This is a genomic window from Parvimonas micra, from assembly GCF_021300775.1.
Lineage (GTDB): Bacteria > Bacillota > Clostridia > Tissierellales > Peptoniphilaceae > Parvimonas.
The window spans coordinates 461,373-519,043 of the sequence record NZ_JAJTJP010000001.1; the positions used below are offsets into that span (position 1 = coordinate 461,373).

Annotated in this window: 57 protein-coding genes and 1 other RNA gene (2 of these 58 cut by a window edge); 6 read left to right on the forward strand and 52 right to left on the reverse strand. The window is 25.8% G+C overall.

All coding sequences use genetic code 11. From position 1 onward, the window contains the following. The 17 genes from miaB to rsmD all read right to left on the reverse strand — a co-directional run. On the reverse strand, window positions 1-100 hold the 5' end (the start) of the coding sequence (gene miaB, locus LW893_RS02285) for a tRNA (N6-isopentenyl adenosine(37)-C2)-methylthiotransferase MiaB (RefSeq protein ID WP_399533171.1). Its footprint begins 1,217 nt before the window's first position; the window shows 100 of its 1,317 coding nt (coding positions 1-100); it begins with the start codon at window positions 98-100; the stop codon falls past the left edge of the window. An 11-nt stretch (window positions 101-111) separates the two neighbouring features. Further along, window positions 112-579 carry an SsrA-binding protein SmpB gene (smpB, locus tag LW893_RS02290; RefSeq protein WP_233055604.1) on the reverse strand — a complete coding sequence of 156 codons (468 nt, stop codon included), beginning with the start codon at window positions 577-579 and terminating at the stop codon, window positions 112-114. Window positions 580-583: 4 nt separating this feature from the next. Next, window positions 584-2,686, reverse strand: a complete 2,103-nt coding sequence (rnr, locus tag LW893_RS02295; protein WP_233055605.1) for a ribonuclease R — start codon at window positions 2,684-2,686, stop codon at window positions 584-586. Between the two features lie 59 nt (window positions 2,687-2,745). Next, window positions 2,746-3,074, reverse strand: an RNA gene (gene rnpB / locus LW893_RS02300) — RNase P RNA component class A. Between the two features lie 6 nt (window positions 3,075-3,080). After that, window positions 3,081-3,863 carry a Nif3-like dinuclear metal center hexameric protein gene (locus LW893_RS02305; RefSeq protein WP_233055606.1) on the reverse strand — a complete coding sequence of 261 codons (783 nt, stop codon included), beginning with the start codon at window positions 3,861-3,863 and terminating at the stop codon, window positions 3,081-3,083. Continuing rightward, window positions 3,853-4,533, reverse strand: coding sequence for a tRNA (adenine(22)-N(1))-methyltransferase (locus LW893_RS02310; protein ID WP_233055607.1), 681 nt, complete (start codon window positions 4,531-4,533; stop codon window positions 3,853-3,855). The genes LW893_RS02305 and LW893_RS02310 overlap by 11 nt, the downstream gene beginning before the upstream one ends. A gap of 4 nt (window positions 4,534-4,537) precedes the next feature. Continuing rightward, window positions 4,538-5,686 carry an RNA polymerase sigma factor RpoD gene (rpoD, locus tag LW893_RS02315; RefSeq protein WP_233055608.1) on the reverse strand — a complete coding sequence of 383 codons (1,149 nt, stop codon included), beginning with the start codon at window positions 5,684-5,686 and terminating at the stop codon, window positions 4,538-4,540. Further along, a complete protein-coding gene (gene dnaG / locus LW893_RS02320; protein WP_233055609.1) occupies window positions 5,679-7,490 on the reverse strand; it encodes a DNA primase in 1,812 nt (603 codons plus the stop codon). Before dnaG ends, rpoD begins: the two co-directional genes overlap by 8 nt. A 4-nt stretch (window positions 7,491-7,494) precedes the next feature. Continuing rightward, a complete protein-coding gene (locus LW893_RS02325) occupies window positions 7,495-8,193 on the reverse strand; it encodes a DNA recombination protein RecO (RefSeq protein WP_233055610.1) in 699 nt (232 codons plus the stop codon). Then, complete coding sequence (gene era / locus LW893_RS02330) at window positions 8,174-9,070, reverse strand: GTPase Era (protein WP_233055611.1); 897 nt, start codon at window positions 9,068-9,070, stop codon at window positions 8,174-8,176. Before era ends, LW893_RS02325 begins: the two co-directional genes overlap by 20 nt. Window position 9,071: 1 nt before the next feature. Then, entirely contained in the window at window positions 9,072-9,473 is a 402-nt protein-coding gene (gene cdd / locus LW893_RS02335) for a cytidine deaminase (RefSeq protein WP_233055612.1), read from the reverse strand. Beyond that, window positions 9,474-9,845 (reverse strand): diacylglycerol kinase family protein, encoded by a 372-nt coding sequence (locus LW893_RS02340; RefSeq protein ID WP_233055613.1) that lies wholly within the window; start codon window positions 9,843-9,845, stop codon window positions 9,474-9,476. It abuts the gene before it with no gap. Beyond that, window positions 9,829-10,299, reverse strand: a complete 471-nt coding sequence (gene ybeY / locus LW893_RS02345) for an rRNA maturation RNase YbeY (protein ID WP_233055614.1) — start codon at window positions 10,297-10,299, stop codon at window positions 9,829-9,831. Before ybeY ends, LW893_RS02340 begins: the two co-directional genes overlap by 17 nt. Then, a complete protein-coding gene (locus tag LW893_RS02350; protein ID WP_233055615.1) occupies window positions 10,299-11,267 on the reverse strand; it encodes a PhoH family protein in 969 nt (322 codons plus the stop codon). Before LW893_RS02350 ends, ybeY begins: the two co-directional genes overlap by 1 nt. Window positions 11,268-11,278: 11 nt before the next feature. Next, window positions 11,279-11,752 (reverse strand): ATPase, encoded by a 474-nt coding sequence (locus LW893_RS02355; RefSeq protein WP_233055616.1) that lies wholly within the window; start codon window positions 11,750-11,752, stop codon window positions 11,279-11,281. A 2-nt stretch (window positions 11,753-11,754) separates the two neighbouring features. Then, window positions 11,755-12,231 (reverse strand): pantetheine-phosphate adenylyltransferase, encoded by a 477-nt coding sequence (gene coaD / locus LW893_RS02360; RefSeq protein ID WP_233055617.1) that lies wholly within the window; start codon window positions 12,229-12,231, stop codon window positions 11,755-11,757. A gap of 2 nt (window positions 12,232-12,233) precedes the next feature. Beyond that, window positions 12,234-12,776 carry a 16S rRNA (guanine(966)-N(2))-methyltransferase RsmD gene (rsmD, locus tag LW893_RS02365; protein ID WP_233055618.1) on the reverse strand — a complete coding sequence of 181 codons (543 nt, stop codon included), beginning with the start codon at window positions 12,774-12,776 and terminating at the stop codon, window positions 12,234-12,236. Between the two features lie 256 nt (window positions 12,777-13,032). Between rsmD and mgtE (LW893_RS02370) the strand changes: the two genes are divergently transcribed. Both mgtE (LW893_RS02370) and mgtE (LW893_RS02375) read left to right on the forward strand, forming a co-directional pair. Then, window positions 13,033-14,427, forward strand: coding sequence for a magnesium transporter (mgtE, locus tag LW893_RS02370; protein WP_233055619.1), 1,395 nt, complete (start codon window positions 13,033-13,035; stop codon window positions 14,425-14,427). After that, window positions 14,417-15,793 carry a magnesium transporter gene (mgtE, locus tag LW893_RS02375; protein WP_233055620.1) on the forward strand — a complete coding sequence of 459 codons (1,377 nt, stop codon included), beginning with the start codon at window positions 14,417-14,419 and terminating at the stop codon, window positions 15,791-15,793. The genes mgtE (LW893_RS02370) and mgtE (LW893_RS02375) overlap by 11 nt, the downstream gene beginning before the upstream one ends. Before the next feature lie 66 nt (window positions 15,794-15,859). On the opposite strand, the gene LW893_RS02380 is transcribed toward mgtE (LW893_RS02375), so the two are convergent. Continuing rightward, complete coding sequence (locus LW893_RS02380) at window positions 15,860-16,498, reverse strand: helix-turn-helix domain-containing protein (protein WP_233055621.1); 639 nt, start codon at window positions 16,496-16,498, stop codon at window positions 15,860-15,862. Window positions 16,499-16,664: 166 nt separating this feature from the next. On the opposite strand from LW893_RS02380, the gene LW893_RS07125 reads away from it, so the two are divergent. After that, window positions 16,665-16,796 carry a hypothetical protein gene (locus LW893_RS07125; RefSeq protein WP_269836885.1) on the forward strand — a complete coding sequence of 44 codons (132 nt, stop codon included), beginning with the start codon at window positions 16,665-16,667 and terminating at the stop codon, window positions 16,794-16,796. Window positions 16,797-16,941: 145 nt separating this feature from the next. Then, window positions 16,942-17,556 (forward strand): Maf family protein, encoded by a 615-nt coding sequence (locus LW893_RS02385; protein ID WP_233055622.1) that lies wholly within the window; start codon window positions 16,942-16,944, stop codon window positions 17,554-17,556. An 86-nt stretch (window positions 17,557-17,642) separates the two neighbouring features. On the opposite strand, the gene truB is transcribed toward LW893_RS02385, so the two are convergent. The 17 genes from truB to LW893_RS02470 all read right to left on the reverse strand — a co-directional run bounded on the left by truB (window position 17,643) and on the right by LW893_RS02470 (window position 36,759). Further along, window positions 17,643-18,533 (reverse strand): tRNA pseudouridine(55) synthase TruB, encoded by an 891-nt coding sequence (gene truB, locus LW893_RS02390; protein WP_233055623.1) that lies wholly within the window; start codon window positions 18,531-18,533, stop codon window positions 17,643-17,645. Beyond that, window positions 18,523-19,512 carry a DHH family phosphoesterase gene (locus LW893_RS02395; protein ID WP_233055624.1) on the reverse strand — a complete coding sequence of 330 codons (990 nt, stop codon included), beginning with the start codon at window positions 19,510-19,512 and terminating at the stop codon, window positions 18,523-18,525. Before LW893_RS02395 ends, truB begins: the two co-directional genes overlap by 11 nt. Continuing rightward, on the reverse strand, window positions 19,490-19,882 hold the full coding sequence (gene rbfA / locus LW893_RS02400) for a 30S ribosome-binding factor RbfA (RefSeq protein ID WP_233055625.1): 393 nt from the start codon (window positions 19,880-19,882) through the stop codon (window positions 19,490-19,492). The genes LW893_RS02395 and rbfA overlap by 23 nt, the downstream gene beginning before the upstream one ends. An 8-nt stretch (window positions 19,883-19,890) precedes the next feature. Then, window positions 19,891-22,545 (reverse strand): translation initiation factor IF-2, encoded by a 2,655-nt coding sequence (infB, locus tag LW893_RS02405; protein WP_233055626.1) that lies wholly within the window; start codon window positions 22,543-22,545, stop codon window positions 19,891-19,893. A gap of 15 nt (window positions 22,546-22,560) precedes the next feature. Next, window positions 22,561-22,830 carry an RNase P modulator RnpM gene (gene rnpM / locus LW893_RS02410; RefSeq protein ID WP_233055627.1) on the reverse strand — a complete coding sequence of 90 codons (270 nt, stop codon included), beginning with the start codon at window positions 22,828-22,830 and terminating at the stop codon, window positions 22,561-22,563. Between the two features lie 8 nt (window positions 22,831-22,838). Next, the gene (gene nusA, locus LW893_RS02415; RefSeq protein WP_233055628.1) at window positions 22,839-23,954 is read right to left on the reverse strand and encodes a transcription termination factor NusA; all 1,116 of its coding nucleotides are present in this window, start codon (window positions 23,952-23,954) and stop codon (window positions 22,839-22,841) included. A gap of 10 nt (window positions 23,955-23,964) precedes the next feature. Further along, on the reverse strand, window positions 23,965-24,429 hold the full coding sequence (gene rimP / locus LW893_RS02420) for a ribosome maturation factor RimP (protein WP_233055629.1): 465 nt from the start codon (window positions 24,427-24,429) through the stop codon (window positions 23,965-23,967). Window positions 24,430-24,558: 129 nt separating this feature from the next. Further along, entirely contained in the window at window positions 24,559-24,903 is a 345-nt protein-coding gene (locus LW893_RS02425) for a DUF1667 domain-containing protein (protein WP_233055630.1), read from the reverse strand. 2 nt (window positions 24,904-24,905) lie between these two features. Then, complete coding sequence (locus LW893_RS02430; RefSeq protein WP_233055631.1) at window positions 24,906-26,171, reverse strand: NAD(P)/FAD-dependent oxidoreductase; 1,266 nt, start codon at window positions 26,169-26,171, stop codon at window positions 24,906-24,908. Between the two features lie 10 nt (window positions 26,172-26,181). Beyond that, a complete protein-coding gene (locus LW893_RS02435; RefSeq protein ID WP_233055632.1) occupies window positions 26,182-27,618 on the reverse strand; it encodes an NAD(P)/FAD-dependent oxidoreductase in 1,437 nt (478 codons plus the stop codon). A gap of 15 nt (window positions 27,619-27,633) precedes the next feature. Further along, window positions 27,634-28,263, reverse strand: a complete 630-nt coding sequence (locus tag LW893_RS02440) for an MBL fold metallo-hydrolase (protein WP_233055633.1) — start codon at window positions 28,261-28,263, stop codon at window positions 27,634-27,636. A 9-nt stretch (window positions 28,264-28,272) separates the two neighbouring features. Then, entirely contained in the window at window positions 28,273-28,722 is a 450-nt protein-coding gene (gene dtd / locus LW893_RS02445) for a D-aminoacyl-tRNA deacylase (RefSeq protein WP_233055634.1), read from the reverse strand. Beyond that, window positions 28,722-30,875: a RelA/SpoT family protein gene (locus tag LW893_RS02450; RefSeq protein ID WP_233055635.1), complete on the reverse strand. Its 2,154-nt coding sequence runs from the start codon at window positions 30,873-30,875 to the stop codon at window positions 28,722-28,724. Before LW893_RS02450 ends, dtd begins: the two co-directional genes overlap by 1 nt. A gap of 12 nt (window positions 30,876-30,887) precedes the next feature. Then, complete coding sequence (gene recJ, locus LW893_RS02455) at window positions 30,888-32,633, reverse strand: single-stranded-DNA-specific exonuclease RecJ (RefSeq protein ID WP_233055636.1); 1,746 nt, start codon at window positions 32,631-32,633, stop codon at window positions 30,888-30,890. 70 nt (window positions 32,634-32,703) lie between these two features. Beyond that, the gene (yajC, locus tag LW893_RS02460; protein ID WP_233055637.1) at window positions 32,704-33,021 is read right to left on the reverse strand and encodes a preprotein translocase subunit YajC; all 318 of its coding nucleotides are present in this window, start codon (window positions 33,019-33,021) and stop codon (window positions 32,704-32,706) included. A 144-nt stretch (window positions 33,022-33,165) separates the two neighbouring features. Beyond that, entirely contained in the window at window positions 33,166-35,733 is a 2,568-nt protein-coding gene (locus tag LW893_RS02465) for an ATP-dependent Clp protease ATP-binding subunit (RefSeq protein ID WP_233055638.1), read from the reverse strand. A 120-nt stretch (window positions 35,734-35,853) separates the two neighbouring features. Further along, a complete protein-coding gene (locus LW893_RS02470) occupies window positions 35,854-36,759 on the reverse strand; it encodes a DnaJ domain-containing protein (protein WP_233055639.1) in 906 nt (301 codons plus the stop codon). Window positions 36,760-36,947: 188 nt separating this feature from the next. Between LW893_RS02470 and yedF the strand changes: the two genes are divergently transcribed. Continuing rightward, a complete protein-coding gene (gene yedF / locus LW893_RS02475; protein ID WP_233055640.1) occupies window positions 36,948-37,547 on the forward strand; it encodes a sulfurtransferase-like selenium metabolism protein YedF in 600 nt (199 codons plus the stop codon). A gap of 35 nt (window positions 37,548-37,582) precedes the next feature. On the opposite strand, the gene LW893_RS02480 is transcribed toward yedF, so the two are convergent. Genes LW893_RS02480 through dnaE form a run of 11 tightly spaced genes read right to left on the reverse strand, consistent with a single transcriptional unit; the run spans window position 37,583 to window position 51,683 of the window. Then, the gene (locus LW893_RS02480; RefSeq protein WP_233055641.1) at window positions 37,583-38,617 is read right to left on the reverse strand and encodes a hypothetical protein; all 1,035 of its coding nucleotides are present in this window, start codon (window positions 38,615-38,617) and stop codon (window positions 37,583-37,585) included. A 1-nt stretch (window position 38,618) separates the two neighbouring features. Then, on the reverse strand, window positions 38,619-40,094 hold the full coding sequence (locus LW893_RS02485) for an O-antigen polysaccharide polymerase Wzy family protein (RefSeq protein WP_233055642.1): 1,476 nt from the start codon (window positions 40,092-40,094) through the stop codon (window positions 38,619-38,621). Between the two features lie 13 nt (window positions 40,095-40,107). Beyond that, window positions 40,108-41,208, reverse strand: a complete 1,101-nt coding sequence (locus LW893_RS02490) for a glycosyltransferase (protein ID WP_233055643.1) — start codon at window positions 41,206-41,208, stop codon at window positions 40,108-40,110. 9 nt (window positions 41,209-41,217) lie between these two features. Beyond that, a complete protein-coding gene (locus LW893_RS02495; protein ID WP_233055644.1) occupies window positions 41,218-42,063 on the reverse strand; it encodes a LicD family protein in 846 nt (281 codons plus the stop codon). Between the two features lie 21 nt (window positions 42,064-42,084). Continuing rightward, window positions 42,085-43,104: a zinc-binding dehydrogenase gene (locus LW893_RS02500; protein WP_233055645.1), complete on the reverse strand. Its 1,020-nt coding sequence runs from the start codon at window positions 43,102-43,104 to the stop codon at window positions 42,085-42,087. After that, window positions 43,097-43,813 (reverse strand): 2-C-methyl-D-erythritol 4-phosphate cytidylyltransferase, encoded by a 717-nt coding sequence (locus LW893_RS02505; protein WP_233055646.1) that lies wholly within the window; start codon window positions 43,811-43,813, stop codon window positions 43,097-43,099. The genes LW893_RS02500 and LW893_RS02505 overlap by 8 nt, the downstream gene beginning before the upstream one ends. Window positions 43,814-43,816: 3 nt before the next feature. Continuing rightward, a complete protein-coding gene (locus LW893_RS02510) occupies window positions 43,817-44,818 on the reverse strand; it encodes a glycosyltransferase family 2 protein (RefSeq protein WP_233055647.1) in 1,002 nt (333 codons plus the stop codon). Next, window positions 44,808-45,521, reverse strand: a complete 714-nt coding sequence (locus LW893_RS02515; RefSeq protein WP_233055648.1) for a sugar transferase — start codon at window positions 45,519-45,521, stop codon at window positions 44,808-44,810. Before LW893_RS02515 ends, LW893_RS02510 begins: the two co-directional genes overlap by 11 nt. Before the next feature lie 60 nt (window positions 45,522-45,581). Next, entirely contained in the window at window positions 45,582-47,333 is a 1,752-nt protein-coding gene (gene pyk, locus LW893_RS02520) for a pyruvate kinase (protein WP_233055649.1), read from the reverse strand. Between the two features lie 9 nt (window positions 47,334-47,342). Continuing rightward, window positions 47,343-48,302 carry a 6-phosphofructokinase gene (pfkA, locus tag LW893_RS02525; RefSeq protein ID WP_233055650.1) on the reverse strand — a complete coding sequence of 320 codons (960 nt, stop codon included), beginning with the start codon at window positions 48,300-48,302 and terminating at the stop codon, window positions 47,343-47,345. Window positions 48,303-48,314: 12 nt separating this feature from the next. Next, on the reverse strand, window positions 48,315-51,683 hold the full coding sequence (dnaE, locus tag LW893_RS02530; protein ID WP_233055651.1) for a DNA polymerase III subunit alpha: 3,369 nt from the start codon (window positions 51,681-51,683) through the stop codon (window positions 48,315-48,317). Between the two features lie 120 nt (window positions 51,684-51,803). Here dnaE and LW893_RS02535 point away from each other — a divergent pair, with 120 nt between their 5' ends. Continuing rightward, window positions 51,804-52,193, forward strand: coding sequence for a GrdX family protein (locus LW893_RS02535; RefSeq protein WP_233055652.1), 390 nt, complete (start codon window positions 51,804-51,806; stop codon window positions 52,191-52,193). A gap of 154 nt (window positions 52,194-52,347) precedes the next feature. Here LW893_RS02535 and LW893_RS02540 read toward each other — a convergent pair whose 3' ends face one another. The 6 genes from LW893_RS02540 to LW893_RS02565 form a co-directional block, all read right to left on the reverse strand. Continuing rightward, entirely contained in the window at window positions 52,348-53,706 is a 1,359-nt protein-coding gene (locus tag LW893_RS02540) for a hemolysin family protein (protein WP_233055653.1), read from the reverse strand. A gap of 146 nt (window positions 53,707-53,852) precedes the next feature. Continuing rightward, a complete protein-coding gene (locus LW893_RS02545; RefSeq protein WP_233055654.1) occupies window positions 53,853-55,862 on the reverse strand; it encodes a sodium-translocating pyrophosphatase in 2,010 nt (669 codons plus the stop codon). Window positions 55,863-55,880: 18 nt separating this feature from the next. Further along, window positions 55,881-56,105: a preprotein translocase subunit SecG gene (gene secG / locus LW893_RS02550; protein WP_233055655.1), complete on the reverse strand. Its 225-nt coding sequence runs from the start codon at window positions 56,103-56,105 to the stop codon at window positions 55,881-55,883. A gap of 93 nt (window positions 56,106-56,198) precedes the next feature. Next, the gene (locus tag LW893_RS07160) at window positions 56,199-56,834 is read right to left on the reverse strand and encodes a prepilin peptidase (protein ID WP_332908901.1); all 636 of its coding nucleotides are present in this window, start codon (window positions 56,832-56,834) and stop codon (window positions 56,199-56,201) included. A gap of 1 nt (window position 56,835) precedes the next feature. Beyond that, window positions 56,836-57,579, reverse strand: a complete 744-nt coding sequence (locus LW893_RS02560; RefSeq protein ID WP_233055657.1) for a peptidylprolyl isomerase — start codon at window positions 57,577-57,579, stop codon at window positions 56,836-56,838. 14 nt (window positions 57,580-57,593) lie between these two features. After that, a protein-coding gene (locus LW893_RS02565) for a S1 RNA-binding domain-containing protein (RefSeq protein ID WP_233055658.1) crosses the window boundary here: on the reverse strand, window positions 57,594-57,671 show its 3' end. Its footprint extends 762 nt past the window's final position; the window shows 78 of its 840 coding nt (coding positions 763-840); its start codon lies beyond the right edge, outside the window; it ends in the stop codon at window positions 57,594-57,596.

Below are 57,671 nucleotides of genomic sequence, written 5' to 3' on the forward strand. Positions count from 1 at the left end.
CTTTTTCATAACCTAAATTCTCAAGTAAGTAAGATATTTTTTCTGAATCATGATGATTCATTTGACATCCATAAGTTATAATTGTATATTTTTTATTCAAAAAATTCACCTCTATTTATATTTGTTTTTTAACGCATATTGAATATTTCTTTCGTGTTCTTTTTCAAGCATACTATCTCTCTTATCATAATTTTTCTTACCACGAGCAAGTGCAATATCTAGTTTTATCCAACCATTTTTAATATGAACATTTAATGGTATTAATGAATATCCTTTTTCCTTAGTTTGACCAATAAGTTTATTTATTTCTCGTTTATTTAATAGTAATTTTCTTTCTCTAGTAGGTTCTAAATTAAAAATATTACCATGGTCATAAGGTGTTATATTCATTCCATAAATATATACTTCTGCTTTTTTTATTAAACAGTAACTTTCCTTAATAGAAACTTTTCCTTGTCTAATACTTTTAACCTCTGTACCGGCTAAAGAAATTCCTGCTTCTATAATATTTTCTATAAAGTAATCATGTCTTGCTTTTTTATTGTTAGCAATTGTCTTTATAGTAGTTCTATCTCTCATTTTATCACCTATTTAAATAAAAATATATTTCATTGCTAATTTCATTAACTTTCGCTACAATTATTTCAATTTCCATACCAATATCAAATACATTTCTACTTCTCTTTCCAACAGCAGTCAAAGTTTGTTCATTAAATTCATAATAATCATCTGCAATATCTTCATATTTAACAAGACCTTCAACTGTATTATCTAATTGTACAAAAATTCCAAATGATGTTACCGAAACAATAATTCCATTAAAAACTTGTCCAATCTTATTTTTCATAAATTCAACTTTTTTGATATCCTCTAATTTCCTTTCAGCATCTATAGCAATTATCTCTGTATCATTGATATGATTAGAAGTTATATCTAAATAATCTAAATAATTTTTAGTTGTCTCATTATTAGCATGTAAATAATTTTTTAATGTTCTATGAACAGTTAAGTCGGCATATCTTCTAATAGGAGAAGTAAAATGACAATATAAAAAAGTTGCTAACCCAAAATGAATATCAATATTTGAAGAATATTGTGCTTTTGACATTGATCGTAAGATAGTATAGTTTACAAAACTTGATTTATTAGAGTCCTTAAACTTTTCAATTATATTACTTAAAAATTTTGGTGTAATTTGATCAATAGATTGGATATTTATATTTAAATGTCTTAAATAATTTTTTAAAATTTCTAGCTTTTCTTCAGTTGGTTTTGGATGAAGTCTATATATTATTGGAATATCTTCATTTCCAAAATGTTTGCCAACAACTTCATTTGCACAAACCATAAAAGATTCTATTATTCTATTAGCTACACCATTTGTTTTTTTAGATATATTTTCAACTTCACCATATTTATTAAACGATATATCAATCTCTGGTAATTCAAAGTCTATTGTACCTCTATTTTTTCTTTTAATAGTAAGTATTTCATCTAATTCTTTCATTAAATGCAGTTTTTCTTTTAAAACATCATCTTTATAAATATTACTATTATTAGCATTAGTATCTAAAAACATTGATACATCATCATATACTAATCTATAATCACTATTTATAACTGACTCGTAGAATTTATAATCTTTTACAATTCCAGAATTACTTATTGTCATTTTAACAGTAATAGCCAGTTTATCAGTATTTGGATTTAAAGAACAAAGCTGATTAGATAATAGTTCAGGTAACATAGGTACAACATAATCAAATAAATATACACTATTACCTCTTTTGTAGGCTTCTCTATCTAATTTGCTATCTTTTTTTACAAAATGAGATACATCTGCAATATGAACATAAAGTATATAATTATTATCTTTTTTTTCAATTGAAATTGCATCATCAAAATCTTTCGAGTCTTTACCGTCAATTGTAACAGTAAATAACTTTCTAAAATCTACTCTATTTTTTATTTCTTTTTTTATATCAAAAACTTCTAATTCTTCTAATTCTTTATATAATTTATTAGGAAACTTATATGGAATTCCCATTTCTTCTAAAATAGAAAGTATCTGAACATTTTTATTATTTTTATTTCCTAAAACTTCAATTATTACACCTTCTGGATTTTTCTTTTTGTCAGGATACTCAGTAATTTTACATATTACTTTGTCATCTGTTTTAGCGCCATTTTTATCACCTTTTTTGATAAAAATATCATAGTTATATTTAAGGTCATCTGGAACTACAAATCCAAAATTTTTGTTTTCAGTGAAAGTTCCTATAATTATATTATTATTCCTATTTAGAACTTTTACTACCCTGCCTTCTGCTTTTCTATTTATTTCTTTATCCTTTGTTATTTCTATCTCTACATCATCACAATGATTTGCGTTATTTAGCTCATTTTTGGGAATAAAAATATCATCAATTTCATCATCAGATACAAAAAAAGCATTTCCTTTTGGTGTAAAAATAATTTTACCTTTTAATAATTTCTTTTTTTCATAAATACTATATTTATAATCATTACATGATATTTTTTTACTCTTAATTAGAGAATCTAATATATTAAAAAAATGTTTTAAATTAGCAAAATTGATATCTAATGCAACTGCAAGTTCTTCCTTAGTTAGCGGAAAATAATTCTTTTTTTTCATAAAATTTAATATTTGTTTTTCTAAATCCATTAAACTCTCCTTTTATAAAAGTAAAAAAATATAAGGTAATACCTTATATTAAATTATGTATATTAAGCAAAACTATAAGCCGTGTTCTGTATTTGACAATCATCTATCTAGACAAATTGTTACCAATTTGTTCAAGCAATCTACCTATGAACGTAGCGAGCAACTACAAAAGTTCAATCTTGATCTTGCACCGAATGGGGTTTACATAGCCATATAGTCTCCTATATGCTGGTAAGCTCTTACCTCACCTTTCCACCCTTACCATAAATGGCGGTATATCTCTGTTGCACTAGCCTTAGGGTCGCCCCCACTGGACGTTATCCAGCATTCTGCTCTATGGTGCACGGACTTTCCTCGTGAATAATCACGCGATTGTCTGTCTTACTTAATATTTTTAAAATATATTTCTTTTAAAAATGTTATTATTGTAAATTGAAATCTTTAAATTAATATTTTTACTTTTTAGAAATTCTAGTAAAGATTCTAATACAATGACTTCTGATTCATAATGACCTAAGTCAATTATATTAATATTATTTTCTAATGCGTATTGAACATCATGGTACTTAAAATCAGAACTAATTAGTATATCTACATTTTTACTTATTGCATGATTTATAGAAAATGCTCCAGAACCTCCAAGTACTGCAATCTTATAAATATTCTTTTCGATGTCTCCATAAAACACTATAGGTTGTATAAAATTTTCTTTTATTTTTTCTATATAATCTTTACAACTTATTAAATCAATATTAGCAAAAATTCCATAGCCTAGTCCATTTTTATATTCAACAAAAACTTGTCTTTCATTTTGTAAAAAACATTTATCAGCTAATACTTTATTAACACCATTTGAATGTAAATCTAGTGGTGTATGAATAGAAATTACATTAATTTTATTTTTTATTAACAATTCAATTTTTCTATAACTATCTGATTTTGAGTCTAAAAATTTAATCTTTTCAAAGAATAAAGGATGATGAGTTATAATACAATTTAATTTATTTTCTATAGCAAATTTAATTGCGTCGATAGTAATATCAAGTGATAATAAAATTCCTTTTACAGGGTCATCATAATTACCAAATTGAAATCCAGTATTATCCCAATCTTCTTGTAAAAAAAATGAATACTCTTTATCCAATATTCTTAAAAGATCTCCAACTTTAAAAACCATTCAAGATTCCTCTTATACTTTCAACTAATTTATTTATTTCAATAATTCTACTATTAGTAGTACTCTCAGTTTTTATTTTTTCAATGATAATACTATATTTTTTTAATTCACTCTCTAAATAATTTTTTAAATTTTCAGATTTGTTTTTTATAAGTTCTTTACCATATAAAAATTCAAGGTCACTCTTATAAAAGTCTTTTCCTCTTTTAACTTTTATAATTTGATAGTATTTTTTATTTTCAATAGCATCAGATTCCTTATCAATAACAAAATTATTTTCAAATAAAAATTTCCTTAAAATATCTAGCGAATTATTTGGTGATAGAATTAAATAATTTGCAGTCTTTGCTATATGAAGATTTTTTTCTAGTATTTCTTTTATGAGTATACCACCCATTCCAGATATTATTATAGTGTCAACTTCAAATTCTTCTAAACAATCTAATCCATCAGATACTCTAGTATCAATATTTGTAATATTATTATTGTACAAAAGTTTTTGTTCTAACTTTTCTAAAGAATTCTTACTTATATCAGTAGCAATTATTTTTTTTGAAATAGATTTTTTTGATAATTCAATTGGAATTATACCATGATCTGTTCCTATATCAGCAACAATTGAATTATAATCAACTAAATCACAAATTATTTTTAACCTTAAACTACTCATAATTTTATTCCAAGAAATCTTTTAGTTTTTGGCTTCTACTAGGATGTTTTAGCTTTCTAAGAGCTTTTGCTTCTATCTGTCTTATTCTTTCTCTTGTAACTTCAAATTCTTTTCCAACTTCTTCCAATGTTCTTGGAGTACCATCATTTAAACCAAATCTTAGTTCTAAAACTTTTTTTTCTCTATCTGACAGAGTACTTAAAACTTGATTTAACTGTTCTTTTAGCATTGAAAAATTAGCTGCTTCATCAGGAGCAATAGCTGTTTCATCTTCAATAAAATCTCCTAAATGACTATCATCCTCTTCTCCAATTGGAGTTTCCAAACTTACAGGTTCTTGCGCAATTTTTCTAATTTCATTAACTTTATCAACTTCAATGCCCATATGCTCTGATATTTCTTCATTTGTAGGTTCTCTACCAAGCTCTTGAACTAATTGTCTTTCAATTCTTACTAGTTTATTTATAGTTTCAACCATATGAACTGGTATTCTTATAGTTCTTGCTTGGTCTGCTATTGATCTAGTTATTGCTTGCCTAATCCACCAAGTTGCGTAAGTACTGAATTTGAATCCCCTTCTAAAATCAAACTTTTCAACGGCTTTCATTAAACCCATATTTCCTTCTTGTATTAAATCTAAAAATTGCATTCCCCTACCAACGTATCTTTTTGCAATACTAACTACAAGTCTTAGATTGGTTTCAGCCAATTTCTTTTTAGCCTCTATATCTCCAGCTTCCATATTTTCAGCCAATATTCTCTCTTCATCTGCACTAAGTAATGGGATTTTTCCAATTTCTTTTAAGTACATTTTTACTGGGTCATCAATGTTAAAACCTTTTAAATCTGAAAAATCTTCCAATTTTATTTCTTCATCTTCAACGTCGTCTTTTTCATCATCTAAGTCGATTAAATCATCACTAATCTCAATATCTTCTAAATTTTCGCTTTCATCAATAAATTCAACTTGATTTTCAGCTAATTTAGTTTTTATTTCTTCTATATCATCAATATCAATAAAATTAAACAAATCTAAAGATTCAAGGTACTTATTGTTAACAAATCCGTTATGTTCATTAGCATACTTTGTTAGCTCCTCAATTATTAAAATTTTTACTTCATCATATTCAATATCATTTAATTTATTACTCATGATGAACCCCTTTCTCAATATTTTTAAGTTTTTTATTTAACTCCATCAACTTTTTAACATTAAAATTTAGATTAGAAATTACATCTTCATTATTTCTATCCATATTTCTTAATGTTTCTATGTTTTTAGTTGTTTTTCTAATTTCAAAATTTAAAACTGTAATATCTAATAATTTGATATAATCTAAAATTGATAGTTCAACTTTTTCATCATAACATTTTACAATATATTCCACAATTTTTAAATCTTCACCACTATTTGAAAATTTATCAATTAATTTAGATGGAACAGTTATCGTATTATTCTCTGCATTATTTTTAACATAGCAAAAAACATTATATAAACTTGTACCTTTTATTAACTGTTCAAGTTTATAACTAATTTTTAATACTTTACTTTCACATCTCATTAGTAATATAATACCCATTATTAATACTTTTTTGTCAGAATTTAATAATAAACTTCCTACTTTATCTCTTTCATCGGATATTTCAGTATTTTGAATTCTTTCGCTATCTTTTTGATAAAAATTCTTGTAGTCTTCCTTCAATGATTCTTTATCTAACCCAAACTCATTAGATATCTTATTGATATATAAATCTCTTAGTATATTAGTATCAATTTTTGATAAAAACAATAAAATATTCTCATAAAAAATCGAATTTTCAGTTATAGAATTCGAATTTTTTTTGTTTTTTTTCAAAATTTCATAATTAAATCCATTAATATCATATGGATTGTCAATCAACTTATTAAATTCACTTATGCCAAATTTTTTAATATAATCATCAGGATCTAGTTTATCTGGAAGAAGAATAATATTTGGTTTAATAGATATTTCATTAAATATCTGGTTAGTCTTATTAGCAGCACTTATACCAGCATTATCCCCATCGTAACACAAATATATATTATTTCTGAAGTACCTTTTAATTAATTTAGATTGAGTCTCTGTAAAAGCAGTTCCTAAACCAGCAACAGCATTTGTTATACCTCTTTGATATAATGAAATAACATCCATATAGCCCTCTACAATTAGAACTTTATCTCTAATATTATTTTCTATTATTTTGTCAAGTCCATAAATATTTTCTCCTTTTTTAAATATAATACTTTCAGGAGAATTTAAGTATTTAGCGTTATCATTAACAATTGTTCTTCCACCAAATCCTATTATCTTTTTTTTCACATTTAAAATAGGAAATATTATTCTATTTCTAAATCTATCAATATAATCTCCATTTTTTGTTTTAATAATAAGACCTAATTCTTCAGCAATATCTATATTTAAGTTTTTTAATTTTAAATCGTTATATAATGATTTCCAATTATCATCAGCATAGCCAATAAAAAATAAGTTAATTGATTTCTGATTTATACCTCTATTAAGTAAATACTGTTTAGGTGTAGAATTTTCCATCATATTTTTATAATAAAATCTAGCAGCAAATTCATTTATTTTATAATAATCTTCATAATTTTTATTTTCAGAAAAATTATTTGAACTATCATATTCGATTTGAATACCAAATTTATCTGCTAATTTTTTTATTGTACTAACATAGTCCATTGAATCAATTTCCATTACAAAAGATATGCTATCACCGTGCTTTCCACAACCAAAACAATGAAAACTATTAGTTTCGGGATAAATAAAAAAAGAAGGTGTTTTTTCATTATGAAAAGGACAATTTCCCGTGTAATATCTTCCACTCTTTTTTATAGATAAATAATCACTAACTACAGAAACAATATCTGCTTTTTCTTTAATTTCTTCGATTTTTTCTTTTTTTATATAAGACATCATATCACCTTAAATTATAACTATTCAATCTATATACATTAAAATTAAGACATAATGCATTTACTAAAAGTCCAAGAATTCTTTCCTTATTTACTTTAAAGTCTATAGTTTCAATGTTTCTAGTACTGTCTAAATGATAAAGCAAATAAATATAGTCATATTCAAAATTATTAAGAAGATAATTATATTTTGTATGCATTTTTAAATTTGAATTTATTAGTAACTCAGAAATATCAAAATTATAATAATCTAAGTATTTATTGTTTTCAAATATTATATGGTATCCATTATAAAGTAAATATTTTAAAATAAAATAAGTTAATAACATATTATAATCTAAATCTTTTGTCTGTAATATCTCATCGATTAAGTTATATACTTCTATATTCTTTAACTCTTGAACATTAGTTTTTAAAATAATTTCAGAAATTATATTTAAAAAAAGTATCTGTTCTTTAGATTTAAATTTATAAAAATCTATTAATTCATATTCGTTACAATAAAAAAATTCATTTTTATACATTAGTTTAAAATTATAGTTAGAGTACAAAGATAAAAACATCTCTGTATTTTTAGTGAAAATAGATATAAATCCAAATTCATCTGTATAAACTTTATAAATTTTTCCTTTATTTATATATGTATTTTCCGAAATAACAAATCCATTTACACTATTATAAATATTATTTTCTGAAATATCCAAATTCTTTCACCTTAAATGATTTACTTCTCCAATCATCATCTATTTTAACAAATAATTTCAAATTTACTTTTGAGTCTAAAAATTTTTCTATATCTAATCTTGCAAATTTTCCTATTTTTAAAATCATACTTCCGTTTTTACCAATAACCATTCCCTTATGAGATTTTTTTTCAACACAAATTACTGCATCAATGTCAATTATTGGTTTATATTTTCTTAAAGAAAATTTTTCAATTAAAATATTGATACCATGAGGAATTTCGTCTCTTAATAGATTAAGTGTTTTTTCTCTTATTATTTCTGCAACTATATCTCTTTCTGTTAAATCTGTAATCATATCATCAGAATAATATCTTGGCCCAAATGGTAAAAATGATTTTATACTATCAATTAGATTATATACATTAGTTCCTTCTGATGCAGATATTGGTATAATTTTGTCAAATAAGTTTATATCTTCATATTTTAATATAATTTTAGATAAATCTTCAGAATTTAAAGTATCAATTTTATTTATTACACAAATTTTTGGAAGATTGATTTTTTCAAGAATATCAATTATTTTATTATCTAGTTCACCAATTTCTAGATTACTATCAACCATATACAAAATTAAATCGACATCTTTTAAAGAATTTTTTGACTCTTTGAGCATAAATTCTCCTAATTTATTTTTAGGATTTTGTACACCTGGAGTATCAACAAATATTATTTGAGAATCAAGTGAATTGTATATTAACTTTAAATTAAATCTTGTTGTTTGAGGTTTGTTAGATATTATGGAAATTTTTTCTCCAATAATTCTATTCAATAACGTTGATTTTCCAACATTAGATCTCCCAACAATACTAACAAATCCTGATTTTAAATTATTCATACTATAAATCCTCTGGTCCAAAACTATAAGGTAATAAATCTAAAAAATTAATTATCTTATATTCATTTTCACTTTTTACTATTATAATTTCACAGTCTTCTGTACAAAATTCTCTAATAACTTGTCTACAAACTCCGCAAGGATATGTAAAAGAATTTTTCTTTCCAACAACTGCAATTTTTTTGATTTTCATTTCTCCATCAAAAATAGCTTTAAATATAGCCACTCTTTCCGCACACACTGTTGGAGTATATGAAGCATTCTCTATATTACAACCACCATAAATCTTTCCAGATTCTGTAAGTACTGCAGCTCCAACTTTAAATTGTGAGTATGGAGTATATGCTTTATTTTGACTATTTAAAGCACAATCTATCAAATCTTTATAAACATTTAAATTCATTTAATCACCAATAAAAACTATTATTTTAGGAATAAAAATTAATAGCCCAACAATTATTGCAATAAAAGCTGATACTAAAACTGCTCCTGCTGCCATATCTTTTATTATTTTTACATTCAAATTATAATCTTTACATAAAAAATCCATAATATTTTCAGTGATAGTATTAATAATTTCAAGTACTAAAACAATAGCTATCATAATAAATATTATAGATAATTCAAGAAAAGATATTTTAAGAATTAAAGATAATGTTATAGCTAGCACAGAAAAAAAAATATGAACTCTAAAATTTCTCTCTGCATTAATAACATGTATTATTCCTTTAAATGCACAAATTAAGCTCTGTATAAAATTAGAATTCTTTTTCATTTTTAAAAATTCCCATAATTTTCATAGTTTCTTTTTCCTTATTTCTCATAATCATTTTATCTGATTCATCAATATGATCATATCCTAACAAATGAAACACCGAATGACAAACTAAATATAAAATTTCTCTATCGATACTGTGTCTAAAATCTTTTGCTTGTTCAATTGATCTTTCTGTAGAAATTATAATATCACCTAACATATACGGCATATTTTCTTCATAAAATTCAAAATCCATTGGAAATGATAAAACATCTGTCTCTTTATCTATACCTCTAAATTCTGAGTTTATATGTTTGATTTCTTCACTTGTTACAAAAGAAACTGAAACTTCAATATTATTCCTATATTTATTCTCAACTTTTAATGCTGTTTCTATACATTCTATTATTTTTTTTTTAAGAATATCAGATATTATAAAATAATCTTGCCTATCATCAAATAAAACATTCATTATTTTTTCTCCACTATATTATCTTCATATCTAGTATATGCTTCTATTATTTTCATGACAATACTGTGTCTTACAACATCTGAACTATCAAAATAATTAAAATTAATCCCTTTAATATTATTTAAAATTTTACTTACTGAAACAAGTCCAGAATTTTTTCTTCTACCTAAATCAATTTGAGTAATATCTCCAGTAATTACTGCTTTAGATTCAAATCCAATTCTTGTTAAAAACATCTTCATTTGTTCATTTGTAGCATTTTGGGCTTCATCAAGAATTATAAACGCATCATCTAAAGTTCTACCTCTCATATAGGCCAAAGGTGCAACTTCAATAATACCTTTTTCTTTTAGCTTAAGGAAATTATCGTATCCTAATATGCTATATAATGAATCATAAAGCGGTCTTAAATAAGGATCTATTTTTTCTTGTAAATCTCCTGGTAAAAAACCTAAATTTTCACCCGCTTCAACTGCAGGTCTTGTTAAAACAATTTTAGATACTGAATTATTTTTTAAAGCTTTTGCAGCCATCGCTATAGCCAAAAAAGTTTTTCCTGTACCAGCTGGTCCTATACCAAAAGTTATTATATTTTCTTCAATTGCTGAAATATACTTTTTTTGACCTAATGTTTTTGGCTTAATAGGTTTAAGTTTTGAATTTAAACATATAACATAATCTAGCCAATCATTTAATATTTCTTTGTTTTCAGATTTTACTTTTTCTATAATATAAGATACTTTTTGCCTATCTAAATTTTCAGAAGGATTATCTTTAAGAAGAAATTCGATTGTTTTTTTACATAACAATACCATTTTTTCATCTCCAATAATAGATAAACCTTCTTCATTATTTTTTATTGATACATCAAATTTTTTAGAAATAAAATCTATATTAGAATCTAGATGTCCAAATAGATTTCTAATATCATCAATATCTAAAATTAAATTTTCAGTAACTCTATTCATCTGTTCTCCAATTATTTTCTTAACTCACTTCTGTTATTATCTAAAACAGTAATTAAATCTCTTAATTTTTCTTGAGTTTTAGATAAAACATCATCAACATAAGTATTAGTTTGCATTTTAATAGTTTTTGCATTTTGTTCTGCTTTTAATAATATTTCATTTGCCTTACTTTCGGCAGCAACAACTACATCATTTTCGTTTATCATTTTTTCATATCTTGCTTCAGCATCAGCTTTAATTTGGGACGCTTCTTTATTTGCTTGTTCTATAATTTGATTAGCATCTTTAGTTGCGTCATTTAAAATTCTATCTTTTTCTTCATGAATCCATTCAGCTTGTTTAATTTCTTCAGGAATGCTTTCTCTCATTTCTTTTAAAATGAAAAATAATGCTTCAGAATCTACCATTACTTTCTTAGAAAACGGTAAACTTGAGCTTTCTTCTACTAAATCTTCAATACGATCAATTAATTCTAAAATTTCCATAACTATTTCCTCCTAAATTTTTCACTTAATATATCTAAAACAATTTTATCTACATATCTAGCTATACTACCACCATTAAAATAAATATCTTTAACTACTGTAGAGCTTATATGTTCATCTGAGCTATCAGAAAAGAATAAAACTGTTTCTACACCACAAAGTTCTTTATTTACTTTAGCATTAATCTTTTCAGATTCAAAGTCTAAAGTATTTCTAACTCCTCTAACAATAATATTAACATCATTATTTTCAATATATTCACTTAATAATCCTGAATATAATTCAACACTAACGTTATTATAATCTCTAAATATATTTGAAATAATATCTTTTCTTTCTTCTAGTGTAAAAAGTGATTTTTTATTTATATTATTTAAAATTAAAATATTAACGGATTCAAAAATTCTTAAAGCCTTTAAAATAACTTTTTTATGTCCATTCGTTAAAGGATCAAAACTTCCAGGAAAAACTATCTTCATTATTATCTTTTCCTTTCTAAAAATAAGACTCTAATTTTAGAGTATTTTTTTTCTTTTATAATACTAAAGTTTTCTATAGAAATATCTTTATCCGTTTCTATAATTATAATTCCGTCAGTATTCAAAATATTCTTATTATAAATAAATTTTAATGTTTCTTCTATATATTCAAACTTATATGGAGGGTCTAAAAAAATATAGTCAAATTTTAAATCATTATTATAAAAATAATTTAAACAATCAATAAAGTCCTTGTTAATAATTATATAATTATCATTAAATTCACAATTCTGAAGATTTTTCTTTGTAATATTTACGCTTTGTTCTGAAATGTCACAAAAATAAACCATTTTAGCTCCTCTGCTTAAAAACTCAATTCCAATAGCACCGCTTCCACAAAATAAATCTAAAACTAATGAATTATCATCAATATCAAATAATATATTAAAAATAGACTCTTTAATTTTATCCGTAGTTGGTCTTACTTTATTATCTAATGGAGATAATAACTTTAATCCTTTTTTCTTCCCAGATATAACTCTCATTTTTTAACCCTGATTTTATAAATTTTTATAAATAGTATACATAAAATAAAAAATATCATTTACATAAATATATACATGTTGAATTATATCATAAAAATATTAATTTTTCAACATTTAATTATTAATTTTTACACTTTTTTTCTAATTTATTTTTTTGTTATTTATTTAGTTTTTTAAGAAAAATGTATTTTATTAAATATAAAATATGTTATAATATAAGATAAGGGAATTATATTATAGAAAAAGGAGGATATATATGAACTTAAAAGAGAATTCTTTGGAAAAAAGCAAAATGATAGCTAATGAGATAAAAAATTCTTTAGAAGAAAAAAATATTTTTCATTTAAGAGATATTATTTATGATACAAATGAAGTTACTCTTGCAAATATTTTTGAACAATATTTTGATATTAAAGAAATTTTATTTATGTTCAAAGTTATAAAAAAAGAAAAATCTTCAGAGATTTTTGCTTATCTTCCTCAAAATATGAAACAACAAGTAATAAACGGATTACAAGATCATGAAATCAAAGTAATGCTTGATTATATGTTCACTGATGATATTAGTGAATTTTTAGAAGAATTACCTGCTAACATTGTTAAAAGAGTTTTAAATTCTGCTTCTAATCAAAGAAGAAGTGAAATTAATATGATATTAAATTTTAAAGAAAATAGTGCTGGTTCTGTAATGAGTACCGATTATGTGGAACTTGATCCTGAAATCACAGCTGACGAAGCTTTAAAAATGATAAAAGATAAAGAAAGACTTGCCGAAACTATCTCTTACTGCTATATAACCAACAATCAACATATACTTTTAGGATTTGTTTCAATGAGGAGTATATTATTAGCTTCCTCAAATACATTGATTTCTGATATAATGGAAACTGACGTAATTTCTGTAGAGTGTGATGAAGATCAAGAACAAGTAGCTAAAATATTTTCAAAATATGACTTATTAGTTTTACCAGTTGTAAATGATCAACATAGACTTATTGGAATTATAACAATTGATGATGTTTATGACATTATTCAAGATGAAGTTACAGAGGACTTGCAAAAAATGGGTGGTATCACTCCTATTGAAGGTTCCTATGTTAATATGCCAATATTAGAAATGGTAAAAAGTAGAATTACATGGTTATTAATCCTTATGATTTCAGCTACAATTTCTGGTCATATTTTATCAATAAACAGTGATTTAACTTTAAAATTTCCGTCATTAATAATTTTTATACCTATGTTAATGGATACTGCTGGAAATGCTGGTAGTCAATCAAGTGCAATGGTAGTAAGAGGAATTGCTATTGATAATTTAAATATTTCTGATTTTAAGTATGTAATTAAAACAGAATTTCTAAATTCTTTGATATTAGGTGCAATATTATTTACTGTAAACATTCTTAGAATTTTATTATTTATGCCAAATATTTCACTTTCAATTGCAATTTTAATATCTGCTACTATTTATATAATTATAACAATCGCTAATTTAATTGGTGGAATTTTACCATTATTAGCTAGTACTATAAAACAAGATCCTGCATCAATGAGTGGACCAATATTGACAACCGTATGTGATGCAATTTCTCTTACAATATATTTTTCATTAGCATCTATGTTTTTAGGAGGTGTAATATATGGAATATAATTTTTTAGAATATAGTAAAGAGCAATTATCTTCCCTACTTCCTGAACTTATAAGGCAAAAGAAAGTTCTATTAATTAGAGAAATTTTTGATGAGTATAATATTGTTGACTTAAGTGAAATATTTAGTGAATTAGAACTTGATGAAGCAATGTTTGTTTTTAAAATTTTACCAAAAGATATTTCAGCTGATTTATTTACTTATTTAGATTCAGAACATCAAGAAAGATTAATTTCAGCATTATCATCTATTGAACTTCAAAGCATGTTAGATAATATGTTTAGTGATGATATTTTAGATTTCTTAGAAGAAATGCCAGCAAATGTAATTAAGTACATTCTAGAAAATGTACCAGCTGACCATAGAAAAGAAATTAATACATTATTAAGTTATGGAGAAAATACCGCTGGATCAGTAATGAGTACTGACTTTGTAGAACTTAGAGAAGAGGATACTGTTGAAGAGGCTATTGTTAAAATAAAAAAACAAGCATCTATAGCAGAAACAATTAATGTTTGTTTTGTAATAAATAAAAGAAGAGTATTAGTCGGTATTGTAAACTTAAGAGATATAATAATAGCAAAAAATGATAAATTAATATCCGAAATAATGGATAAGAATATTCATTATGTTTATACAAATACAGATCAAGAAGAGGTTGCTAGTTTACTAAGCAAATACGATTTAACTACAATATGTGTTCTCAATGATCAACACTGCTTAATAGGAATTGTAACAGCAGATGATGTTTTAGATATTTTGACAGAAGAAGCAACAGAAGATATTCATAAAATGAGTGGTATTAGTCCCACAGATGGATCATACTTAAAAACAAGTATAAAAGAAATGGTTAAGTCAAGAATATCTTGGCTATTAATTCTTATGATTTCTGCTACTTTTACAGGATATATATTACAATTTTTTGAAGATAAACTTAGTGCAGTAGCGATGCTCTCAGCATCAATACCAATAATAATGTCAACAGCAGGAAATGCAGGTACTCAGAGTTCAACTATGGTAATTAGAGGTATTGCTGTTGATGATTTAAATATAAAAGATATTTTTATAGTTTTTAGAAAAGAGTTATTTGTTAGTTTACTTTGTGGTGCAATTTTATTTGTAACAAATTTTATAAGACTATATATATTTGGGTCAAAAAACACTACATTTTCAATTAGTTTTGTTGTTAGCCTTACAATAACCATATCCCTTATTTCAGCTAATATAGCAGGAGGTATTCTCCCGTTAATAGCTAAAAAGTTAAAGATGGATCCTGCTAGTGTTGCGGCTCCATTAATTACAACAATTGTAGATGCTACTAGTTTAATAATTTATTTTATGTTAGCTATAGTAATCTTGAAAATCTAGATATTATGTTATATTATAAATAAAAAAAGTGTAGATAAAAATCTACACTTTTTTTATAAAAAATAATTATAAATTTACACAGTACATAACAACTTTACCTAATATACTAAACTCATCATCTTTAGAAAATTTAAAATCTGTAAAGGAATGATAAGTAGAAGCTGGCCTAAAAATAATATCTTCACCATCTCTAAAAAATAATTTTAAACTATACTCACCATTATTTGAAAATACAACAATATCTTCATCTTCTAAATTATATATTGGATAGTTCATTTTAACTGCAATATAGCTTCCATTAGGAATTATTTTATTCATACTTTCTCCATTAACATGCATTATTAAAATATCATCATCATTTGCATATGGCCCCATTACAGAATCACTAATCTCTATTTTTTCTAAATCTACTTCATAGTTCGGTCCATCTGGGATTCCTGCTGAAACACCATATGGTAAGTAATTATATACTGAAGCTTTGGTTGAATTTGGATTATTAGAATAATGCTCCCAACCTAAAATTTCAATTGGACTTGTATTATATATTTCTGCTAATTTAACAAGTCTATCAATCGGAATATTAGTAATTATGTCGTTCTCATATTTAAATAAATTTTGCTTACTAGTTCCTATTAATTCACCAGCATCTTGTAATGTAAGATTAGCTTTTTGCCTAAGTTCTTTTAATCTATCCCCTGTAGTCATATTATCACCCCTATTATTCTATACTAATTATACACTAAAATAACTTAAAAAGCAATTTATTTTAAAATTTTTTCATTTTTTTTAAAAAAGTAGCTTGACAAGTTATTTTTTTAAGTGTATAATATAAGTAACTTAAAAAGTGATTTATTGATTGGAGGAAATTATAATGCAAAAAAGAAAAACTAGAAATTCAGATATCAATACTTTAGAAATGTTTAAATTACTACTTACATTTACAACTTTTACTTTATCATGTTTTTTTATGATAATGTATGGAGTAACTGGAAAGTTGATTTAATAAAAAATAAATTATTATGAAATAATTTTATTTATAATAACATGTTGAGCAATACTGGATTTTAGAAGCATCTTAATTATTTTATATATTGAGATGCTTCTTTATTTTTGATATAATTTATATAATAAAAATTAAGGAGACTTTTATGGAAGACTACGATATTATACTTGCAAGTAATTCTAAACAAAGAAAGGATTTACTAAAATATATTTTTAATGAATTTAAAATAATTCCAGCAAAAATTGATGAAAGAAAGTTAGAAAAAGATTTTTTAGATTCTAATTTTAAGGATAATATGTCAAGATTTAGTGAATTATGTGAAAAATTATCTTATGAAAAATGTAAATATGTAAGTAAAAAATATAATAATTCTCTTATTATTTCTGCTGATACTATCGTTTTTGATAATAATGTTATATTTGGAAAGCCAAAAAATATTTTAGAAGCAAGAAATATGTTAGAATATTTATCTGGCAAGGAGCATATAGTTCAAACATCTGTTACAATATTTTTTAAAAATATTTATCATACATTTTCAGTAAAAAGTTATGTAACTTTTTACGATTTAGATTCATTACAAAAAAGAACAATAGAAAGCTATATAAACACTGATTTACCATATGATAAAGCTGGAGGTTACGGAATACAAGATAATGGTAATTTTTTAATTAGGAGTACTAAAGGTGATTTTTACAATATTGTAGGCTTACCCATTTCAAAATTGTATAGAAAAATAATGAAAATAACAAATTTAAAATAAAAAAATCTAATGATCAAGTCATTAGATTTTTTTCATTAATATACATCTTTAATTTTTGATAGTTAATTTAATAATTATTCTAAAAATTAAACATTATTTTTATAAAATATATTTAACATCTTTAAAATTTTCCTATCTTGTTCAGGAACTAATTCACCAATTCCAATAAAAACATTATCACAATATATTTTGAATATTCCACTTTTGTCAATATAAAATGATTTTCTTAATCCATTAGAAATATGCTTAAAATATTTTTTTTCAAAATCAATTTTGTCATATTCTATTACATCTTCTATCTTTATTAAAGATTCTTTTAATTTTATATTATCAAGTCTTTTAAGTCTTTCAATTGAAATAGAATTTTCAATTTTAAAAATTCCATATTTATTCCTACATAGAGAACTCATATACGAAAAATTATTTGTATCAAATCCTATATCATTAAATAAACTTCTTATATATGTTCCTTTAGAACAGTTAACCTCAAATCTTATCTTATTATCATAGAAATTTAGGATTAAAAGTGAATAGATATCAACTTCTCTTTTTTCTCTTTCAATTTCTATTCCATTTCTAGCTAACTCATATAATCTTTTTCCATCTTTTTTTAAAGCCGAAAACATCGGAGGCATTTGCATTATTTTTTTATTATCATAATTTTGTATAACATCAAAAAAAATATTTTTATTATAATTAATAACCTTTGAATCTATACTTTTTCCCCAAATATCTAAAGTATCTGTTTCTATACCTAAAGTCATTTCTCCTATATATGATTTTCCCATTGTTTGAATATAGTCTACAATTTTTGTAGCATTTCCAATAGCAATCGGTAAAACACCAGTAGCATTAGGGTCAAGAGTTCCAGCATGTCCAACTTTTTTTGTATTATATATTTTTCTAACGATATTTACTATATCTCTACTAGTAAATCCTTTTGGTTTATAAACATTCAATATTCCGTTAAAACTCATCTGGATACTCACTTTTTAGTTTTTCTAAAAATAAATTAACAACTGTTTTAAAATCCCCCTCTATAACGCAACCTGCAGATCTTGTGTGTCCACCACCATTGAAATAAGAACAAACTTTTGAAACATCAACAAATTCTTTACTTCTTATACTACCTTTAAATATATTATGGTTAATTTCTTTAAATAGAATAGATACTTCAAATCCGTTTATGTCTCTATAATAATTTACTATATCATCTACCATATCCATAGTTAAATTGGTACCTTCAAAATCAGATTCAAACATACCAATTACAGCAACTCTATTATTAAAATATAAGTCAGCTCTAGCTATCAATCTATTCTTTATCATTTCAACTTCAAAACAATTATTTTGATATAGTTTTTTATAAATATAGTCTTTATTCGCTCCTAAATCATAAAGATTAGCACATGCTCTTAAAGTAGAAGATGTGGAGGATTCGTATAAAAATCTATACGTATCAGTATTAATCCCTATTAACAGTGCATTTGCAACATCTTTTGAAATATTAAAATTAAATTCTTTAAATAAATTAAATATTATTTCACAAGTTGAACTCATGTTAGGAAATACATAATTTAAATCTCCAAAAAAATTATTAGTCTTATGATGATCTATATTAATTATTTTTTTAGCTCTTTTTCTAAAAAGTTCACCAATATCTCCAGGTCTATCTATTTCTCCACAGTCAACATATATTAACAAATCTAAATCCTGTTCTGAAACTTCTTTTATATTTACAAGAGTATCTAAAAAAAGTATATTTTTTGGAAATTCATCAACTTTTATTCCAAATATTGATTTATCTAAATTTTCCCTTATACCAAGTATCATAGAAATTGTAGATCCTATATTGTCTCCATCAGGATTTTTATGTGAGATTACTCCAATTTTACTTGAAGATTTTATCAATCCTAATATTTCTTCAGGACTATTATTCATCTTCATCATTACCATATATTCCTCTCTTTTCTCTATCTTCTTTTGATACTTTTATTATTAACTCATTCATTAATGCAGCTTTTTCAAAAGATTCATCAAGTTTAAAAACTAATTTAGGAGTATGTCTTAAATCTAAGGTTTCTGAAATTCTCTTTTTCATATAACCTGTGGCACTTTCTAGTCCTTTTATAGTTTTATCCTTAGTTTTTTCATCTCCAAAAATACCAATGCTAACGTAACAAATTCCTAAATCATTTGTTACGCTAACTTTAGTAATATTTGTAATAGATGGATCTATTCTATTATCTTTAATACCATTATAAATAGCATCTGATAAAACTCTATTAATTTCAGATTCTATTCTTCCAAGTCTTTTTGTATTCATAAAAACCTCTATCTTTCAACTTCCTTATCAATATAAGCCTCAATTATATCAGTTTCTTTTAAATCATTATAATTGGAAATTCCTAATCCACCTTCATATCCAGTTAAAAGTTCTTTAGCATCATCTTTAAATCTCTTCAACGAACTTATTTCTCCTTCATGAAGAATAATTCCATCTCTAAGAAGTCTTACTTTTGCATTTCTAGTTACCTTTCCATTTAAAACGTAAACTCCTGCTACAGTACCAATTCCTGGAACTTTAAAAGTAGCTCTAACTTCAGCTCTACCAATTACTTCTTCAACATAAGTAGGGGCTAACATTCCTTTTACTGCTAATTTAATATCTTCTATTGCATCATATATAACTCTATATGTTCTTACATCAACATTTTCATGTCTTGATAAGTCTATGGCACCTTGTGAAGGTCTTACATTAAATCCAATAATAATAGCATTACTTGCTGCTGCAAGCATTACATCAGATTCATTTATACTACCAACAGCTCCATGTATTATATTAACTTTCACTTCTTCATTACTTAGTTTTTCTAATGAATTTTTAACGGCATCAACTGTTCCTTTAACATCTGTCTTAATTATTATTTTTATTTCTTTTAAATTTCCATCTTGTATCTTATCAAACAAATCATCTAATGATACTTTATTTCCAGAAGCTATCATATTTTCTTTTTGAACGTTAATAATCCTTTGAGCATAACCTCTTGCTGTTTTTTCATCTTTTACAGCATAAATAAAGCTTCCTGCTTCAGGTACTTCTGAAAGCCCTAAAATAACAGCTGGTGTTGATGGAGTTGCTTTTTTAATTTTCTTTCCTTTATCATCAAACATCGCTCTTATTCTACCAGTAGAAGTCCCTGAAATTACCATATCACCAGAATTAAGAGTTCCTTTTTGAACTAAAATTGTAGCAACGGGACCTCTTCCTTTATCAAGCTGAGCTTCAATTACTGTACCTATAGCCATTCTATTTGGATTTGCTTTTAATTCTTCAACTTCTGCAACCATAAGAACCATTTCTAGTAATTCATCAATGCCTTGTCCTGTTTTTGCAGATACTGGCATTGTTATTACATCTCCACCCCAATCTTCAGGTAACAAACCGTTATCTGCTAATTCAGTTTTTACTCTTTCAGGATTTGCTCCATCTTTATCAATTTTATTTATAGCAACAATTATTGGAACTCCTGCAGCTTTTGAATGGTTTATTGCTTCTATAGTTTGAGGCATAACACCATCATCAGCTGCTACTACTAAAATAGAAATATCAGTTACTTTTGCACCTCTTGATCTCATAGCTGTAAAAGCTTCATGACCTGGAGTATCTAAAAATACAATTTTACTATTATTTACATTTACTGTATATGCACCGATATGTTGTGTAATTCCACCAGCTTCTTGAGTTGTTACTTTAGATTTTCTAATATAATCTAATAAAGATGTTTTTCCATGATCAACATGACCCATTACTGTTACAACTGGTGGTCTTGTTACTAAATCTTCTTTTTTATCTTCATAATCTAGAGAAATAATTTCATTCTCTTCAGTTATTTCTGGAGTTTCTAAGACGGTAACTTTACCAAATTCTTCTGCTATTAAGCTTGCACAATCAAAATCAATTTCTTGATTTATTCCTGCCATTATACCAAGTGATATTAATTTTGAAATAACTTGTGAACTATTAACTCCTAATGCTTCAGAAAATTCTTTAACTGTTATACTTTCAGGAATTCTAATTTCTCCAGTATTTTCTACTTTATTTTCAAATTCTAAATCACTATCACTTTTAGTTTTATGATTAGCTTTATTCTTCTTTTTTGCTGGTTTTAAAATAACATTTGGATTTCTATCTTCCCTCTTCTTATGTTCGTTTATAGACTTATTTTTTTTGTTCTTTTCTTGACCTTGTAAATGAGTTTTTCTTGCATCTCTTTTTTCAATAGCTGGATCAACAACTTCTACCACATCATCTAAAAATTCTCTTTTTCTATCATCAAATTTCTTTCCAAAATCTTTTTTATCTTTATTATATGGTCTACTGTCTTTGTTAAAACCTTCTTTTTTATCTTTATTATATGGTCTACTATCTTTATTGAAGCCTTCTTTTTTGTCTTTATTGTATGGTCTACTATCTTTGTTAAAACCTTCTTTTTTGTCTTTATTATATGGTCTACTATCTTTGTTGAAGCCTTCTTTTTTGTCTTTATTATATGGTCTACTATCTTTGTTAAAGCCTTCTTTTTTGTCTTTATTATATGGTCTACTATCTTTGTTGAAGCCTTCTTTTTTGTCTTTATTATATGGTCTACTATCTTTGTTGAAGCCTTCTTTTTTGTCTTTATTATATGGTCTATTATCTTTATTAAAATCTTCTTTTAAATTTTTATTATCTTTATTCAAATTTTCTTTTCTATCCTTATTAAAACTATTTTTTTTATCTTCAGTTTTAACTTCCTTTTTTTCTTCTTTTTTTGATTTTTCAGATTCAAGTTTTCTAAAATGTCCTATTACAATTTCTAAATCTTTACCTTCAAGAATTGACATATGACTTTTTACATCAACTCCTAAACCAGTAATTATATTAATTAATTCCTTGCTTTGTAAATTTAAACCTTTTGCAAGTTCATGTACTCTAACTTTACTCATACTAGCACCCCTTTGCTATTCAATAGAATCTACATATCTTTTCAGTTCGTCATAAAATTCACTATTTATCTCTGATTCTAATGCAACATTTAGTCTCTTATTTTTCTTCGCCTTATCTATACATTTACTAGAATTACAAATATAAGCACCTCTTCCGTTCTTTTTACCTGAAACATCTAGTAAAATACCTTCTTCTTTATTATTTACAATTCTTAATAATTCTTTCTTTTCTTTTTGTTCACCGCAGGAAACACATTTTCTCATAGGAATTTTTTTTGCTTTCATATAATCACCTATAATTCAAATCCATTGTCTATAAATTCTTGTTCTCCATCAAAACCTACTTCAATATTTCCGTTGATTAGATCTTCTTTATACTTTTCTAATCCTTTAATATCTATTCTCCAATTAGTTAGTTTAGCTGCTAATCTAGCGTTTTGTCCTTCTTTTCCTATTGCTAATGATAATTGAGAATCTGGAACAATAATTCTTGCTCTATTTTCACTTTCATTTGTAAAAACAGCTATAACTTCTGAAGGACTAAGAGAGTTAGATAAATATTCTTTTACATCTTTACTAAAAACAATAATATCTATTTTTTCTCCTTTTAATTCATTTATAATTGAACTTACTCTTGATCTCTTATATCCTACGCATGCACCTACAGGATCTACATCATCATTTTTAGAAAAAACAGAAATTTTTGTTCTACTACCTGGTTCTCTAGCAATTGATTGTATTTCTACAGTTCCATCTAATATTTCAGGAACTTCTAATTCAAATAATCTTAAAACAAAATTAACATCTGATCTAGAAAGCAAAACTTGTGCGCCTTTTGTTGTATTTTTTACTTCCTTAACATAAAATTTCAATCTTTCACCTACACGATAAACTTCATTTTTAATTTGCTCCGGTGGTGTTACAATTGCTTCAAGTTTTCCAAGATTTACAAATAAATTGTTTCTATCAATTCGTTGAATTTGTCCAGAGATAAGTTCTCTTTCTTTATCTTGAAAATCATTGTATATTACTTCTCTCTCTGCATCTTTAATTTTTTGTATTACTATATTTCGTGCAGTTTGGGCAGCAACTCTTCCAAAGTCCATAGTTTTAAGTTTAATTGAAACTTCATCACCAAGAGAGTACTTTGAACTAATTGCTTTAGCATCTTCCAAAGATATCTCCGTTATATTATCTTCAACAACTTCAACTACAGTTTTTAGTGAAAATAATTCGACTTTTCCATTTGTTCTATTAATATTTATTTTTACATTTTCATACTCGCCAAAGTTTTTTTCATAACTTTTTAAAAGTGCTTTTTCTAAAGAATCAAAAATTATTTCTTTTGATACACCTTTATCACGTTCTATTTCGTCTAATGCTCTTAAAAAATCTGTTGTTCCTTTCATAATTATCTCCTTAAATTTCTATTTGTGATTTTATTATTGCTATATCTTTTCTATAAAAAATAACTTCTGATTGCCCTACATATAAAGTTAAATTTTCTTTATCAAAAGATTTTAAATATCCAATAAACTCTTTTTCATTATTTATCTTTTTATAACACTTTACTAATATCTTTTTATCAATATATGTCAATAGTTGTTCATCGCTTTTTATTTCTCTCTCAGCACCAGGAGATGAAACTTCTAAGAAATATGAATCATCTATTGGATCTATTTCATCAAGCCAATCGCTAACAAGATTACTAGCCATCTCACAAGAATCCAAATCAACACCATCATCTTTATCAATAAATATCCTTAGTACATTTCCCTTAGGTTCCTTTACATACTCTGCATCTACAAAATAAATACCTTTTTCAAGAAATAACTTAGTAAAAGTATCCTCAATAGTTTTTAATAATTCATTTTCTTTTTTCAAAATTATCTCCTTTCAAACATAATTTAAACTAAAACGAAAGAGTGGGCTTACCCACTCTTCTCATAATAAGAATATTTTTTTATTATTATAACACAAATCATATACAAAATCAAGCAATACTATAAGAAATTACATATCTCTTGTTGCTATAATATCAGCACCTGTATTTAATATATTTTTTAATACTACATCACCAACTTTAATTGGAGATGAAACTTCTAATTTATTTAATTCTCTCATAATATCAAAAATCATATTTTTAGGAATTTCTGTAGAAGTTTTTACAGGTAATCTATTATGAATTGCGTTTTTTATCTTAACAGTTGAAGTGATTGTTCTAGTTGGAAAAGTTAACTCTTTTTTTCCATAAGTAGCTCCTTTTGGGCACTTATTTCCAATTACTGAATAATCATTTTCTTCATCTACAGAGATTCTACACCCAACTGGACAAACAATACAAACCATATCTTTCATTGTTATTCTCCCTTTTTCATTGAAATGAATACCTTATTAGTTGATACTGCCTCAAATTGTTTTTTTGTTAATGCTATTTTCTCCATTTCAGCAGGTGCAACATGCGGTCTCTTAAATTCTTTTATTATTTTACCATCTTCATCAGAAATTGAAATAATTACATTTTTTTCAACACTTTTAACTCTAAAAAATATTTCTAGCTTACTATCCATATTTTCAATTCTAACTTTTTGAGGAACAGTATAAAAAATTCCTTCGCCATTTTTAATTTCAATAGTAGTTACATTAGAATTAGAAATATCGTTAATATACTTCGCAGCTGATCTTCCGGCTTTTTGACTTTCTCCAGTAACAAAATCAACTAAATCATGAACATGACATACATTTCCACACGCAAAAACTCCATCCATACTTGTTTCCATATTTTCAAATACAAATGCACCTTTTGTTCTCGTATCAATATTAATTCCTACTTCTCTAGTAATTTCATTTTCTGGAATTAGTCCAACAGATAATAAAAGTGTATCACATTCTAATTCTATTTCTGTACCTTTAATAGGCATTCTATTATCGTCAACTTTACTTATAACAACTTTTTCTAGTCTACCTTTACCTACTATATCAGTAACAGTATGAGACAATAGTAAAGGAATATTATAGTCATGTAAACATTGAACAATATTTCTTGCTAATCCATTAGAATATGGCATAAGTTCAACACAAGCAATAACTTCAGCTCCTTCTAAAGCTAATCTTCTTGCCATTATTAATCCAATATCACCAGATCCTAAAATAACTATTTTTTTTCCACACATAAGACCTTGCATATTTACATACATTTGTGCTGAACCAGCTGTTAATACTCCAGAAGGTCTATCACCTGGAATTGAAATAGCACCTCTCGTTCTTTCTCGACACCCCATTGCAAGTATGATAGCTTTAGCTTTAATAATTTGATAACCATAATCTTTGCTTACTGCCTGTATAATTTTTTCATTATTAAACTCTAATACCATTGTATTTAATCTAATTTCAACTTTGTACTCTTTAGCTAAATCTATAAATCTCTGTGCATATTCTGGTCCTGTAAGTTCCTCTTTGAAATAGTGAAGTCCAAAACCATTATGAATACACTGATTTAATATTCCACCAGCTTCTTTATCTCTTTCTAAAATTAAAACTTTATCTATTCCATTTTTCTTTGCTTCACAAGCAGCAGCAAGTCCTGCTGGACCTCCTCCTATTACAACCAAATCATAAAATTCCATATTAGCTAATTTACTCCTCTTCTTTTGTCTTTCCAGTTATAATATAACTACCAAAATTTGTATTATATACTTCTTCCGGAGGAATATTTAATTCTCTTGAAATTATTTCTAATACTTTAGGTCCACAAAAACCACCTAAGCAACGTCCCATTCCAGCTCCTGTTCTTTTCTTTACAGCTCCAAGTGTTCTTGGAGGTAGAGGCATCTTTAAAGAATCTATTATTTCTCCCTCAGAAACCGTAATACATCTGCATATTATATTACCATATAGTGGATTTTCTTTAATTTTTTCAGCTCTTTCTTCTGGTGACAAATGTTTAATTCTAATTACTTTTCTACTATCATTATAGCTATCTTTTTTAACAAAAGTAACTCCAATTTCTTTTAATATATCCAAACACATTAAACCGATGGCAGCGCATGAAGCCAATCCTGGAGATTTTATTCCCGCTAAATCAATAAAATTTTTACAATTTTTTGATTCTCTAATAATAAAATCCGACTCAGTACTATTAGCTCTTAAACCAGAAAAATTATTAATATTTTCCCAATATGGAACATTAGATATTGTTTTTGAAATTTTATCTTTTACTTCATTAAGACCTTCAAATGTTGTTGACTTATCATCAACTAGAGAATTACTTTCTGCATTTGGTCCAATAATAATATTATTATGTGCTGTAGGAGCAATTAATACACCTTTTCCTACTTTTGAAGGACATTGAAATAAAACATGTTTAACTAAATCTTTTTGACTTTTATCTAAAATGTAGTACTGTCCTTTTGAAGGGAGTATTTCAAATTCTTTTTCACAAACCATATTATGAACTTTATCCGAATTAACTCCAGCTGCATTAACAATATATTTTGATGAGTAAGAATTATCTTTAGTTTTTACAATAAAGTTATCACTTAACTTTTCTATACTAGTAACCTCACTCTCTAACTTAATTTCTACCCCATTAGAAACTGCAACTTGTGACATCGCTATACATAATTCCCAAGGATCAATAACTCCAGCTCCAGGTGAAAATAGCGCTTTAGTAACTGTTTTATTTATATTTGGTTCAATTCTTTCAACTTCTAATTTATCAATAATTTTTAAATTTTCTACACCATTTTTAATTCCGTTATCTAGTAATTTTTCCAAAGTTTTTTCATCTTCTTCATTAAATGCTAAGACTAAAGAACCACATTCATTATATTGAACATCCAATTTTTTTACTATATCTTTAATCCTTCTTGAACCTTCAACATTAAGTTTTGCCATTAATGTTCCTGGTTCCGGGTCATAACCTGAATGAAGTATACCACTATTTGCTTTTGTGGTTCCATCAGCAACATCTATTTCTTTCTCTAGTACTAAAACTTTTAGATGATACTTTGATAACTCATATGCAACATTACTTCCTATTACTCCACAACCAATTACTATAATATCATACATCTTTTGTATCTCCTATCAACCATTTAAATTCTTCATAAATGGATTATTGTTTTTTTCAAAACACAAATTACTTTCTGCTCCATGTCCTGGTAATACTCTGTAATCATTTTCTAGATTAAATAATTTTTTTACTGAATTTATTATTTCCTCAGTATTACCTGTTGGAAGATCACTTCTTCCAATACTCATTCTAAAAAGTGTATCTCCTGAAAAAATTATATCTCCCAAAAATGCACAGATGCTCCCCTCTGTATGACCAGGTGTTTCCATAATTACAATAGTATCACCATAAAAATCTATTTTCTCATTATCACAAAGCCATCTATCTGCTTCTAACTCAATCCCCTTAAATGGTGGAATAGACTTAGATAAATTTGTTATACAATTATTTAATAATGCTTTTTCCTTCATACTAGCATAAACTTGTAAATTATATTTTTCCTTTAATAAATTCACTGCTCCTATATGATCACCATGTCCATGAGTAAGGAGTATAAAATCTACGTTAATATTTTCTTGTTCTATAAAATTAATAATATCCTCACTATCTCCACCTGGATCAACTATAAATCCTTTTTTGTTATCATTATATACGATATAGCAATTTACAGCATAAACTCCAACAACTATTCTTTTAACATTCATAAATAACTCCTAGTAATTTTTTTTAGAATCTAATTGCATTGTAACAGGTCCATCATTTTCTAAAAGTACTTTCATATCAGCTTGAAATATTCCTGTTTTAACTGAAATATTATTCTCTTTAAATATCTCTAAAAATTCCTCATATTTTTCTCTAGCTTCAATACTAGATAAACTGTTATCAAAACTAGGCCTATTTCCTTTTCTACAATCACCATATAGAGTAAATTGCGATACAATTAAAATCTCATATGATTTATCAATAACTGATAAATTCATTTTAGAATTATTATCTTCAAATATTCTTAGATTTACAACTTTTCTAAAAATATAATTTAAATCTTCAATAGAATCATTTTTTCCAAATCCGACAAAAAGAAGAAGTCCCTTATTTATTCTGGACACTTCTTTTTTATCAACTTCCACACTAGCAAAATTAACTCTCTGTAATATGGCTCTCATTATGCACCTACTCTATAAACGTCGAGAATACCTTTTAAAGATTTTATTTTATTAATTAATCTATCAAGTTCATCAATATTCTTAATTTCTACAACAAAATTTGTTATAAAAGTTTTATCTTTACCTGTTTTTGCAGTAATTCCTACCAAGTTTAATTTTGATTCTGAAATGATATGAGCAACATCAGCCAATGCTCCAACTTGATCTAGAGATATAACAGCAACTTCAACTTTATAATATAAGTTTTTAGCATTTGTCCACTCTACAGAAATTAGTCTATCTCTATTTGAAACACTTTTTACATTTGGACAATTACAATTATGAACGGAAATTCCTCTTCCTTTTGTAATATACCCAACTATTTCATCCCCTGGAAGAGGATTACAGCATTTTGCAAAACTAACTTCTATATTGTCAATGCCTTTTACAATTACACCTTTTGAATTAAGTTGATTTCCTGATTTTTCACTCTTAACTCTATTAATAATATCATCAGCAGATTCCTGATAATATTCTGTATAAAAATCTTTTAATTTTGGAATAATTTGTTTAATGCTAATACTTCCAAATCCTATTCCTGCATACATTTCATCAATAGTATTAAAACTTAGTTTTTTTGCAATCTGTAATAACCACTCATCTTTTAAAATTTTACTATAAGTAAATCCTAGTCTTCTAACTTCTTTTTCAAGCATATCTCTACCTTGAACTATATTTAAAGCTCTATTTTCTTTTTTGAACCATTGTTTTATTTTAGTTCTTGCTTGAGAAGATTTTACTATTTTTAACCAATCTTTACTTGGACCTGATGAATTTGGATTTGTAAGTATTTCTACAATATTTCCATTTTTTAATTTATGATTTAATGGTACTATTCTTCCATCTACTTTTGCTCCTACACAGTTGTTACCAACAGCAGTATGAACTTTGTATGCAAAATCAATAGGTGTTGCACCAGCAACCAAGTTAATAACATCACCCTTTGGAGAAAAAACGAATACTTCATCAGAAATAAAATCCTCTTTAAATGATGTGATAAATTCTCTATTATCATTTACTTCTCTTTGCCAGTCCATAAGTTGTCTAAGCCAAGTTAATTTATCATCAAAACTGGTACTTCTATCTACTCCAGCTTTATATTTCCAATGAGCAGCAATTCCATATTCTGCAGTTTTATGCATTTCAAAAGTCCTAATTTGAACTTCAAAAACATCTCCTGAATTACTTATTAAAGTATTGTGTAATGATTGATATAAATTAGGTTTTGGTACAGCAATATAATCTTTAAATCTTGAAGGTATGGGTTTCCATTTTGAATGAACAATTCCCAAAACTGCATAACAATCACTAATAGTAGGAACAATTATTCTAACTGCTGTTAAATCGAAAATCTCATCAAAACTTTTATTTTGTTTATACATTTTTTTATAGATACTATATAAACTTTTTGGTCTTCCACTAATTTCACCTTGAATATTATGTTCTTTTAAACTAATAGTTATTTCATCAATAATATCATTAATTATTTTTTCTCTTTCACTTCTTTTTTTCTTAACTCTCTCAGCTAAATCATAATATATTTCTGGCTCAAGATATCTTAGAGATAAGTCTTCTAGTTCCCATTTAACATTACTCATACCTAATCGATAAGCTAAAGGTGCATAAATTTCTAAAGTTTCTTTTGCCTTTTCTAATTGCTTGGCTTTTTTCATATATTCTAAAGTTCTTATATTATGAAGTCTATCTGCTATCTTAATAATAATAACTCTAATATCTGAATTCATAGCTAATAACATTTTTCTTAAATTATCTGCTTGAGATTCTTGTTTACTTTGATACTTTATTTTCTTTAATTTAGTAACACCATTAACAAGATTAGCAATTTCCTCATCAAACATTTCTGCCATCTCTTTAAATGTTACTTCCGTATCTTCCAAAATATCATGCATAAGTCCTGCTATAATAGTAGCGTCATCCATATATAAATCAGCTAGAATATTAGCAACAGCAACAGGATGAATAAAATATGGCTCTCCTGAATTTCTAAATTGTCCTTCATGGCACTCCTTTGTAAAATTATATGCTTTTGAAATTTTTTCAAGATCAGAATTAGGGTTATAGCTTTTAATTTTTAATAATAATTCATCTAACATTACACTCACCTCCTACCTTAAATCTTTTATTAATAATTGAATAGACTTTGTATTCATATATTCATTAATTACAGGTGTATACAAAATATCTATAAATTTATTTTTTATATTATATTGTTCATTTACTATATCACTAGTTTCAAATTTCTTATTTAGATACAGAATATACTTATCAAAATTTGTAAAAATAATTCCACTATACTCATTTTCATCTTGACTTAAAACTAATTTAATAACATTTTTATTATTCCCGATAATAGATAAAGATTTTATTTCTACATTTCTAGTACCAAATAAAGGTTCAGGATTTGCTTTACCATATGGTTCTAGCAATTTTAACTCTTCTACTATATTAAAATTTAGTAATTTAAAATCTAATGAACAATCTATTTTAACCTTTTCTATAAAATCTTCTGAATTTAAACCAGAATTTTTATTTAGTTCAACTCTTAATACGTCTAAATTATTTATATTAATCGTAAAACCAGCAGCCATTGCATGTCCACCTAATTTTTCAAATAAATTTGGAAATTCTCTAAGCTTTGAAATAATATCATAATCTTCAATACTTCTTGCGCTTCCCTTTAACATACCTTCTTCTTTCGCATTAGTAAAAACTAAAGTTGGTTTATAATAAAAATCTTTAATTCTCCCAGCAACAATTCCAGCAATTGATTCATGAATAGATTCGTCATAAACTACTATAATATCATCTTCATAGTACATATTTTCTTTTATTTTTAAAATCACCCTTGAATATGCTTCAGTAGTTAAGCTTTTTCTTTTTTCGTTTAGGTCAACTAATTTTTTTGCATAATTTTCAGCAACTTCTTCATTAGTTTCTAGAAATAAATCTACTCCAATACTTGCTGATTCAAGTCTACCAGCAGCATTAATACATGGTCCTAATTTAAAACCTAAAGAAGTAGTAGTAACTTTAGTTACTCCATTTTCTACTTTTAATTTGTTTACTCCTATATTATCACTTGTATTTAATATTTCTAATCCTTTTTTTACGAAAAATCTATTTTCATCAACCAAATCAACAACATCACAAACGGTTCCCATAGAAACAAACTGTAACAAGTCAATTAAATAATTTTCATCTCCACCTAATTCATCAAATAATGCTTGCATCAATTTAAAAGCCACACCGGCACCACATAATTCTTTAAAAGGATACTCACAATCTACTCTATGAGGATTTATAACAGCTATAGCTTTAGGTAATATTTGATTTCCTTCATCGTCAAAACACAATTGATGATGATCAGTTATAATCATTTGGATATTAAGTGAATTTGAATATTCAACAACATCAAAAGCTGAAATTCCATTATCGCAAGTTATGATTAAATCAACTCCATCTTCTTTTGCATTATCTACAATACCTTTTGAAATACCATATCCATCCTCAATTCTATGTGGAATAGCAAAGCTTATATTATCTGTGAAATAGCTAAGTCCTTTATATAAAACAACTGTTGCTGAATTCCCATCTTGATCATAATCACCAACAATTTGAATATGTAAATTGCTATCTATTGCTTCTACAAGTATTTCTATTGCTGTATCTAAATCTTTCATCAAAAAAGGATTATGAAGGTATTTATAATCTGGATATAAAAATTTTTTAACGTTATTGTAGTCTATTTTTCTATTTGCTAAAAGTTGACATGTAATATATGAAAATTCACTATTATTTAAGAAATTTTCCTTAGTTAATCCATTATCAGATTTTATAAACCATTTTTTCATAAATACCCCCAAATTATTGATATATTATTTATAAAGAAAAAATAGACGAAATCCGTCTATTTGTTTTAAATTAATTTTCTTCAGTATTATTATCTTCATCCTCATCTTCTAAAGATGTTTCTGATTCGTTAATTGTAGAATGAATAGCAGATTTTATAAATTCTAATTTAGTTCCATCATCAGATGTTTCAATTACAACATCAGTATCAGTTAGCTTTACAATTTTGCCTTTAATACCACCTATAGTTATAATACTATCTCCTATTTTCAAATTATTTCTCATTTCCATTATTTCTTTTTGTCTTTTCTTTTGTGGTTTTATCATAAAAACATATGCTAATAACATAAAGCCACCAATCAAAACAAATTGCATAGTTAATTGATCCATATTATTCCTCCTAAATTGAAATATATGTCTATATTTTAACATAAAATCAATTATAATTCAAATATTTCTAAGATAATTTATAAATAAAAAATTTTAAAAAAGCTAAGAATTTTCTTAGCTTTTTTTATTATTTATTAATATTTTTTATGAAATACAAATTTTTCCATCTAAATTTACAAATTTAATTGTAGAATTAGGTTGAATTTTACCTTCTATTATTTTTGTAGCTAATTCAGTTTCTATATGTTTTTGAATGTATCTTTTTATAATTCTAGCTCCATAATTATAAGAGTACGTTGAATCTAAAATTAACTTTTTACAGCTATCATCTAAAATTATTTTTAAACCAATATCTTTTAATCTATCCTCTATTTCTGAAATAGTCATATCAATAATCTTGTAAAGCTCTTCTTTTTGTAAAGGTTTAAATAATACTATATCATCAACCCTGTTTAAAAACTCAGGTCTAAAAGAATTTTTTAATTCATTCATAACTTTATCTTCAGCTTCTTTAATTATTTTACCATTTTCATCTATTCCATTTAGCAAGTAGTCAGAACCTATATTAGAAGTCATAATAATGATTGTATTTTTAAAATCTACAACTCGTCCTTGATTATCTGTTAGTCTTCCATCATCTAATACTTGTAATAGAATATTAAATACATCAGGATGTGCTTTTTCTATTTCATCAAATAAAATGACACAATATGGATTTCTTCTAACTCTTTCTGTAAGTTGTCCTCCTTCATCATAACCTACATATCCTGGAGGAGCTCCTATTAATCTTGATACAGAATGTTTTTCCATATATTCACTCATATCTATTCTAACTAAATTTTTCTCGTTATCAAACATACTTTCACATAATGTTTTTGCTAACTCTGTTTTACCAACACCCGTAGGGCCTAGGAAAATAAATGACCCAATAGGTTTAGTTTCATCTTTTAATCCACTTCTTGATCTTAATATGCATTCTTTTACTAAATTAATAGCTTCGTCTTGTCCAACTACTCTTTTGTGTAAAATTTCTCCAAGGTGTAATAATTTTTCTTTTTCACCTTCTACTAATTTCTTAATAGGTATATTTGTCCACTTAGAAATTACCTCTGCGATAGTTTCCTCGGTTACTTCTTCTTTTAAATAACTTTCTTTTTCTTTCTTTTTCTCATTAAGCTCAGCTAATTTTAATTCCAGATTTGCAAGCTTGCCATATCTCAATTCTGAAAGTTTTTCAAAGTCATATTCTCTTTCTGCTTTTTCAATATCAATTCTAACTGAATCAATTTCTGATTTTACAGTCTTAATTTCATTAATATCCTTTTTATCACTTTCCCATTTAGCAAGCTCAACATTATATAAATTTTTAACATTAGAAAGTTCAATTTCTAAGTCTTCTAATCTTTTTTTACTAATTTCATCAGTTTCTTTAATTAAACCAGCTTTTTCAATTTCTAATTGAAGAACTTTTCTTCTTAAATTATCAATTTCTTGAGGCATTGAATCTATTTCAGTTCTTATCATAGAAGAAGCTTCATCCATTAAGTCAATAGCTTTATCTGGCAAAAATCTATCTGTTATATATCTATCACTTAAAGTTACACAAGCAATTACAGCAGCATCTGTTATTTTAATTCCATGGTGAATTTCATATTTTTCTTTAATTCCTCTAAGTATTGAAATTGTATCTTCAACAGTAGGTTCTTTTACTAATACCTTTTGGAATCTTCTTTCTAACGCGCCATCTTTTTCTATATATTTTCTATATTCATCTAATGTTGTTGCTCCAATTGTATGCAATTCTCCTCTAGCAAGCATAGGTTTTAACATATTAGAAGCATCTAAAGCTCCATCAGTTTTTCCTGCACCAACAAGAGTATGAATTTCATCAATAAATAATATTATTTCCCCGTCTGAATTTTTTATTTCTTCTAGAACTACTTTTAGTCTTTCTTCAAATTCTCCTCTAAATTTTGCTCCAGCAATTAAACTTCCCATATCTAGTGAAAATATTATTTTATCTTTTAAACCATCCGGAACATCATTATTAACAATTCTTTGAGCTAAACCTTCAACAATTGCAGTTTTACCAACACCTGGCTCGCCAATTAATACGGGATTATTTTTTGTTCTTCTTGATAATATTCTAATTGAATTTCTAATTTCTTCATCTCTACCAATAACTGGATCTAATTTACCATTTTTAGCTTCTTCAGTTAAATTTCTTCCATATTTTAGTAATTCTTCACTAGTACTACCATCTTTACGATCATTTTTCATATTCTTAATTCCCATTAATGCATATTTGAACGAATTATAAGTGATATCATACTTTTTAAAAATATCTGATGATTTTATATTTTTTTCTTTTAGAAGAGAAAGATATATATGTTCAGGTAAAATTAAACTATCTCCAGTTCCATTTATCTCATCTTCAGAATTAAGTAGAATTCTTTGATAAACAGTATTTGGATAAATGTTAGTTGAGCCATATTGTGATGGTAAATTTTCCAGTGCTACCTTTACATCATTTCTATAATCTTCAATTTTTACATTCATAATATTTAAAATCTTAATAATAATATTGTCTTTATTAATTAATGCTATATGTAGATGTAAATCTGATATTTCTACATTCGCATGTTTAATTGCTATACTCTGTGATTCTTCAACTATATTCATTGCATCACTACTAAATTTTTCTAAATTCATCGTATTCCTCCTTCTATTTTGTTAATATTTTTTTATTAAACTTATAATAATTTTTTTAATATATATTATCACAAAAATAAATTATTTAATTTTAAAAATAAAAATTTTATTCTTTTCATATTAATTCTCCATTAATTTTTTATACAATTCTAATTTATCAGGTGATAAATTCTTAGGATTATTTATAACCATTTCAAGATATAAATCTCCAGTTCTTCCTTTTAAATCTGTATATCCTTTATTTGGAATTCTAATTTTTTTCATGCTTTCTATATTAGCAGGTATTTTTACTCTAACATTTCCATTTAAAGTTTTAATAACCTTTGTAACTCCAAAGTATGCTTCCCATGGATACAAACTAACAGTTTTTATTAAATCTAAATCTTCTAATCTATATTCATCATTTATAACATTAATTTTTACAAAAATATCTCCATCAAGTTTATATTTATCTCCATTAACTTTTACTTTTTTTCCTGATGTAATTCCTTTAGGAATTTTTACTGTTATTTTTTGAGGAGAATTATTTATATTTACATAAAGTTCCCTTTCAATACCAGAATATGCTTCTTTAACTGATAAGTTAATGCTTGTTTCATATTTTTGTCTTTGTGGTTGTCTTTCAAATCCTGAAAATGGTCTAGAATTAGTAAAACCATCAAAACTTGAAAATCCACTAAAACTAGAAGAATTTTCACTACCAAAAAACATATTAAAAAAATCAGAAAATTCTCCCATACTACTTGAGTTATAGGATGTTTTAAACCCATAATTTCTTGGGTCAAAATTATCTCCACCATTAAAATTATAATTAGAACCAAACATATCATACTGTTTTCTTTTTTCCTTATCTGATAATACTTCATAAGCTTCATTTATTTCTTTGAACTTATTACTGGCAGACTCATCATTTTGATTAACATCTGGATGATATTTTTTTGCTAATTTTCTATATTCTTTCTTAATTTCCGCATCAGTAGCTGTTTTATCAACACCTAATATTTTATAATAATCTTTGTATTCCATATATCCCTCCGTATTTGACTATCTTTGACCTTTAATTTTATTATACCCTATATAAAAATTTTAAACAAGATTTTAATATAAAATTTTTTCTATTTCACTTTCTAAATATTATAAATATGAAATCACTTGTATTAATATTACTTATATTGTATAATAACATTGTTAGATAATATTTTAGGAGGTAAAATATGAAAGAAATTAACGCAAAAGGTTTAGTGTGCCCTCAACCTTTGATTTTAACAAAAAAAGCTGTTGAAAGTTCAGATGAAAAAGATTTTTTAGTCATAGTTGATAATGATACTGCTGTAAAAAATCTAGAAAAATTTGCTAAAAGTAGTAATCTTGATTTTAAATTTGATAAAAAATCAGATCAAGAATTTAATGTTTATGTATCAAAAAGTAATAATACAGAAATAAAAGAACCTACTCAATTTTGCTCAGTTGACAATTCTGACAATACTGTTATTGCGATATCAAAAAACTTTATGGGAAATGGATCTGAAGAATTAGGTAAATTATTAATTAAAGGATTTATTTATACTTCAAGTGAATATGATAAATTACCAAAAACAATAGTATTTTTTAACTCTGGAGTTAAATTAACTACAGAAGGTTCTCCATGTTTAGATGATCTTAAAAAGCTACAAGACAATGGAGTTGAAATTATTTCCTGTGGTACTTGTCTAGATTATTATGGACTTAAAGAAAAACTTAAAGTTGGTGAAATAAGCAATATGTATACAATTTACGAAACTCTTTTCAATGCAGGAAAGGTTATTAATATATAAAAAAACCGGCTAAATTAAGCCGGTTTTTTATTATCTTATAGTTTATATGTTACTACTCCAATTACATTTTTATTGTAATTGTTAACATTTTGTAATAGTTTTTCAAAAGCTGAATATCTAGTAATTCCATATTCTTCAATAAATATAACATTTTTTAAATTTATAATATTATTTAGATTATTAGAACTAACAATATTTATATTCTCCATATTTAAATTATTTATTTTTTTAATAATATTAGAATTTGATGAAAGAATAGTTAATTCTTCTAAATTTTCTTCATTTTGTTTATATTTTAGAACTTCTAATAACTCATTATTGTTTTTTATTTCTTGAACAAATTTTATATTATATTTTCTATAATCACCTTCTCTATTCATAGTTGGATTAAATATATATATAATAAAATTCATTAATGCGACTAAAATTAATATAGCAATTTCTATTGCAACAACTTTTATTACTAGTTTTTTTAAACTATAACCTGAATTAACATTTTCTTTTGAGCTTAACTCTTTAGAATAATTTGATTCAAGTTTCTCTATAGTTACATCGCTATATACATTTTTATATTTATTTATTAATTCATCAAACTTTTTTTCAATTAAATCATTAACTAATTTACTAGGAGTTAATATTTTTGCAGAAACTCCTAAATTTGTTGAAATATAATTTATCACAACTTTTTTATCCCAATAATCAAAATTAGAATTTTTTAAAGTAGTAGCAGATGTATCTAATTCTTTAGCCATTTGATTTAAATCTTCATCACTAACATCATTAAATAAATACGCTCCATTTAGATTTAAAGTCAATAATTTTTCATAAAAATCAGCAAATCCTCTTCTACCATAAATCCAATTTATATTATCATTTTCAGGTGCTGTAATTTTATAAGAAACATAAGTAGAATATTTTACCCCTTCCTTAGTTACAGTTTTTTTATTTATTGTTTTCAAAACTAATGGACAAACCAAAGCAATACTCAAAACTATAAATGTAATAATATTCAACAATCTTTTTTTGTAAATATTGGAAAATAAATCTCCTATTGAATAATTTTCAAACATATCAAATCTCCTTAATTTTATAAATTGTATACGAATTATCCTTCGATATTAATTTTGCTACTACAAAGATCAAAACTATTAAAAACCAATATTGGAATGTTAATAGAATTGAAAAGCTTTCAGAAAAACTACTTCTAGGCATAAAGAATAAATTATTAAGTATAATTAATGAACAAATAAATGGTAAAGTTTTGTTATTATATGAAACATTTAACATTCTAATAAACAAAAATCCTAAAAACATACTAAATAAAAATACACCTATAAAACCATAGTCAGTATAATTTTCCATTATAAAACTACTTCCTAATCCATGTCCTTGTAAGTAATCATCTTTTATTGCAATATATGATATATTATGAGAGTAGCTATTACTTCTAATACCAAATTCTATACTATTTGTTGTTGCTGTATAAGGTGTTGTATTAAATAGTAACAAACCAAGGTTACCATGAGTAAAATATTCAATTATTGGTCCAAATGTAAAATTAGTAAAACTTCTTACTGCAATATTACTATTATATAGAAAACCTCTAGCTAATACTCCAAAACTTGTTCCTTGTTTGTATATAAAATCTACAAAAATGTCAAAAAATCTAAAAGTAGAAACAGATAAATTATCTCTAATATAATTTAAAAGTCCCATTCCAACAACTATTATTGGGATACTTGTATATATAACTAATCTCTCTTTTAAACCAATCCATTTGTTCCTAATATCTTCCTGTCCTCTTATAAAATAGTAAATAAATGAAAATATAAGAGTTAAAATAAATGGATTTCTTGTTCCAATTACTAAATAGATTGAATTCGCAAACAAATTACTTAATAATACTATGGTTGCATTTCTTTTATTCGGTTTAGATGCCAAGTAAATACACATTGAATATACAGTAAAAACTGATAGAATATATGTAAAATATGGCAAACTGCTTTTAAACTCCGCATAATAAGTGTAATAATCAGTATTTAGTTTAAATATTAACCTTTCTATTAATCTTATTACATAAAAAGGGTATGTTAACATATATACAGTAAGAGAAACTATCCTAACATTTTTTAACCATATAATTTTATCTTTTTTTTCAGTGATATTAAGATTATTACTCTTCTTTGTATCAATTAGCGATCTAGAAATTAATCCTCCTATAAATAAACCTAAAAGAGAAATCATCACAACTATAAACGAAAAAATATAAGCATCTTTCTGATAAGTGTTAAAACTGAATTCTCTTAAATAATCTATTGTTGGTCTAGAAACCAAAAAAATAAATATAGTAATATAGAAAAATACATGTATTATATAATATTTTATATCAGTAAAACAAAATATAATCAAACTTACAAAAAATGATAATAGTGTAAATAACAATACATCTAGTCTATCTGTATATAAATAACATATACCAAGCAATAATGTAAATATAAAAGATAATGCTGTAACTAAAGAATAAATTTTTTTAAAACTAATATTCATATAATTATCTCCACTAATCTAATAATTCATCTACATTTTTAATTTGTTCAGGAATAGTAAATTTAGATATATAACTTGACATTTCAGAATAATTAATCTCTTTTTTATTTTCGAAAAAATCAATTATATGATTGCAAGCATCATCTGTAGAATAAATTATTTTTCCAAATTTACCATTATTTGATAATTCTTTAATGCCACCAACATCTGTTGATATAAAAGGTACTCCTAAAGCCAAACCTTCAACGATTGCCCCCGAAAAACCTTCTTGTTTTGACATTGATAACATTAAATCCATTCTTTTTATATACTTATACGGATTTTTTTGATATCCTAAAAAATGTATATATTTATCTAAACCATCTTTAGCTGTCAACTCTTTTAAACGTGACTCTAAATCACCTGAACCTATAAAATATAAATGATATTTTTTATTTTTTTCAATGTGTAATCTTTTAATTGTTTCATAAACATCTAAAGAGCCTTTTAATTTCTCAATTCTTCCAATTACACAAATTGAATTATTTTCAATTTTAAAATCAATATCTTCTTTTGACTTATCCATTATACTTTCAAAATCATATCCATTATAAATTGTAATAACTTTATCTTTGTATTCAGGATATACTGAAATTATTGATTCTCTAGTTTTTTCAGATACCGAAATTATTTTATCAACATTTTTCAAGTGTTCTCTATGACTATTTCTTTTCTTACTATCATTGATAAAATCTTCAATACTACCATGGATCCATGCAATTTTTTTTACATTATCATCTTTTGAATATACAAAAGGGGGATTTATAATAGTAAATGAAATTTCAATATCATATTTATCTTTAACCATTAATTTTCTTACTAACCCAGGAAAGAACTTTCTTATTCTCCATAGAATAGCCCTTTTTAACTTTGATTGTCTATAATCTTGCCAAGGTTTCAATATTCTTATACTATTGTTAATAGGTTCATATCCTTTATCAAAATGTTCTATTTCAAGAATATCAATCTGATATTTTTCTGGATCCAGATTATTAACAATAGTTGATAATATTTTTTCTGCTCCTCCTCCTAAAGAAAAAGACCATAAAAAAAACAAAACTCTTTTTTTATTCATTTAATCACCTTATTTCCAAAGTTCTTTATAATTGATGTATCCATTATTTAAGTCTAAGAAAAGTAAATCATGATGAGGTAATTGCTTTTCTTTAGGTGGTAATGTCATATAATCCCCAAAAGCAGTTTTTAAATAACCATCATATCCTATTGGAATGGGCATTTTTGTATCTTCAAAATCAACATATATTTTATCAATAAACCATTCTTTTTTATATTTTTTTTTCATATAATATGGTCCCGAACATAATTCAGTTATATAATCTGAATCTTTAAATTTATACTTAGTCATTTTTTTCTCTGCTATTTTCCATATCTTATATCTTATTTTTTTTGATTTAAATATAGATAGTAAAATTTTGGATACCTTTTTCTTAAAACCACCATGCTTTTCAGGTAAAACTTGAGCGCAAAATAAAGAATAAATTAGCCCCCACATTAACTGAAATTTTCGTTGATAATCTCCAGAAGGACATCCATCAAGTGGTATTATATCCAACGCAACACCATGACTAATATCTAAACCTTTCTGATAAGGTTTAATTGCTGTAGTATCATTATCTCTAATAGTAATAAACAAATTATGATCAACTAAATTTTCATTTGCTTTAACAAGTGAATATTTTTTTGTATTTGCCTTTTCGTTCCATAGTAAGGCTAATTTTTCATAATCTTCTCTTGGCATAAAAAAATCTAAGTCGTCATCCCAAGGTATAAATCCAGAATGTCTTAAACTACCTATTGCTCCACCACCACATAGATAACAAAGCAACTTATTTTCTTCACAAAAAGAAACAAAATATTTACCCATTTCTAAACTTTTTAGTTGTAACTCTCTTAAATTTATTTCTTCCATATCTTTATAAATTATATTAAATTAAATATTCCATTTTGCAACAGTCTTGAAAGGTGTATTTAAGTCATTTTTGAAAAATCTATGAATATCATCAATATTCTTTATTTCATCATCTTCAAAAACAATAGTTTTAAATCTATTTTGTATTTTTTTATTTTCAAGCATTTTTACCGCTTCTATAAAATCCTTTCTTCCTGATCTAGAACATCCAATTAATGTTAATCCTTTCTCTAATATATCTCTAGTATTAATAGCTACTTTATTTTCACTAACACCCATAAGCATAACAGATCCTTGAGGTTTAATGTATTTAATTATACTATTTATTGCATCCTCACTACCTGGTCCACCAGCACACTCAAATGCATGATTTGTATAAAAATCTGTAGGGATATCATCACTAGAATAAACATGATCAACAAATGAAAACATCTTCAATTTTTCTAAATTTCTACCAACTACAACTATTTTACTATTAGGTAATTTATATTTAAGAACATTAGCCATTATAAATCCAAGACTTCCATTCCCAAATACTGTAATAGTCTCTTTATCATTACTACTATTTTTTTCGAATCTATCAAAAGCATGAAAACCAACTGAAATAAATTCTAAAATTGAAGCAACAGAAAGATCTATATCATTAAACTTAACTAGTCTATTTGGTGAAATTTTTACAAACTCTCTCATAAATCCATCATGACCACTTGAAAGAAAATATGATCCTTTTACATAATTTTCATAAAAACTTTCATCATAATCATCAGGAGGAGTATTGGGTATCATAGATACTTTATCTCCAACATTAAAAGTATTTGTAGGATCAAAAACTACTTCACCACATGCCTCGTGTATTGGGGCCATTGGTAATTTTTTTTCTAAAACTTTAGGATCTCTTTTTCCAAGATAATATCTTTGATCAGCATGACATAATGAAACATATAAAGGTTTAACAATTACTTTATCACCCAAAAAACTTTCATCAATATATTTTACAGAAATAAATCCTGGTTTTATTAATTGAAAAATTCTATTAATCATTTAAATTCTCCATAAGCATAGCTTTAGCAATCTTCAAATCTGTTACTGTTGTAATTTTTATATTTGAAAAGTCTCCATTAACAAGAAATACTTTTTCTCCATTTAAAACAAATATTTTGCATGCATCAGTTAAAATATTCTTTTCTTCATCTGTTAATTTACTATAATATTCCATAAATTTATTAATTTTAAATGTTTGAGGCGTTTGACCTTGAAACATTGTTTTTCTATCTGGAATTGATGAAATAAAATTACCATCTTCAGAAACTACAATAGTATCAAATGCTGGTACAACAGTATCAATAATATTATAAGATTTACAATTTTCTATATTTTCTTCTATCATTTTAATTGATACAAAAGGTCTAACTGCGTCATGTGTAATTAAAATATCATCGTCTGTTAAGCCATTATTTTTTTCAATGGCTGAAATAATATTAATAATTGTTGAATTTCTATCTTTTCCTCCATCCACAACTATTATTTTTTCTGATAAATAATTATAATCTTTTTCAATAATATCAACTAGATAGGAATTCCAATCAGGATTAACCCCAACATAAATTCTATCTATTTTATTAGATAATAAAAACTTTTCAATTGTATGAATTATAATAGGTTTATCTCCAATATTCAGAAATTGCTTTGGCATATTAGAAATATTCATTCTACTACCAATTCCTCCAGCAAGAATTCCTGCATAAATCATTTTTTAGTCCTCCTTATTATATGTTTTTAAAAATGATGGAATTTTTAAAAATCCTATCAATGTACCATATCCATAACTAATATGTAAAAGAAAAAAAACAATCGGCAGTAATAGATTGTATGGATTAAATTTTCCTTTAAATATTGAACTCAATGACATTAAAATATTAACTATAAGATATGAACCAAATACTAAAATAAATAAATATTTAGTATAAAACAATGCAATAGTTGAAATAAACAATGATACCAAAAAAGCAAATGGTATATAATGATATAAATTCAAACACTCAGGACAAACTGCAGTAGTAAGACCTATCCACATTCCATTAGCTTTTTTTTGTTTAATCATTTTAGAAAGAGAATTTCTAGTATGTTGATACGATACAATATCATCATCATAGCAAAGTTTATATCCTGCATTTCTAATCCTATAGTGAAATTCATTATCCTCAGTTCTTAATAGTTTTTCATTAAACAAACCAACTTTTTCTAATACTTCTCTTTTATACATAGCGTGAAACATTGATTTAACATATTTTTTTCCAGAAGTATTCCTAAATGGAGCAATACCACTTCCAAACATAGAAGACTCAGCTTCTAATAACATTCTTTTATATAGAGTATCCTCATCTATTATATTAGGTCTTTTTCCTCCAGAAACATATTCACCGGATTCAATATTTTTAACATTTTTTTCTATAAAATCTTTTGGAATGGATGAATGAGCATCAATTCTTACTAAAACATCTCCAGAAAAATTATTTATTACCAAATTCCAACCAGCAGATTGTATTTTTTTAGGATTATCTATAATTTTTATATCTACAAAATCATTATCATTTTTGAAGTCTTGCATAATTTTCTTTGTATTATCTGATGAAAGACCATCTATTAAAATAATTTCAATTTTATCATGAGGATAAGTCTGCAATTTAAAGTCCTCAAAAAGAGAAGGTAAGGTCTTTTCTTCATTTAAAGCAACTACACCAATACTAACCTTCATTATTTTTTCCTCCTAAAAATACCGAAAAAAATGTTTTAAACATTATTTTTATATCATATAAAAATGAAAATCTTTCAATATATTCAATATTGTATTTCATTTTATCAGGTAAAATATAATTTACATATATATCATCTATATTTTCATTATCTTTCAAATGTTCTGAAATAATTTCATCTTCATCTTTATAATTTATACTAGAATATGAAGTAAGTCCTGCAGGTAATAGCAAAGTTGCATACATATAATCTGAATATTTTTCGACATATTTTGTAACTTCTGGTCTTGTTCCAACAAAACTCATATCACCTATTAATATATTAAAAATTTGAGGAAATTCATCTAATCTATATTTTCTTAGAAATTTTCCAACCTTTGTAATACGAGCATCTGATTTTACTGTTACAAGAGTACCAATTTTATCTGCATTTGTAACCATAGTTCTAAACTTAAATATTCTAAATCTTTTGCCATATTGTGTTACTCTTACCTGTCTATAAAACACACTTCCATTCGAATCTAATTTAATTGCTATAGAAATTATAATTATTGGAATAAATAAAATCAATAAAATTAAAATAGAAAAAATTATATCAAATATTCTCTTAAACAATAAACTAATTTTCTTTCTAGAAACTATTTCATAATACTTTTTTACAGCATCATTTTGAAATTCTTTTGGTAAATCTTTATATTTTATCAAAATATTTTCTCCTTATTTAAACTATGTATTATAATATCACATATTTAAAATAAAGTAAAATTATAAAACTTTAACATCTCCATCATAAACTAATCCACCAACAGTATCAATTGTTACAATTTGGCCATCTTTTATTACATTATTAGCATTTTCTGCTCCTATTATTGTAGGAATATTAAAATGTAAAGCAATAATAGCTGCATGTGACGTTAGTCCACCTGTTTCAACAATTATTCCAGAAGCTCGATCTATATATTCTACATACTCTCTATCAGTAAATTTAGATACAATAATATCTCCATCTTTAAATTTATTACTTAAATCATCTATATTATTTATAATACAACATTTTCCAGTAATAGATTCTTTTCCAACTCCAAAACCTTTTATAAGTATTTTTCCAACTGTATGAACTTTAATTAAATTTGTTGTTCCTGCAACTCCTACTGGAATTCCAGCTGTTAAAACTACAGTATCCCCATCATTAATATAATTTGCATTTAGTGCAGTGGAAATTGAACGTTCAATAACCTCATCTGTATGCTCTGACTTTTGAGAAATTAGAGAAGTTACTCCCCAGTATACTTGCAATTTTCTTCTAACTTTTTCAGAATAAGTAACAGCTAAAATATCTACAAACGGTCTAAACTTTGAAATTGCAATTGGAGTAATACCAGAAGCGGTAGCACAAATTATAGCTTTTGCTTTTAAATTTTCAGCAATCTCTTTTGTAGATAAACTAATTGAATTCATTATATTCAAATTATCATGTCTGTTTTTATTTTTTATACTATTTTGAAAATCAAATGAATTTTCAGTTGTTATAGCAATATTATTCATAACTTTAACTGCGTCAATTGGATATTTACCTGCTGCTGTTTCACCAGATAACATAACACAGTCACTACCATCTATAATAGCATTTGCAACATCTGTTACTTCTGCTCTTGTAGGCCTTGGATTTCTAATCATTGAGTCTAACATTTGTGTAGCAGTTATTACTGGTTTTCCAATTAGATTGCATTTTCTAATAATTTCTTTTTGAATTTTAGGTATAAATTCTGTCTTGATTTCTACTCCTAAATCCCCTCTAGCAACCATTATTCCATCAGATGCTTCTATAATTTTATCAATATTTTCAACACCCTCTTGATTCTCAATTTTTGAAATTATTTTAATATCTGAATTTTTTTCATCTAAAATTTTTCTAATTTCAAAAACATCTTCAGGTTTCCTAACGAATGATGCTGCAATAAAATCTAAATCATTATCTATTGCAAATAGAATATCTGATTTATCCTTTTCAGTAATAGATGGTAAATGAATAATTTCATTAGGAATATTAACTCCTTTATTACTCTTTATTATTCCGTTATTCTTTACTAAACATTTTACTTCTTTATCAGTTTTTGAAATCACTTCCATTTCAACTAATCCATCATCAACTAATATTGTCCCACCTACTTTAACATCATTAGGCAATAATTTATATGAAACAGAACAAATTTCATGATTACCTAATACTTCATCAATTGTAAAAGTATATATATCACCAGTCTTTAATTCAACTTCATCAACACTAAATTTACCAAGTCTAATTTCTGGACCTTTAGTGTCTAACATTATTGCTATAGGAATATCTAATTCTTCTCTCGCTATTTTTATATTATCTATTCTTACTTTATGTTCTTCTTGACTTCCGTGTGAAAAATTTAATCTACAAATATTCATTCCACTAAGCATTAATTTTTTTAAATTTTCAACTGAATCAGATGCTGGTCCAATTGTACATATAATTTTTGTTTTTTTCATATTATTCTCCTAAATTGATAGTTCATCAACTATATCATACATACTTTTATTAAATATTTTTTTACTTGAAACAGCTTCTTCTATAGGTACATACTCAACTTGATTATTTTTAAAAGATAATGCTAAATCTGTTTTATCTTGTAATAACAATTTAACAGCAACACTTCCCATTTGACTAGCTATAATTCTATCAATTGAGCTTGGAGTCCCTCCTCTTTGAATGTGTCCTAAAACTGTAACTCTTGTATCAATTTTTGCTTTTTCTTGTATCTGTCTTTTTAGCTCATAAGGACTTAATATACCCTCAGTTAATACGATTATATGATGTAATTTTCCTCTTTTTCTTCCACATATAATCTTATTACATACTTTATTTATATCAAATTCTACTTCTGGAACTATAATACTTTCAGCTCCACCAGCTAAACCAGAATTTAGAGCAATATCTCCACATTTTCTTCCCATAACTTCTAAAATATTAGCTCTTCCATGAGAAGAAGATGTGTCACGAAGCTTCGAAATAGCTTCAATTACTGTATTAACAGATGTAAAAAATCCAATTGTGTAATCAGTATACCCCATATCATTATCTATAGTACAAGGTATTGCTATTGTCTTAATTCCACGTCTACTTAATACATTGGCACCTCTAAAAGTTCCATCTCCACCCAAAACAACAAGTCCTTCTATTTCAAAATCTTGTAAATTTTTAAGTGCTTTTTCTTGTCCTTCAATCGTTAAAAATTCTTTACTTCTAGCACTTCCTAAAATAGTTCCACCTTTTTGGATTATATCGGCAACACTAGATACATTCATTTCAAAAATGTCACCTTTAATTAGTCCATCATATCCAAATCTTATTCCATATATTCTAATTCCATGATATATACATGTTCTTACAACAGCTCTAATAACGGGATTCATTCCTGGGGAATCTCCTCCACTAGTTAGAATTGCAATTTTTTTCAAAATATCCCTCCATCAATTAATAAGAAATTTATCTTTCCCAAAAATATTCTCTAAGTCTTTTATTAAATCTTTATTAGATAAATCAAAATTATTTTCTAGCTTTAAAGTTTTATCTTCACTTAAAATATAGAGGATAACTTGATTATATCCTTTATATTTTTCTGATAAATCACCCAATATTTTTTTTGAATTTGTATCTAAAATATTCATTTTAATGTACAATTTTTTTGAGTATATTTCATTAATTTCATTAGCATCTATTATAGTGTAATTAGTATTTCCAAAGGAATTTACTGATATTTTTATAGAAATTTCATATATTTGTCCTTTATGAATATCTAAATCCTTTACATCTAACAATTCAGTGCTACTTGAAAAATCCTCTACATTAACAGTCTTTAACATAATATTCTTTTTATTTCTTCTTGTTTTAACAGAATTAACATAAACTATAGTCTTGTATATACCTTTATCTAAAACTTTTAAATCTAATAACTTCATACTATTGTTAGTTATTATATAATTTTTATAATCATCTAATGGATGAGAAGATATATAAAATCCTAATATTTCTTTTTCAAATCCTAATATTTCATCTTTTGAATATTTTTCTGTTTTTGAAAAATTTTCTTGCATAAAATCTGTACCTATTAAAGAAAGCTGTCCAGATAATTCATTTTTACTTTTTGATACTATCTGAGTATATAGATTTCCAAAACTATTTAATAGTTCTGATCTATCTTTATCAATTTCATCAAAAGCTCCAGATTTTATTAAATTTTCCACAGATTGCATACTAATGTTTTTAGAATTTTTAAGTCTTTCTAAAAATTCCTTAATACTTTTAAATAAACCATTTCTTCTTTCTTCAAGGATATCATTAGCTAGTAATCTATTAAATCCCTTGATTTGAGAAAAACCAATTCTCATACACTCATTCTCTGTGCTATTTTTATAAATACTAAAATTTACACTTGGTAGTAATACTTTTATACCCATTTTCTTTATTTCTTGGAAATATTGGAAAAATTGTCTTTCAAAGTTTATAACCGAATTTAAAAGACATACCATATATTCTAGAGGATAATAAAACTTTAAATACGCAGTTCTATACGCATTTAAGGTGTAACAAGCACTATGTGATTTGTTAAAAGCATAGTTTCCAAATTCAACTATTAAATCAAAAATATTACGTGCCAAGGCCTCATCTACGCCATTTCTAACACAGCCTTTAATTTTAATACTTCCATCTAAATCATCTAATCCGTAAATAAATATTTTTCTATTATATTCCATAATTTCCATATGTTTTTTTCCTATGGCTTTTCTTAAATTATCAGCTTGTCCCCAAGAATAACCCGCAAGTTCTCTAGCAATTTGCATAACTTGTTCTTGATAAACAATAATACCATAAGTAGATTTTAGATATTTTTCTAGACGTTTATCCAAATATCTTATTGCTTTTGGATTTTTTTTGTTTTTAATATAATTTGGTATTTGATTCATAGGACCTGGTCTAAATAAAGAGTTTGCAGCAACTAATTCATCAAAATTATCTGCCTTTAAATCCTTTAAAAATAACCTCATACCTGTGCTTTCAAACTGAAAAACTCCAATTGTGTCTGCGGTCTTAAATAAATTTAAAACATTCTTATCATCAAGTTGTATATTTTCAATATCTATAATTTGATTATAATTATTTTTTACTAATTTAATAGTATCATCGATAACAGTTAGAGTCCTTAAACCTAAAAAATCCATTTTTAATAATCCAAGCTCTTCTAATTCCACCATATTATATTGAGTTACTATATTTTCTCCACTTTTTGAAAGAGGAATATATTCTGTAAGTTCTTCTTTTGTTATTACTATTCCAGCTGCATGGATTGATATATGTCTATGAAATTTTTCAAATTTTTCAGAAGTATTTATTAATTTTTTTATATTTATATCTTCTTCATATAATCTTTTTAGCTCTGAACTATCCTCTAAAGCTTTCTTAAAAGTTATATCTAAACTACTTGGAATAAGTTTGGCTATTTTATCTACTATAGATAATTTATATCCTAATACTCTACCAATATCTCTTATTGCAGCTCTTGGTTTCATTGTTCCAAATGTTACAATTTGCGAAACATGATTTTTACCATATTTTTGAATAACATAATTTATAACTTCTTCACGTCTTTCGTTACAAAAATCTATATCAAAATCAGGCATAGAAATTCTTTCAGGATTTAAAAATCTTTCAAAAATTAATTCATATTTTATAGGATCAATATCTGTTATTTCTAGACAATAAGCAACAATAGAATTTGCTCCAGATCCCCTTCCTGGTCCTACTGGTATTTTATTATTTTTTGCAAAATTAACAAAATCCCAAACTATAAGAAAATAATCTGTAAATCCCATTTTATTAATAACTGAAAATTCATAATCTACTCTTTTTTTTATTTCGACAGTAATATTAGCATACCTTTTTTTCATACCTTCAATAATTAGACTATATAAATAATCCTCTTTTGTACTTATTCCATCAGGGACTATATATTCTGGTAAATGATAGGTTGAAAAATCAAATTCAACATTACACCTTTCAGAAATAATTCTTGTATTATCAACAGCATCCTTTAATGAAGAAAAGATTTTTAACATTTCATTTTCACTTTTTAGATAATATTCGGATTGTGTAAAATTCTCATCTTTTAGTTCTGACAGAAGAACTCCTTTTGATATACATCTAGCTATATTAAAAAGATTAAAATCAGTATTTTCTGTATAATGAACATCATTTGTTACAACTTTATTCAATGTATGTTCATTTGCAAATTCTATATACTTATTTATCATTAGTTCATCATTTTCTTCAAAATGAAAATTTAATTCTAAAAACAAATCATCATGGTGAAAAATACTTTTAAAATTGATTATTTCATTTTTTGCATTTAAATAATCACCGGATAATAAACATTTTCTAATATAACTTCTTCTTGAACCTATGATTAGAATTAAATTACTAGAAAATTTTTCAAGTTCATCTAATGTTATATATTCTCTATTTCTATTTTCAACTATATATAGATTAGAAACTAATTTACATAAATTTTTATAACCATGATTATTCTTAGCTAATAATATTATATTGTAAAATTCATTATTTGGGTATGATAAAGTAAGCTCACAACCTATTATTGGTTTTATTCCATTTTTTTTACATCTTTTGTAAAAATCTATAGCTCCATACATATTATTATAGTCTGTAATTGCCATAGCTTTAAATTCTAGTTCTTTTGCTTTATCTATTAATTTTCCAATAGGATTATAATTGTTCAACAAGCTATACTCAGTATGAACATTTAAATGTACAAAATTATTAGCCAAATTTATCACCTCTTTATTGATTTTACCATATTTTACATTTTTTTTAAATATATTTAACTTAATCACTTTATATTTTTATATTTTTATGTTACAATCTTATAGTATGAAGGGAGAAATGATATGAAATTTACATTAATTACAAATAATATTGATTTATATGAAAAAGTAAAAGAAAAAAATGATTTAGAAATAATTTTTGATGAAAAATATACATATGGAGACATTTTGGATATAGTTAAAAAGAAATTACAAAATGGTTATGAATTATCAACACATCCTCTTTGTGGTAGTATAAAACCAAATGAAACACCTTATAGATCTATTTTAATAACAAAAGCAAAAGAATTGGATGTCAATGGAATTATAATAATAGATGAAGCTATAGAGACATATAAGAAGTTTCAAAATAATATGAAAACACCACTTTGGATAGATAGAGTTTTAAGAGATTTTAGATATGTTGATTGTAATTTATTGTATCAAACAATTGAAAAATTAGGTATTGAATAAGAACCATACCCTTTCACGATACTTTGTGTCTGGTGGATTTCGGGGAACCTTGTTAATTCATAAGAAAAAAAAACCGCCATGAAATTAGCGGTTTTTATTTTTATTTAAACAAGTTTTCAAAATTTAAAAAATAATAACTTATTATAAGCTTATATTATTTTTCAGAATTTTTTTGATCATCTTCTTCAGTTTCTTCAACTTCAACTTTAGGAAGAATTATTCTAACTTTTTTTATTCTATGTTCATAAATTGAAAGTATATTATAAATAACACCATTATCCTCAACAGTCAACTTTTCTCCATCATTAGGTATATATCCTAAAAGATAAATCAACATACCTCCTAATGTGTCATAATCTTCAGAATTTTCATCAAGCTTTAAATTACAAGCATTATTCACATCTTCAATTTCACAAGATCCTGTTGCGATAAAATGTCTATCATCTATCTTTTTGATTGCAGGGTTAGTTTTCTTATCGTACTCATCATCGATTTCTCCCATTACTTCCTCAATCAAATCTTCCATTGTTACTATTCCAGTAAAACCACCATACTCATCAATTAGAACTGCCATCTGGTATCTTGAATTTTTTAGTTCTAAAAATAAGTCATTAATATTCTTTCTTTCAGGTATAAAGTAAGCAGGTCTTAAAATTGATCTTATATCAACTTTATCGAATCCAACTTTATAAGCTTCTAAGAAAAAATCTTTGATATATAATATACCAATTATATTATCAATATCACCTTCATACACCGGAACTCTAGAATATCTCATTTGCATTAAAGTTTCAAAATCTTCATCAGGTTCATCTACATCAATCATAAATACTTCAGTTCTAGGTGTCATTACTTCTTCTGCTAAAACATCATCAAATGAAATTACCCCATCTATCATCTCACGTTCAGTAGGATTAATTATACCTTGTTCCTGACCAACTTCTACTATAGACTTAATTTCCTCTAGTGTAACTTGTGCCTCAACTCCATTTGTTGGAACCGATAGTATTTTTAAAATAATATTTGTAGATATCGATAGCAAATATACAAAAGGACTCATAAATTTATATACAAAATTTATTGTTCCTACAGTAAATAAAGCAAATTTTTCTGCATTTTGTAAAGCTATTCTCTTAGGTACAAGTTCACCAAAAACTAAGCTAAAAAAAGCTAAAACTATTGTTATTAATACAAGAGAAACTCTATTAGCAAAAGGAATTGATAAACTTTGTAAAAAACTACCAAATTTATCAGATAATCCTATAGCTGCAGAAGCAGATGTGAAAAAACCAGCAAAAGTAATACCAACTTGAATTGTTGATAGAAATTTTGAAGGCTCTATTAAAAGCTTTTCAACCTTTATTGCCCTTTTATCTCCCTGTTCAGACAACGCTAATAACTTTTTCTTATCCATTGATACTATCGCCATTTCTGACGCTGCAAAAAAAGCATTAACTAAAGTTAATAAAATTAAAATAATAATCTGAAAATAGACCTCGGGTCCACTATCCATAATAACCTCCTAAAAATTTTTATTTAAAAAAATTATATCAAAAATTTTATTATTTTGCAAATTTTTAAATATCTTAGTAAATTCTATAAAATAAAAAAATAAAAAGTGTATTAAAATACACTTTTTATCAATAATCAGTTTAAATACTATTTAATTAACATTCCACCATAATTTAAAACAACTTGGGCAAATACTAATGCAACTACAGTCATTAATTTGATTAAAATGTTTAATGAAGGTCCTGATGTATCTTTAAAAGGATCACCTACTGTATCTCCAACAACAGCAGCTTTATGTGGTTCTGAACCTTTTCCACCATGATGTCCTTCTTCAATATACTTTTTAGCATTATCCCATGCACCACCTGCATTTGACATAAATATTGCCATTAAAACACCTGTTACTAATGATCCTGCTAATAATCCACCAAGAGCTTCAGCTCCTATTAAAAGTCCAACTAATACTGGAACAACAACAGCTAATAATCCAGGAATAATCATTTGTTTTAATGCTGCCATAGTTGAAATATCTACACATTTTCTATAATCTGGAGTTCCAGTTCCTTCCATAATTCCAGGAATTGTTTTGAATTGTCTTCTAACTTCTTGAATCATTTCATTAGCAGCATTTCCAACAGCTTCCATTGTTAGAGCTGAGAATAAGAATGGTAACATACCACCAATAAACATACCAGCAACTACTTGAGGTTTAGTAACATCAATAGATGTTAATTTTACTGCTTGAGTGTATGAAGCAAATAATGCTAAAGCTGTTAATGCAGCTGAACCAATTGCAAATCCCTTACCAATAGCTGCTGTAGTATTTCCAACAGCATCTAATTTATCGGTAATATTTCTAACTTCATGAGGTAATTCGCACATTTCTGCAATACCACCAGCATTATCAGCTATAGGACCATAAGCATCTACTGCAATTGTCATACCACAAGTTGAAAGCATACCAATAGCTGCTACTGAGATACCATATAATCCTTGTCCAGCATTTGAGAATCCGTTTGAAGCCATGTATGAAACTAAAATACCAATAGCAATAATTATAATTGGACCAGCAGTTGATTTCATACCAACAGCTAAACCAGAAATAATATTTGTTGAAGACCCAGTTTCTGATTCTTCAGCTATATGTTGAACAGGCTTTTTATCTCCAGAAGTATAGTATTCAGTAAATTGTGAAATAATTAAACCTACTAAAATACCAGCAACTGATGAAATAAATGCTGAATTATTTCCTAAAATTTTATTACTTAAAAAGTAAGTAGCTACAATAGTTAAAATTGAACTAACTATAGTTCCCATATTTAATGATTTTTGAGGGTCTTTATCTCCTCTAACACAGAACAAACCGATTAATGATGCTAAAATACCAACTGCAGCAAGTGCTAATGCAAAGATAATACCTTCTTTCCCAAAAGCAACTGAACCAAGTGTAATACCAGATAAAATTGAACCAACATATGATTCAAATAAGTCAGCTCCCATTCCAGCAACGTCCCCTACATTATCTCCTACGTTATCAGCAATAACTGCAGGGTTTCTAGGGTCATCTTCTGGAATTCCAGCTTCAACTTTACCTACAAGGTCAGCTCCAACGTCTGCAGCTTTAGTATAAATACCACCACCAACTCTTCCGAATAAAGCTATAGATGAAGCACCAAAACTAAATCCAGTTACAATATTAACATCTTCAACTAAGAAGTAACATACTGTCATACCTAAAATACCCAAACCAACTACAGAAAGACCCATTACAGCTCCTCCTGAAAATGCAGTTTGAAGTGCTTTTCCCATACCAAATTCTTTAGCAGCATTTGCTGTTCTAACATTTGCTTTTGTAGCGGCTTTCATGCCGAAAAATCCTGCTAAAATTGAACAAATTGAACCAGCTAAGAAACATACTGCTGTAAGTAAATCAATGGCTGCTCCTAAAATAATTGCAACAACAACAACGAATATAACTAAATATTTATATTCACGAACTAAGAAAGCCATCGCGCCTTCTTCAATGTAACCTGATATTTCCTTCATTCTTTCATTACCAGGTTCAATTTTTGTAATGCTTAAATATTTAATATAAGCAAATACTAACGCAACAACACCTACGGCAATTGCACAATAAAAAATTAAATTAGTATCCATTTTATCCTCCTAAATGATTTATTTAATCGCAGCCATAGCAATAGCTACTATAAAAAACACAACTGATGCTATAATAGTAATTTGACTCAAAATAGCGTCTTTAGATTTTTTTCCACCTTTTCCTGAAATATTAGTTTCAGCAGTTAAAGATGCAACTCCATCAGATTTTGATTCTTGCATAAGAACTGCAACAATTATTACAATACTTGCTAAGAATAAAATAATTTCCATTAAAACTTGCATAATACACCTCCGTACTTTTATAATTAACCTGCTACTTATAATAACATATTTACAAGCAAAAATCAACTTAAATTATTGATTTTTAAGTTGATTTTAAAAATAAATTATAATTAAATAACTACATAAAATAAATGGGACTAGTGGTATTTCTTGTTCTTTAAATGATTTTAAATCTCCTATAATCAAAAATTTTGTAAAATAAAAAATTCCTGCTATAACAAAAGTAAGAAGTCCTATATACAATACAGTATACCAGTCACTTGAAATTCCAATAAGTGATAACATGTATATATCCCCTATTCCAAAAGATTCCTTTCCATAAACAATTTTTGACACTCCGTAAATTAGTCCATAAAATATAATGCCAGATAAAAATCCAAGAATAGAAATCTCAAAATAATTAGCAAAAAAATTAAGTATAATTATTGGAATAAAGAAAACTATAACAATATTTAAAAATATATATTTAATAAAAATATCTGTAAATGAGCAAATGTATAAACACAAAAAGCATAATAAATTTATAAAATATAATATAGTATTTGTTGAAAAGATTATAATAAAATAAAAATTAGTTATGCTTATTATAATCAAATGTATTAAATTATAGTTTTTTTTTATATTTTTAAATGAAATCTTAATAGTTTCTGTATTTATTAGATAATCTAAATCAATTATTGATACAAGTAAATAAACTAGAAAACATATTATCCCACCTATTAGATACATATTAATAGTTTCTTTCTACCTTACTAGCTTTCATTAAAGAATCCATTTTTGAAACATATGCAATTTGTTCTTTGGCTTTAATAATACTTTTTTCTATTTCATCTTTAACTTCTTCTAAACTTAATTGTTCAGGAGCAACTTTAGATTCTAATTTTATTAAATGATAACCAAACTGTGTTTTTACTGGTTCACTAACTTTTCCAACTTCTGAGTCTATACAAGCATTTTCAAATTCTAATACCATTTGACCTTGAGTAAATTCACCTAAGTCTCCTCCAACTTCTTTGGACGGACACATAGAACATTCCATAGCTAATTCTTCAAAAGATTCTCCATTTTCAGCACGTTTTTTTAATTCTTTAGCTTTTTCTTCACTTTCAACTAATATATGTTTAGCCTTAAAAACATATTTACTCATAAATAAATTTTTATTTTCTTCATAATATTCTTTAATTTCTTCATCAGAAACTTTAATATCACTAAATAATTCATTTAAGAAATGTTTTGCTAAAATTGAACGCTTAATTTCAGTGATTTCTTTAACAAAAGCCTCACTTTCATCTAATTTGGTATTATAACAATCTTGAATAATAAGTTCTTGTTTTATAAGTTCTTCACATAATTGTTTTTTTCCTTCTGGATTCTTATATGGTAAAGCTCTATTTCCCATTAAGTCAATAAATCTATCAACATCACTTTCTAAAATTTCTACTCCATTTACAACTGCCATTACATTCTTTTCCATTATAATTGTCTCCTTTATATTAATTTTATACCATTTCCTTCAAAAATAATCTTTTTTGTTTTTAAAAGTCTTCCTACAGCTTTTTTAAATGA

Bases quoted from the DNA above. Each gene is read 5' to 3' on its own strand.
- smpB (WP_233055604.1), bottom strand. From the start codon at position 579: ATGAGAGATAGAACTACTATAAAGACAATTGCTAACAATAAAAAAGCA.
- rnr (WP_233055605.1), bottom strand. From the start codon at position 2,686: ATGGATTTAGAAAAACAAATATTAAATTTTATGAAAAAAAAGAATTAT.
- LW893_RS02305 (WP_233055606.1), bottom strand. From the start codon at position 3,863: ATGGTTTTTAAAGTTGGAGATCTTTTAAGAATATTGGATAAAGAGTAT.
- LW893_RS02310 (WP_233055607.1), bottom strand. From the start codon at position 4,533: ATGAGTAGTTTAAGGTTAAAAATAATTTGTGATTTAGTTGATTATAAT.
- rpoD (WP_233055608.1), bottom strand. From the start codon at position 5,686: ATGAGTAATAAATTAAATGATATTGAATATGATGAAGTAAAAATTTTA.
- dnaG (WP_233055609.1), bottom strand. From the start codon at position 7,490: ATGTCTTATATAAAAAAAGAAAAAATCGAAGAAATTAAAGAAAAAGCA.
- era (WP_233055611.1), bottom strand. From the start codon at position 9,070: ATGAATAATTTAAAATCAGGATTTGTTAGTATTGTTGGGAGATCTAAT.
- cdd (WP_233055612.1), bottom strand. From the start codon at position 9,473: ATGAATTTAAATGTTTATAAAGATTTGATAGATTGTGCTTTAAATAGT.
- LW893_RS02340 (WP_233055613.1), bottom strand. From the start codon at position 9,845: ATGAAAAAGAATTCTAATTTTATACAGAGCTTAATTTGTGCATTTAAA.
- ybeY (WP_233055614.1), bottom strand. From the start codon at position 10,299: ATGAATGTTTTATTTGATGATAGGCAAGATTATTTTATAATATCTGAT.
- LW893_RS02350 (WP_233055615.1), bottom strand. From the start codon at position 11,267: ATGAATAGAGTTACTGAAAATTTAATTTTAGATATTGATGATATTAGA.
- LW893_RS02355 (WP_233055616.1), bottom strand. From the start codon at position 11,752: ATGGAAATTTTAGAATTAATTGATCGTATTGAAGATTTAGTAGAAGAA.
- coaD (WP_233055617.1), bottom strand. From the start codon at position 12,231: ATGAAGATAGTTTTTCCTGGAAGTTTTGATCCTTTAACGAATGGACAT.
- rsmD (WP_233055618.1), bottom strand. From the start codon at position 12,776: ATGAGAGTTATATCTGGGAAGAAAAAAGGATTAAAGTTATTATCTCCA.
- mgtE (WP_233055619.1), top strand. From the start codon at position 13,033: ATGAACTTAAAAGAGAATTCTTTGGAAAAAAGCAAAATGATAGCTAAT.
- mgtE (WP_233055620.1), top strand. From the start codon at position 14,417: ATGGAATATAATTTTTTAGAATATAGTAAAGAGCAATTATCTTCCCTA.
- LW893_RS02380 (WP_233055621.1), bottom strand. From the start codon at position 16,498: ATGACTACAGGGGATAGATTAAAAGAACTTAGGCAAAAAGCTAATCTT.
- LW893_RS07125 (WP_269836885.1), top strand. From the start codon at position 16,665: ATGCAAAAAAGAAAAACTAGAAATTCAGATATCAATACTTTAGAAATG.
- LW893_RS02385 (WP_233055622.1), top strand. From the start codon at position 16,942: ATGGAAGACTACGATATTATACTTGCAAGTAATTCTAAACAAAGAAAG.
- truB (WP_233055623.1), bottom strand. From the start codon at position 18,533: ATGAGTTTTAACGGAATATTGAATGTTTATAAACCAAAAGGATTTACT.
- LW893_RS02395 (WP_233055624.1), bottom strand. From the start codon at position 19,512: ATGGTAATGATGAAGATGAATAATAGTCCTGAAGAAATATTAGGATTG.
- rbfA (WP_233055625.1), bottom strand. From the start codon at position 19,882: ATGAATACAAAAAGACTTGGAAGAATAGAATCTGAAATTAATAGAGTT.
- infB (WP_233055626.1), bottom strand. From the start codon at position 22,545: ATGAGTAAAGTTAGAGTACATGAACTTGCAAAAGGTTTAAATTTACAA.
- rnpM (WP_233055627.1), bottom strand. From the start codon at position 22,830: ATGAAAGCAAAAAAAATTCCTATGAGAAAATGTGTTTCCTGCGGTGAA.
- nusA (WP_233055628.1), bottom strand. From the start codon at position 23,954: ATGAAAGGAACAACAGATTTTTTAAGAGCATTAGACGAAATAGAACGT.
- LW893_RS02425 (WP_233055630.1), bottom strand. From the start codon at position 24,903: ATGAAAGATATGGTTTGTATTGTTTGTCCAGTTGGGTGTAGAATCTCT.
- LW893_RS02430 (WP_233055631.1), bottom strand. From the start codon at position 26,171: ATGGAATTTTATGATTTGGTTGTAATAGGAGGAGGTCCAGCAGGACTT.
- LW893_RS02435 (WP_233055632.1), bottom strand. From the start codon at position 27,618: ATGTATGATATTATAGTAATTGGTTGTGGAGTAATAGGAAGTAATGTT.
- LW893_RS02440 (WP_233055633.1), bottom strand. From the start codon at position 28,263: ATGAATGTTAAAAGAATAGTTGTTGGAGTTTATGCTGTAAATTGCTAT.
- dtd (WP_233055634.1), bottom strand. From the start codon at position 28,722: ATGAGAGCCATATTACAGAGAGTTAATTTTGCTAGTGTGGAAGTTGAT.
- LW893_RS02450 (WP_233055635.1), bottom strand. From the start codon at position 30,875: ATGTTAGATGAATTATTATTAAAAATTAAAAGCTATAACCCTAATTCT.
- recJ (WP_233055636.1), bottom strand. From the start codon at position 32,633: ATGAAAAAATGGTTTATAAAATCTGATAATGGATTAACTAAGGAAAAT.
- yajC (WP_233055637.1), bottom strand. From the start codon at position 33,021: ATGGATCAATTAACTATGCAATTTGTTTTGATTGGTGGCTTTATGTTA.
- LW893_RS02465 (WP_233055638.1), bottom strand. From the start codon at position 35,733: ATGAATTTAGAAAAATTTAGTAGTGATGCAATGAATATAGTTGAAGAA.
- LW893_RS02470 (WP_233055639.1), bottom strand. From the start codon at position 36,759: ATGGAATACAAAGATTATTATAAAATATTAGGTGTTGATAAAACAGCT.
- yedF (WP_233055640.1), top strand. From the start codon at position 36,948: ATGAAAGAAATTAACGCAAAAGGTTTAGTGTGCCCTCAACCTTTGATT.
- LW893_RS02480 (WP_233055641.1), bottom strand. From the start codon at position 38,617: ATGTTTGAAAATTATTCAATAGGAGATTTATTTTCCAATATTTACAAA.
- LW893_RS02485 (WP_233055642.1), bottom strand. From the start codon at position 40,094: ATGAATATTAGTTTTAAAAAAATTTATTCTTTAGTTACAGCATTATCT.
- LW893_RS02490 (WP_233055643.1), bottom strand. From the start codon at position 41,208: ATGAATAAAAAAAGAGTTTTGTTTTTTTTATGGTCTTTTTCTTTAGGA.
- LW893_RS02495 (WP_233055644.1), bottom strand. From the start codon at position 42,063: ATGGAAGAAATAAATTTAAGAGAGTTACAACTAAAAAGTTTAGAAATG.
- LW893_RS02500 (WP_233055645.1), bottom strand. From the start codon at position 43,104: ATGATTAATAGAATTTTTCAATTAATAAAACCAGGATTTATTTCTGTA.
- LW893_RS02505 (WP_233055646.1), bottom strand. From the start codon at position 43,813: ATGATTTATGCAGGAATTCTTGCTGGAGGAATTGGTAGTAGAATGAAT.
- LW893_RS02510 (WP_233055647.1), bottom strand. From the start codon at position 44,818: ATGAAGGTTAGTATTGGTGTAGTTGCTTTAAATGAAGAAAAGACCTTA.
- pyk (WP_233055649.1), bottom strand. From the start codon at position 47,333: ATGAAAAAAACAAAAATTATATGTACAATTGGACCAGCATCTGATTCA.
- LW893_RS02535 (WP_233055652.1), top strand. From the start codon at position 51,804: ATGAAATTTACATTAATTACAAATAATATTGATTTATATGAAAAAGTA.
- LW893_RS02540 (WP_233055653.1), bottom strand. From the start codon at position 53,706: ATGGATAGTGGACCCGAGGTCTATTTTCAGATTATTATTTTAATTTTA.
- LW893_RS02545 (WP_233055654.1), bottom strand. From the start codon at position 55,862: ATGGATACTAATTTAATTTTTTATTGTGCAATTGCCGTAGGTGTTGTT.
- secG (WP_233055655.1), bottom strand. From the start codon at position 56,105: ATGCAAGTTTTAATGGAAATTATTTTATTCTTAGCAAGTATTGTAATA.
- LW893_RS07160 (WP_332908901.1), bottom strand. From the start codon at position 56,834: ATGTATCTAATAGGTGGGATAATATGTTTTCTAGTTTATTTACTTGTA.
- LW893_RS02560 (WP_233055657.1), bottom strand. From the start codon at position 57,579: ATGGAAAAGAATGTAATGGCAGTTGTAAATGGAGTAGAAATTTTAGAA.